Source organism: Enterococcus sp. 3C7_DIV0644 (genome assembly GCF_002141235.1).
In the GTDB taxonomy this organism is placed as follows: Bacteria; Bacillota; Bacilli; order Lactobacillales; family Enterococcaceae; genus Enterococcus_D; species Enterococcus_D entomosocium.
In genome coordinates this window covers 2,488,855-2,541,375 of sequence record NZ_NGLK01000001.1, presented here as the reverse complement: position 1 = coordinate 2,541,375, position 52,521 = coordinate 2,488,855, and the positions used below count along the sequence as shown (strand labels likewise).

Sequence of the window (52,521 nt, the reverse complement as noted above, 5' to 3'; positions counted from 1 at the left end):
GTTGTGCTTGGTTCGGTTGTGCTTGGTTCTGTGGTACTTGGCTCCGTTGTGCTTGGTTCCGTTGTACTTGGTTCGGTAATGCTTGGCTCCGTCGTACTTGGTTCCGTCGTACTTGGTTCGGTTTCTTTTTTTGTATTGGTGATTACAAGGGTATCTCCCTCAGTCGTCACACTGCTTTCGAAGCCGTCGGGGATATTGACTTCTTCAACCTGATACACAAAGTCTTCCCCTTGATTGTTGTATTTTGGTAAGTCTGCCATTTGACCAGCAACGGGTATCTTTGTTAATGATGCTTGAAAATCATTGGCTTTTTCAAGGGTCAAACGGTCTGACTGCTGCCAACTGTCTGCTGCCGTAGTGGTGGTTCTTTTGACTTGATAATCGATTTGGTCTGGAATCTCAGCTGCTGAGACATTGACCCACTTTTTGAGAACAGCAAGGGAAACATTGGGTGCCTTGATGGAAGGTATCGGAAAATCCAACGCTTCATCATCGCTTGCTGGTGTTAAGGTCGTACGGCCATTGCACAACACCCACGCCTCTCCTTTAAAATCTGGGGCTTCCGTATTCAAGCGAACTTGGTAGGTCAAGGTCAATTTTTCATTTTCACCTAAGGCTATCCCACTGACGGTAATAGTCTGATCCTTTTCAGAAACGGTTACTCCAGTTGCAACTTCCGGCGCCTCGACCCACTCTCCTTGCGCATTTTTGCGCCATCCGACTAACTGATACTGATCAGCATCAAAATTACCTGCCCCTTGCAAAAGAATGCCCTCTCCCATCGGATCTGTAATCGTCCCGTCAGGGATGGTTTTATCGATATGATTGGCGATTTCTGTCAATGCTGAACCCAATCCGCTCAGGTTTTCATCCGTTGTTAAGTAATTGCTCGGTGCAGACGCCAGATTGCGCCCAATGTATTCCCCTCGTGCGGAAGGCGCCGTTGCTACCGAATAATAGGTAAAACCAGATTTTTTAAGCGCGACGATCGTGCCAAGGGTCTCGTCTGTCACCACAGTGTTGCTAACAGGAATGGCTTGCGAATCTGATGGATTTTTACTTGTCGTATGGTAAGCAGTGGCTGACGTTTGAAATTCTTCAATATAGCTTTCCGTGTGATAACCGTTATAGTCACTGATTGCGCCGGTATTTTGATAAACCGCTGCCTCATCTACTGGCAAATAACTACGATTGGCACTGTCGTCACCGATATGAATAAACAGCTTTTCCGCTTCTGGACGACTTTCTTCCAGTAACAGTTGTTGTCCAGCCAATAAGCCTTTTTGCATAAAAGTTCCAGAATGGGATTCGGCCGTCTCACGCAGAAATTGTTCCAAGTACGCGATATCGGTAGAAAAACCGTTGGTAGTGTAAACTTCTCGATTGTAGGCAACGATCCCGATCCGAATGGAGTCGTTCGCTAGCGAATCAGCTAATTCATTTCCAAACTGTTGCAGCCCCAACAAGGCGTTGGTTAATTTTTCTCCAGTCATGGAGGAAGAATAATCGATCACCATGACCAGATCAACAGGGGTACTGGTCTGATTGCCTTTGATAGCTAACGTTACATCAAATAGTCCTTGGCCCGCAGCTTCTTTGACACTCTTTTTCAGATAAGCTTCATCTGCATAATTGACATAGTTCTCTTCATCAAAAGCAACCCCCGGCGCCTGTCCATACTTGTAGTTGTACGTATCTCCTTGCCCCGTTCCATTTGTCAAATACTGTCCGGTCGCATCAGTTTGATAGTCAAAATCATACGTGGTGGTTTCACTGTTTACAGTCAGACTGCCCATGAGAACCCCCATCAACAACAGGAAAAAAATCCCTGTATACTTTTGCCAACCTCTTTTGTGTTTCATCACTTTCGCTCCTTTATTTCCGCACTGCTTTCCTCAGCAGACCATGAATGCTGAGAAAAGCGAGTCTTTGTCAGAAAACAGTATAGAAGGTTTTGCTGCGAAAAGGAGACAAAAAATTGCTGATTTCATTTACAAAAAAATCACGTTTTTTGTGCTATCATAAGAGAATCGAGTACATAGAGAAACCTTTAGAACGGAGCTTGAATTATGGAACGGTTTTATCCATTTTTTGGACACACTCTCAAGAGAGATATCGACTTGTTGCGGTTTTTGTATCTTCAAAAACGTTTTGTTCCCATTGAAGAGATCAGTCAAGCGTTGGCTTTGGATCGCCGCTCCATCCAAAAAAGCTTCGACACTTTAAGCAAACGCTCGCTTTCCTTACAAGACGATCCCTCACCGCTTTTGGTTGCCAAACACGGCTTTGGGTTATCCTTCATTGGGACTAAGCGAGACTACAAGCGATTGAGTCGGCAGTTGCTGGAAGCGAATCCCTTTTTTTATTTACTGGAAACCCTTTTGCTGCAAAATGAGATCAATTTGATCCAATTCGCCGCTGACCATTACTTCTCCGAATCAACCGTTCGTAAACGAATCTATGCGTTGCAAAAACTGCTTGCTCCATTGGGATTTCAGCTGCAAAAGCAAAAAGGGACGGTTCGACTCGTAGGCAGCGAAGCCCGTATCCGCTACTTTATGATGGTCTTCTTTTGGCGAACATTTGCCGGTCTGCATTGGCCCTTTACTGGTCTTTCTCAGAAAAAATGTGAAACCATCGCACAAGACTTCTACCAAAACAATCAGATTCCCTTTAACCCGATCGAATTGAAAATGACCACATACATTTTGGCTGTCACTATTTTGCGGTTTCGCAAAGGACAACGGATTTCAGCAGAAGCAGTAGCGATCGAAGCCCCTTTGATTGGGGAAGATCTTTCCCTGTTTCAATCCCTGATTGATGAAGAGACCGCCATCTACAATCATTTATCGTCAGAACTAGCGGAACACTTCTTTCTTGATGAGAATGAACGCCGCTTTTGTTTTCTATGGCTAGCATCGAATCTCGATCGAACGTTTGCCGATGCGCAACTGGACGCTGCGTTTTCCCCAAAAAAACCAACGACGAGCATCCAAAAACTTCTCTGGTCGATGACCGCGTTCGCACCAAAATCCGAGTTGACCCGCCCTTGCAAAAGTAGGATCGTGAATACCCTCTTGAATGGGCTTTTGACTGTCGAATTGTTTGGACCGGTCGACCATACATTAGCCGGCTATAATACTGCACAGTTTTTAACAGAACATTTTCCTGATTTGCAAAAGCAAGCCGAAAAGCTAGTGATAAAAACTTCGTTATACCAAAAAGAGCCGCTGAAACAAAGCGGATTTTCTCTTCATGTCGCTATGGCGTGGACGCTGATTTTACCGCCAGCTACTTTTCAGCAGAAAATCAAGATCAAACTGGAAACAGACTTGCCGCTGGCGATTTCGCTGACCATCAGAGAACTGATCAAAGCGCCCTTTCAAGGGTTCTACAACCTTGATATTCGTGATCAGTTTGTCGACGACGACTACGATCTCTGTCTAAGCACTACTCCATTGTCTGAAACCTATGAAAAAGCACCGGTCCTATTGATCAATGCACAAGTCACCCTTCCTGATTTACTAGCAATTCATCAGGCGATTGAAGTATTCCAATCGCAAAAATAATGATTGCTCTGCTCAAATCACTCCAACAAAACGAGACGACGAAGTAATGAAAGCAGGTACTTCGTCGTCTCGTTTTGTTTCATTCATTCAATACAGTATTACTTTTATACAACCAATAGTTAAATCTGTTGCTAGTTCCTTTAACGAAAAGGAACACTCGAGTGTTGCAACTGGATTCGAACGTTGCCGTCTTCATCCAACATATACCCAAATGTATATTCGACCTTTACCTCTTCTCCGGTCTCACCGGATGTAAAATAATAATTTCCTGAAGAAAGTGCTGTATCACCATTTAGAATCGTATCGTGATTGACAAAGCGTACATTTGTCCACGGCTCTAAAGCAAACCCGCTGTCTTCTTCAATATCACCACCAACGAAATAAGACAAGGCTTCTTCCTTTGTTGAGCGGAAAGGAATTTCAGCAGCTTTCGTCGGTTTAAAAAGGACTGTTCCTTCATCAAATGCATACAACGTATCAAGGGTTTCTTTAGCTTGTTCTTCTGCAGCTTCCTCACTCTGCGTACTTGCTTCCCCAATAGCTACGATGCTCTCAGCCCAAGCTTCTTGTGCTTCTTCGATTGCAGCGAGAGTGATCGTTGGCACTTCAACCGTATCTGCTTGTGCTATGTCGTCTTCATTTTGAGCCCCACACCCTGTTAAAGTAACTAAGATTATTGGTAAAATCAGTGTTTTTTTATTCATTTTATTCCTCCTTCTTTATCAATCAGTCTAATAAAGAATAGGTTTAATTGAAATAATAATCATAAAATCTTAACAAAAATAGAAAAATACTCGTATTTTGATTATTAAATGCATTTATCGCAGCTGATAATGAGAGCTCATTTTTCAATCCGTTGTCTGCTTTTCTGCATATGTCAAAAAATACTGTTTATACGGACGCCCAATTTTTGTATATACATTTTCACTGCGAATGGCTTTGGTCTTTTCTAAGTGGGCGACATACTTTCTTACCGATACATGGGACAATGCGCAAGCTTGCGCCAATTCTTGGACTGTAAATGGCTGTTTGATGGTACGAATCGTTTCTTGGATCAGCTGAAGCGTGTCTTCTGTCAACCCTTTTTCTAGTTCGATCCACGGACTTTTTTGGTTTCCCTGCAGCAGCAGATCGATTTGTTGCTGAGCGATCCGTGGATGTTTGAGGCTTTCCCGTCGTTGCTGAAATACTTGGATACTTTGGGCAAATCGTTCGAAGGAAAACGGCTTGATCAAATAATCCAACATCCCCAAATGTAGGCTTTGGCTGATCAATCGTGTTTCATCGGCAGCCGTGATCATGATCACATCCACAGCCTGTTGTTGTTCCCGTAATGTTTGCAACAGCTCCAAGCCATTGCCATCTTTCAAATGGATATCCAGCAAGAGCAGCTCAATGGTTTCTTTTTGCAGCATTTCTTGTGCTTCTTCCACTGTTTCCACCGAAAAAATTCGCTCAAAAACCGCTAAACGTTCTAAATAGCTGCGATGAATAAATTGAACCATCGGATCGTCTTCAACAATCAAAATATTGGCTTTCATAGCTGCTCCTTCCGATAATCATTCGTGATCGTCACTTCTAGGACGCCTTGCGCTTCCTGAAAAGTGATCGTCCCATTGACTTCATGCAGTAATTGCTGAAAATAGCCTACTTGCTGTAAAGTCACTTGTTCCGCTGGTGTCAACATTTCTTCCGCTAGCTGCCAACTCGTTTGCAACTGATTTTCTTGGTACTCGATTTTCATAAATACCTCTTGAGTCAAATGCTTTTGCAGCAAAAGATGATGTATATATTGATAAAGGTTTAATAAGACTTTGGTTTCATGTGCAACGGCCCCTTGGGGAATCTCTGGAAAAATTTCTAACAACAGCTGGCATTTCTTTTCTAAAAATTTTTGCCGCTCGCCAATCAAAAACCCTGCCAACAAAGGGTTTTTAATAAGAATCGCTAACCGATGAGCAAATTCTTTCTCTGGTTTCAAAATATCATCCAAATAGATCGTCAACTCTTCATAGGCTTCTAAGTCCACCAAACCATAGATGACATGCAGCTTGTTCATAAATTCGTGGGCTTGACTTTGCAGTGCCGTCGCATAGGCTGTCGTATTTGCCAACTGATCCGCAATAAATAAAGACTCTGTCGCATTTCTTAGAAAAATAATATGCCCTATCTGCTGATTTCTCACGATGATCGGCGCCGATGAAAAGACATAGTCCTGCCCTTCTTGCTGTACTAACCGCTCTTGCTTCTTGTCAAAATCGACGTGCTGCAAAGCAGGCAAGATCGTTAGCAGGGATTGGCCAACCAAGCCATCTTCTGATGCAGTAGCAAGCGGCAATGCCGTGGCAGCTCGATTTGCCAGCAAGATGTTCTTCGCTAAGTCTAAGACAAAAACAACATCCTTGGTTTCTTCCAGCATACTATTGCGTTCTTCTAACAAACGTGAGATTTCTTGCGGTTCCAGATTATGCAGTTGTCGTTTCAAATAAAATGCCACGAATAATGCAATCCCCCCGCCTAATAGCAAACTGATGAACAATGCTTTCCGATAGCCTTTTTGCGATAGTAAGATTAGCGATTGCAGTGAAGTCATTTTAATCCCTAATGCCACGACGCCAAGTTGTTCTCCATCTTCTTTCACTGGAACGAACCCACGTAAGGACTGTCCTAAGGTGCCGTTGCCAATGGAGAGAGACTCCTTGCCTTCAATTGCCGGTGTTTCATCGCCACCAGTAAAAGGTTGACCAATCTTTTCAGGGTCTGGGTGCGTGATCCGAATAGCGTCTTGATCCATCAAAACAATAAAATCCAACCCATAATTTTTTGCTAATTCATTGGTATATGATTGCAACTGGGGACTGGCTTTCTTTTCCCGCAGTGCTTGCTTGACCTCCGCTTCTGATGCTAACTGACGACCGATCGATAGCAGCAGCGTTTCTTCATCCCGGTGCATTTGCTCTTTTTGTTCCATCATCATCAGTACATAAAATAATGTTAGAACGATACATAAGGTACTGGTAAAAATTCCTACTAACAGCACCCACAGCCGAACTGGCCGCTCTCGCATAGTCGTTCCTCCTCAATTGCTAATAAGCGTTCATTACACGCTCATTTTAACATAGGAATCTTTTTCCGAAGGTCTTTTTTTAAGTTGTATTTAATTAAATTAGTTAAATAATCTTCTTTGTTTGTGAGCGCTTCCTTATACTGGAAACATCCAAAGGAGGTATTTGAATGAAACAAGTCGTCGCAAAACAACCCGTTGTTGAAAAAAAGCAAACCAAAGCAAAGTGGTGGTCTTTCTATGTTGGTTCCGTTCCTTTGCCCGTCTATCTGGTAATGTCTGCCATTATCTTGATTACTGCTTTTCTACAGCAACTGCCTGTCAATATGTTGGGGGGGTTCGCCGTTATCCTAAGTTTAGGCTGGTTATTAGGAACGATTGGTGCCAACATCCCCATCATCAAGAATTTTGGTGGTCCCGCTATTTTTTCTTTGTTGATTCCGTCAATCCTGGTCTTTTTTAATCTCATCAATCAAAACGTATTGGAATCAACTAATATCTTAATGAAGCAAGCAAACTTCCTTTATTTCTATATCGCCTGCCTGGTTTGCGGCAGCATTTTAGGTATGAATCGCAAAATCTTAGTCCAAGGGTTGATGCGAATGATCATTCCTATGATGTTAGGCATGGTCTTAGCGATGGGCGTAGGTACCCTTGTCGGTGTCCTGTTAGGGCTAGATTGGAAACACACTTTGTTCTTTATTGTGACTCCTGTTTTAGCCGGCGGTATTGGGGAAGGAATCTTACCACTTTCCTTAGGCTATAGTGCCATCACTGGTTTAGGTAGCGAGCAATTGGTCGGTCAGTTGATTCCAGCCACTATCATCGGCAACTTTTTCGCGATCGTTTGTACTGGCTTGTTGACTCGCTTAGGGGAACAAAAACCGAAGCTTTCAGGAAAAGGCCAACTCGTCAAAATGAGTGATGGGGATGATTTGAAAGATGCGTTGGTTGAAGATCAATCACCGATCGACGTCAAATTGATGGGTGCCGGTGTGCTGACCGCTTGTACGCTCTTTATTCTCGGCGGTTTGCTGGAACACGTCACTGGGTTTCCTGGACCTGTTCTCATGATCGTAGCAGCCGCTTTCTTGAAATACTTGAATGTCGTACCAAAAGAAACACAAAAAGGATCAAAACAGCTTTACAAATTCATCTCTGGTAACTTTACATTTCCACTCATGGCAGGATTAGGACTGCTTTATATTCCTTTGAAAGATGTCGTCGGTATGCTGACCTGGCAATACTTTTTAGTCGTTATTAGCGTTGTTTTCACTGTGATTGCCACGGGATTTATCGTTTCTCGCTTTATGAACATGTACCCCATCGAAGCAGCCATCGTTTCTGCTTGTCAAAGCGGAATGGGTGGAACCGGCGATGTCGCGATCTTAAGTACCGCCGACCGCATGAATTTGATGCCATTTGCCCAAGTAGCTACACGTTTGGGTGGCGCGATCACGGTTATCTCAATGACCGCACTTTTACGACTATTATTTTAATTGTTTGAAATCGGAAGGGAGAAATCAAGAATGTCAACGATGAATGTCAAAGAAGCAGCTATGAAACAAGCCAAGGAAAATGGGGGCAAATTAGCCGTCGTTTCTAAAGTCACTATTGATTCAAAAGAAGATTTAAGTATCGCCTACACCCCAGGAGTCGCAGCTGTTTCATCAGCAATTGCTGAAAACGAAGAACTCGCCTACACCTTGACCACTAAGAAAAATACTGTCGCCGTGATCAGCGATGGCTCAGCGGTGTTAGGTTTGGGCAATATCGGTGCCAAAGCAGCTATGCCGGTCATGGAAGGCAAAGCGGCCTTGTTCCAGCGCTTTGCCGGAATCGATTCGATTCCGATCGTCCTAGATACGCAAGACACCGAAGAAATCATTCAAACGATCAAAGCGATCGCACCAACCTTTGGTGGGATCAACCTAGAAGATATCAGCGCCCCTCGCTGCTTTGAGATCGAACGACGCTTGATTGAAGAATTACCGATCCCCGTGTTCCACGATGACCAGCACGGAACTGCCATCGTGGTATTAGCCGCTTTGATCAATAGCCTGAAGCTGATCGACAAATCCTTTGAAGAGGTCAAAATCGTGATCAACGGCGGTGGTTCTGCTGGCCTTGCCATTACCCGAAAATTTTTGGCTGCTGGCATCAGACACATCACTGTTGTCGACAAAGCAGGGATCATTTCAGAAACGAACCATGAACTTGCGCCCCATCACGCAGAAATTGCCAAAGCCACCAATCGTCAACATCTAACAGGAACACTAGAAGATGCCCTCAAAGGAGCAGATGTCTTCGTAGGCGTTTCAGCTCCCGGTGTGCTGCACCCTGAGTGGATCAAAACGATGGCAGAAAAACCAGTGATTTTTGCTATGGCGAATCCAACGCCAGAGATTTTCCCTGATGAGGCACTAGCAGCTGGCGCCTTTATCGTCGGTACTGGTCGCAGTGATTTCCCTAACCAGATCAATAATGTCTTGGCCTTTCCGGGAATCTTCCGAGGCGCATTAGACGCTCGAGCAAGAGACATCACGATCGAGATGCAGATCGCAGCAGCACAAGGGATCGCTAGTTTGATCCCCGAATCAGCATTGACTCCAACCACTATCATTCCAGATGCGTTTCAGCCTGATGTCGCTAAAGTCGTGGCAGAAAGCGTGAAGAATGCGGGGAAAAAAGATTAAATAGATTGGTATCATTAGTGACTGCAGCGCTAGTTGTTTGATACCAATAAAATGAAAAATAGCTACAAAAATGTACCGACTAAGAAAACTAGTCGGTACATTTTTGTGTCGGATTTTACAGATAATCGAAAGTTTCCTCCCAGAAGACAGTCCGAAAAAATACTCCCTAACTTCCCATTCACTATTGCTTCACTTGGTTCACTTCACAGAGGGCACTCTTTAGTTTGAGGATACAATCGACAAATCACACGCTCCCAATCTTTCTTCGTTGGTATGCTACTTAACAAGATATAATCATCCGTCAAACCATAATCCAGGATATAGGGACGATAATTTGTGACGATCAAAACCTTCTGGTCCGCTTTTAATCGTTCTTCTGTTAATTCGTGCAATGAAAGAAAAATGACTTGATACTTGTTTGCAAAGAGCCGAATTGCTTGTAGTCGAATCATTTGAACGACCATTGAGTCCCCTTCTATAAGAAACAAAATATTTTTTTTCGGTTGATAATAGTCGCGTAGTAAATCACTTACCGTTGTAAAACTGATAGCAATATCTTCCATAAATTCTGTCGCAAAAGCTAACTCTTCTTTGTACTTTTCCAAAAATGCTTTATTTTTGTAGTAAGACTCTCGATGGTATGTTTTTATTGAGGCGACTTCTTCAGCTTGTCGCTTGTTCAAAGATGGACAAATCACTTCATTAAGTTTTCTAGACACCAGAAAGGAGATTAGATAATCTTCTAGCAGTGACTGATCCCAGCCCTTAAATTCGGCACCAGCAAAATACGCTTTTACGATCGGCTTCACTTCTGGCCAGAAATTAAATCGAGCTAGAAAAGTTTTTTCTCGATCGTATTGATTGATAGTCCGCGTACATATAATCATGTAGTGAAGCCAAGCAAGTTCTTCTTTGGGTAAAGATACCCCATACTCTTTGAAAATGACTTCTTTCAGAATCTCTAGCAATTTAAAATCATTTTCTTGATAGACAAGCTCTTTTGCCCAGTCAGGAATCGAAACATAGTGCTCCTTTTGCGCCCGTACAATCGTTATATACAGCAGTGAATAAAAAGCCGAGATCGTCAAGCCAGTCCCTACTTCATATTTTCCCAATTTATCAGAAAGTCCCTTTAGAATTACATGATGCAGGCCTTCTGGTGGTCTGATCGTATAGGGGGTGGGCTCCCCTACATAGTAAAAATCAAAAAAGAATTTACGAATATTTGCTTCATCGCCTACCAAAGTAACCGGTGTGAAACTTAGAGAAAGTCCATACTCTTTTAAGGCTGGTTGCACACGTGCAATAAACCTTCGTAATGTTGTTTCCGCATAATTGTATCGATAAGCCAATTCATTCAGATCAACTACTTCTCCATAAAAAATGTTCCCAATGATTTCAAATAAAACTTCCTGATTTAATAGCTGCTCTTTTTTTTCTTTAAAGAGAACACGATTTCGTTCTTCGAAATGAAATCCGCTATTACCTGATACCAATTCAATACATTCGCCAAAATGCTCTTTGATCAAGCGTAGGTCTTTCACCAATGTCCGCTGAGAAATAGCCAATCGCTCAGAAAGAATCCCAACTTTAAAAACTTGTTCTCGTTCAATAATCGTTAATATCTGCATCCAACGCTTTGTACTCGGACTTGTAATAAAAGACATCTGAAGTTCCCTCATGCCATCTCTTCACTCATTTCCTTTTCTGACTTGGCTCTATTCATTCTACCATACAACAGAAACCCCTTTCTTCGCTACGTCAAATGAACTTCTTTCTAAAAACATAAGATGTGGCACGAAACATCCATTGTCAGAAAAGTTCGCTTTTGCTTTTTTGAACTTGCTGCGGGCTTTCTTTCAATCCATAGCAAGGCAAGCACCATTCTTTTCCTGGATCAAATGATAGCACTGCGACACGCGACAAATAAGAAAAGTGCTGACACCCATGTATACACACAACCTTTTGCCTGTGCGCAACAGATTTTCTATTGCAGATTCAAATAAAAAAGCTTAACACCTCGTAGATGTTAAGCAGAATCAGCTATCATTCTATGTTTGTTCAATACTCGGTGCCCGATTTTCATTTGGTATTCTTCTCTGGATCGGATTTAAAACCTCACAACCGCTTTGACCAATGGATCATCTTCTAACGTTTGGCGTTCTAGCACCTCTTGCAGTTTTTCCAATGGGTATTCATCCGTGATATATTTTGTGGGATCGATCATGCCACTAGCAATCAAGTCGATCGTTTGTTCAAACTCTTGGCGGGTGCATGAAACGCTGCCGATGAGCTTGATTTCCTGCAAGACCAACCGATTTAATGAAAAAGGAATTTCGGGAGCAACGGAATTTCCGATCGCCACGATCGTTGCACCAGGACGAGCAGCCTCAATGCACGTCGCTAAGGAACTGCTGGAACCGACTGCTTCAAAAATCAAATCGAATCCACCAGCAGAGGCGTCTTTCAATACTTCCCCACGTTTTGGATCCTTGGCATCAAAGTAGTCATCAAAGATTCCCAATTCCTTGGCTTTCTCAATTTTTGTATCGTTGATTTTGGACATGGCCACATAAGAAGCCCCAGCTTTTTTGGCCAATTCGCCAATCAATTGCCCAATGATCCCACTTCCAGAAACCAAGACTTTGTCATTTAACTTAATATTGGATTTACGGACGGCATGATAGGCAACCATCAAGGGATCAATCAAGCTAGCTGCTGTATCTGAAACTGTATCTGGCAATTTATAAGCATTGGACGCTTTTCCGACAAACCGTTCGGCATAGGCGCCATTGCAGACAAAGCCGATATAATTGGTGCCATTTACTTCCCGACACAAATGCTCTTGCCCTTTTTGGCACATATCACATTTCCCACAATAAAGATTGGCCCAAAAAGCAACGCGATCGCCGATTTTAAAGGAACTATCGCCTGCATCCGTCACGACACCGCAAAACTCGTGACCCATGATAAAATCGGACTCCCCTGTTTTGCCCCAACCTTTCCCTGCTTGCCACATATGCACGTCACTGCCGCAGACGCCGCAAGCTGAAACTTGGATCTCGATCAGTCCTTCTTCCACTTTCGGCACAGGTACTTGTTTGACCTCGATCGTTTCTGGTCCTTTTAATACAGCAGCTTTCATGTTTTTTTCTGTCATCTCTGTTTCCTCCTCATTGCTTTTTCCTTTGCTTACTGTCATACTAACATTAAAGTTAACTTTAAAGTCAACGTTAAGGAGTGAAAAAAATGACCTATACGATATCCCAAGTTGCGAAAGCCTTAAATATCCCCACGTCAACCATCCGCTATTACGACAAAGAAGGCCTTTTGCCGACGTTAGCGCGCAAAGAATCTGGCTACCGTTTATTTTCAGATACCGAAATTGAGATGCTGGAATTGATCGAATGTCTGAAGGAAACAGGCATGACCATTAAAGAGATCAAAGATTATGCACAATTGACACGCCTTGGTGATGACTCGCTGCAAGAACGCCATAAAATGTTTCTTGAACAAAAAAAAGCGCTGCAAGCGCAGATAGACGCTTTGCAGCAATCGATGGCGTTGATCGACCATAAGTGCTGGTATTATGAATCAGCGATCGCAGCCGGTACAGAACAAATCCATTTCCCAATCAAAATGTCGTTGAGAAACAAAGAAAAGTTTCAAGCGATCACCGCCCAAAGCGAAGAGCGCTAACGTTATGTAACGTTCACAGGACTATCTGCCTGCTTCTAGTGATCCGAAGCAAACCTATTCTTGGTACTTTTCAAATACTTGCTTGTCTGCTAGTGAATAGACTTGTTCATACAAATAATCAAAGAGAGTATTCATGTTCTCTTTCGTATCGCTCACTTCATCAAGGATCTCTTTTGCCGTACGATGGGCGATATTCAAGCGCATTTCAGCGTTGTAGATCATCCGTTCTGCTTCAACCTGCGCTTCTTCAAGTGTCCGGTCTGCTTTCTTTCTAGCAAACAGCAAGATCTCTCGCATCTCCGCTTGAAACTGCTGATTTTCTTTTTGTAACTCTTGGTTTTCTTTTTGCAGCTCATTGACCGCTTTGCGAAGCGCAGCGGCTTCTTCTTCCTGAGGGCCTCGAGCCTGCTCCTCCAGCTGTGCTTCTTTTTCAGCGAGTTGGTTAGCCAAATTTGTGATGACCTCTTCTTTTTGGAGCAGCAGCTGTTTTTGTTCTTGGGCTTTGCTTTCATACCATTGTTTTTCTCTTGCCCAATCCAAGCGTTCAAAAATCGCTTTTTCTTTCACTTGCTGGATATCCGACTGTGAGCGATGCAAGGTTTCTGCATGGAGCCGCTTTTCAAGTTCTGTGATTCTCGTTCGTGCCAACACTAACTCTTGATGGGTTTGTTCAAAGCTCATATCTGCTGGTGAGACAGGCGCCAGCTCCATCTGCTCCCCGTTCGCTTCCTCGGTAAACGCTTCAAAAGAGCGTTTTTCTTGATAGCTAGGCAAGGGCGCATTGACAGTTTCATTACGCTTTTTGGTGCTTTTACGCTTTCTCTTCCCTTTACTGCTTACAGGATGTGGCATGCCAGTTTCTGAGGACCAGAGTTGCGTCGAGTGCTTAGGCGATCCTTCTGGCTCCAATCGTTCCTCTAGTTCCGCTTGTACTGAAGGAGACGGTGCCGGCGCCTGTCCACTTCGTTGCCCTTGTTTTTTGCCTTTTTGGGGTTTACTACTGGTACCCGTCATTTCTTGATCATTGCTAGTAGCTTTCTTTTTTGCGGTATCGGCGAAGGCTTCTTTCGACGGTCCATTGGCAACAGCTGTCTCAGCGGTTCTGTTTTCTTTCTCATACGTTTCTTCAAATCCTTTTAATTCTTTCAATGACACTTGGTTCATTTCGTCGAATAGCGTCTGAGCAGAAAACCACCCACGTCCCTTCTTCTTACTCATCCCTTGAATCCCTCCCTTTCGTCAATAACTCTTTTGATTGTTTCATTCTAAGTTCCCGTGTCTGAAGCTTGGACAAGCTCTTTTCGGTTGAGTACTTGCCACTGTCCCTGAGCATTGCGGACGATCGTTTGTTCAAATGACGTATCGGGCGTATCTGCTACTTGCAACACGAAATGGCACCGTTTCACGCCTTGCGCCTGCGATAGATCATCGATGATTCGCTGCAAATTAGCTTCCCAAGCAGGAAAGTCCGCAGAAGAGTTCAAATGACTTGAACTCGTTAGGGTGATTTCTTGCAGCGGTTGGTCAATATGGATCAGCACGACTGTCGGTCCTAAAAAAGGCGTCACTTGCGTCCCAAATTCTTCTTCTAGCTGAAAACGCGCTTCTCGATCATCCGCCATCAGCAGCGTCTGCCAAGCAAGATTTTCAAAAGGGAGACCTGCAGACGGGTACACCGATAACGGTCGTTGCGTCCCTTCCATCTGTTCTTTTTGTAAATGTAAGATTTCCTGTTTCATCTGCTCCCTTTCCTCTGCTATCCTGCGGCTTTGCGCATGTATGGAAACATGAGTAAAAGTCAAAAGCAGCAAACTCATAAGAAACAGACCACTCACCATCAGTAACGCTAACGGATGTTCATTACGAATCTTATGCTTAAAAAAAGCCAGTTTTCTTTTTTCCAACTCCGTCATCTTTGTTCGTCGCTCAAGTCTTCGAACAAAGATTTCGAGGTATCCCCGTTGAGCAAGCACCCCGATTGCCACAAAACAAAGCAGCAGTATGCTGACATAAACAATCTTCACGGACATCCCCCTTTCCATCTTTTGTCCATAATTGAGCCTCGATTTTCAAACAGACACGCTGACTGACCTCGTTGAATCCTTAAAAGAAATTCAAGACGACCCCACGAAGGGCCTCGCTCGTCACCATACCAAATTCACGACTATCGATCGAGTGCATGATCGCATCCCCAACGACGAAATACTCTCCTGGCTGCAAGATGCCTCCGACCGGCAATTCCCTCGCCGTTTCTTGCGTCAGTGTAAAGGTATAGGAAAAATCATAATAGGACCCTGATGCACCCAATAGCAAACGATTGCCACTGCGCGCATAGGAATCCCCAGGAACCCCGATCACTCGTTTTACGATCAGCAGCCCTTCATGCTCAAAAGCGATGAGATCATAACGATGCGGCAACTGATTCTTTTGAATAACGACTAACTCGTTGTTTTGAATAATGGGGGCCATCGAATCACCGCTGACACGAGCCATTTTGTAGTTTGAAAAGAAATAGAACAGCAGCAGTAGCAGACAACTTATCCCCAACACACGAAGTACCAATTGTTTTTGGAATCGACCCATGATACCTGTTGCTCCTCTACCATAATTTTACGTCGTACGTAACGTTTGACTGATTCTACCGTTGGCTCTACCGTTTTTAGCGAGAGGCAGACGCTGCTTGAAGCTCTTCACTAGGAACAGAGCCTTCACATTGACCAAGAAAATCGGCTAAAATCGCCTTGCCGAGACGTTCAATGGAATTTGGCTCAATCGGTCGTTCCAACCGATAGATGGGCTGTTCCAATTCCAGCAAAAAGAGCGGTTGATCAGTGACTACCACCTGGCGGGCGGTGAAAATCGACAGCTCACTCGTAGTCTCGACGACGACATCCACTCCTTGGGCAGCCAGCCAATCACTCAGACGTTGTTTGATCCAGCCTTTGATTTTCTCATTTCCACACAAATGATAGGTGATCATCAGCTGGTTGTTTTTTAACTGCTGCTTCTTTAGATAGGACTCGCCTATTGTCCGCAAATAGTGAGAAGCAGCGCTAGAAAGTGCCTTAGACTTTCCAATCTCCGACACTGCTGGCTTTCGACGATCCCGCAGCAAAGGAAGTGGCACATGGAAGAGCCGATCCAGTAACATGACTGCTAACGTCACTTGCACGAATACGCGATCTTCTCTCAATGTCTCTGCTTGCTTAGGAAACGTCTCTCGCAAGCTATCGATTGGATCAAAGGGCACCGTTTCTTCGACCCACGGATGTTTCAATAAAAACGAAAGTACCCCTTCATCTGCCATCATCAAAAACAATAGGACACACCGTTCTTGCTGCGACAAGGACCTGCAGACCTCCAAGCCTTCGATGACAAAACCCGTTTTTTCTAGAAACAACCGACAAAAGTCAGCCATTTCCCAATTTTCTTCCAAGCGTCCACCTTGTTGCGCCCGTAAAAGAAAGACCTTCGTCCACTGCAACGAAACCACTGGATCGATCGGCAAGGACGGACGATACCGCAGTATCAACGTTTCAGCCAGCTGCTCAAAGATTTGGTAGGGCTGTTCCTCTTCTTCAAAATAAAAGGCTTTATAGAAATACCGTATGTTTCCTTCTGCCCCTTCTAGGCACCACTGCTTTTTATTCAAGGTCAGTTCATAAGCAGCGAACAAGGTCTGAAGCTGACGACATTGTTTCAAAAAGGTTTGATTGCCTAATCCGGTGATCGCAACAAGTTTTTCCGGTATCGCCGTTTCTTGCTGACACAAGAAATGCAGAAACAACAGATTCGGGTCATCCGCCAACAATGCTCGCTTTTTTTCCTGATACTCTGCCAATTCTTGGATCATCAATTCATAACCATTGCTGGCAGATGCGAGGATCGTCGAAGCCCCAAAGAGTTGGCGCAGTTCCTCAATGTCTGAAATAATCGTCCGCCGAGAAGCGCCGCAAGCATGTGCCAGCTGTTTCCCACTTAAAGGACCGCAACATTCCAACTGCCGCAAAATCGTCAATTGCCGCTTGCACGTCATTGAAAATAAACTGTTCATCAATAAAGACGGCTTGTTTCTCATCGTTTCACCTCCCCACACATTCGAAAGAAGAGAAGCTGCAGGCGACTTCCAGCAGCTTCTGCTTCCTTCTTATTCAAACTTTTATGACTCAGGTCTCGGAACAAAGCTTAATTCCCAATAAATCGTGCCGCGATAAGCAGTTGCTTGGGGGTTGGCACCAATCGGGACTTCCAGTTCCACACTGTTTTCCATTGTTTCACTTGAGCCATAATGTTGGATCCACGTCCCTCCACCATGATTCTCTTGAGCCGAAGCCAAGGTTTTACTTTGACCTGCAATAAGTTCAATGGCTTCTTGATAGTCTGGCGTCTCCGACTCATTCGAACCAGTGGTTACCATATGGATATTTGACAAATAAACGCTTGCCCCTCTTAGTCGTTGCCTTTCATCATGCGTACCCACAAAACCCTCTTCAGATAAGCGAGCACTCAGTGTCCAACCAGTAGTAGCGACCCTCCGATCCGATACTTGGATATAATTGGGACGGTCCCCTTCATGCACATCCTCATAAACTTCCCGCAACGCCTGCGGCTTTGCGGGATATCGAGTGGTACTTGAAAGAATTGGTACTTCTCCAAAATCGAATTGAGAAATAAAGTCGATGCTGACAAATCCCTGGTTTTCTGGCAAAACAGGAGGATTCACAGGATCGACCGTTTCATCCGGGCGAAAAGGATCCCGCGGGTCCACAATGTCGATTTTCTCTACAATCACCGAATCCTTTCCCCATCTCCCATTCAAAAACGCCTCGGCTGTCACTAGCTCTTCGTGACGAAAATGTTGGAAGTTTGGAAATTCGGATAAATCAAACTGAAAGTTTCCCTCTTCATCAGCTTGGACGTGAAAGAATTCTCTGCGTCCATCTGGATCCGTTACAGTACCAAGGGAAGGATTTGGTTCGGGCATAAATGCTTCCCGCTCAAAACGAATATAGCTATTGGGATTTGCTCTTCCAGAGATGATCCGAGAATTTGATAAGGTCGGATCTTCCGTTAATGGATTCAACTCTATTTCAACTTCAGAAACTTGCTCGAAAAGCAATCGTTGGCTATGAGTCGAAAAATGACTACGTACCCCTTGTTCCACTGTTGGATCCAAAGTTACGACACTGTTGATTGTTGGATTGATCCAAGTAAGGTTGGTACTCATATGAATCAAAGGCATCCACTCATGGGTAGACTGCACCTCATCAAACTCACCGTATTGCCATTGTTTGATTCCTTGAAATTCGATTTCCAGTTCATTGGTTCCATTTAAGTTGATCAAACTTCCGTTATTAAAAGAAAGCGGCGCCGTTCGTTCTAAATTGACCTTTCGGGCCTCATTGAACGTCAACTTCGAAAGATTTCCAAAAAAGATCAAATTTTGAGAATCATTGCGACTGTCCGAACGAATATCTAAAATAGCATCTTTACCAACAGTGATACTGTTTTGAGGTTCCCAGAAGCCAACAACATGTGCCGATAAGTTGGGTTGATTTTCCGCATCAATTTTTAACATACTACGTTCCTTTAGATTGATATGGGTGTTGCCTCCTTGAAATGAAAGAATATTCCAATTCCATCCATTCGTGTGGCTTCGATTCTCTAAGGATTGGATATGCACTTTGCTGTCTTCCAAGAGATCGATGGTATGGTTTCCATGAAGTGTGGAAATCGCAGAGGCGTTGATCTGAGTGTCAAGTTTTAATTCTGCTCCCTTGCCAACAGTCAGATTCCCACCACCATTTCCAAAATAGACATTCACACCATCGGCTTCCCCTCTAGTCCCTTCAAAATTTGCTTTCATGGAAACTTTGGCATTCTCTCCAATAACCAGTTCTGGATGATTCAAACCATGATAAAATATATTTCCTGAACTGATGGTCGACAATTCTACTTCTGCATTGGGACTGATCAAAAGTCGATGGACTTCAAAATTTGCTTGATTCCAAGCATTGATCTGCCAATTTTCATTAAAAGTCGAACGGTAGCTTCGTGCTTGATGTGAGGTAACCTTTCCTGAAAGCACTGCGGTTGTACCAACGGAATGCAAAAGCTGATTCCCAATGTTTTCAACATTATGGTACCGCATGGTCGATATGGCTTGATTGTTAACACCCAAAGTAGTAACGTTCATAGGTCCGTAATAATTCCCATGATAAAGGGTAATATTTTGATACGAAATATCCCAAGGAGATTCTGGTACCATCGTACTATCCAAGAAGCCAACAGCAACCGCACGAAAATCAATTTGGTATTTTCCTTGTCCATCAATAATAAGAGTTCTTGAGATTCCCGGTTGGCTGATATAGACATACGAGTCTCCACTCGAAATATTAATTGTACTTCCTGATACGCCTGAAGCTATACCTTCAATCGGATTATCACTAGATTCAAAGCTGTCGATCAACTTTATATGATTCACCTCTGGGTCCATGACAGCTTCTAAAAATTCTAGCCAGGAGCCTACTTCTTGTTCTCTTCGCCTATCTTCCAAAAGATCAAGATTGCCTTCATCCACCTCGATGTCATCAAAAAATGAACCATCTGATGTGACAGGATCCGCTGCTAAGTTAGTGCCAATCGGGTGGTCGTCCGTTTCCATAGGGGGCCTCTCCCCCTCATCTCCGGATTTTCTTTCTTCCACGTTCAAGGTAAACACTGTCTCTGCTACCGTTATTTCATAAGTACCTACGGATTCTATTGTCAGTGGTAGACTAAACGACGTCAACGGCACTTCGGAGTTCAGAAGCCATTGCTCGGGATCCTCGGTTTGGGTGATCACTATTTCTTCCATTAAAAATGTTTCTTCTATGATCGTGGCTGCAGGCAGCTGGATGTCGATGCTTGTTAGTGGGCGGTTTGTTAAAAACATGATCGGAAACACTTCTCCAACATAGGCTTGCTGGATTTCTTCCAGAAAAGAAACCACCAACTCCTCTTGATCCTCTAAAGATTCTTCAAAAGAAGATCCAGTGAACACCTCGCCTAACGTACCTTCTCTTCCTTGCCATGCATGTAGTGGTTCAAAAAAGAACACACGAATAGACGGAAAAAACAAGTAAACACTAAATAGTCCTACCATAAGTGATAGTACTATCTTTAGTGTTTTCTTTTTCATTTTACTGATCCCCACCTTCCTTTGTCTTTTTTTTCTTGTTAATGATTAAAACAACAACGATGATCAATAACAAAACAAGTGCGGCGATTCCGCCAATCAGCCACCAATTGGTTTCTGGTTCCAATGTCACGTCTTCCTCATTTAAACGTCTCGCATCAGCAGCCGCAATCGTGAAGGGCTCTTCCCAATGCCATTCCTCCCCTTGTGAACGGGCCGTCATAGTTAGAACATAGTCTCCCGGACGGAAACGCTCGCCATTTAGAGGAATCGGAAAATCCATCTGCGAATTTGGGGCCATCTGCATGCTTGTGCGCTGCGTTTCATATAAGACGGTGTCACTGCCGCTGGCACGAATCTCAGCATCAATTTCTATGTGGTTGACGAAAGTCGGTGTGTAATTTTGAATCTTGGCACTGATCACGTTCCGATAATTGACTTGACTGGCAAAAACATCCAGCAATTCAAGTCCCGGATCCGTTGACGAGCGGTTATTGCTTACGACGACTCCTAAAATAAAGGCAAACTCATTACGAATCCCGATGCCTTCTGTTTCTGACTCCGCTGCCGCCGCATCGCGGACCTCTTCTACTCGGATCGCCCCTGCCAGTATCCCATCAAATTCTTCCTCAGGCATCGTCAGAGGCAGTGTAAGGATCCGTTCTTCTTGGGCTTCTATGGTGATGACCCCTGGTGCTTCAATCAATTCGGCAATCGAGGCAGGCAATGTCCGGTCAGGAGCTTCGGCATCACGACCGTATTCTACTACCCCATTGACATTCGTGAAAGCAGTATGAGCCGATACTTCGACGTCGATGGTTTCTTCCGATGTATTTTGGACGCGCAACTGCAATTCTTCTTGTTCCCCTGCGCCTAAATTCAGATCAAAATAACCGCTAGCACCGCCTTCGATCTGACTGTCAGGGAATATCGGGGTTACAAAAAAATTCAACTCTGATTCAATGTCATCATTTGCTCGTACTGGTGTCGGCCAAGCAATCAATGAGCATAGCACGATCATTGCAGTCAAAAGCCGCAGCCAGCGTTGGTTTGTTGGTTGTTCAATCACTGTTGTTTCTCCTTCCAAAAAAGGCAGGAATAACGGTCTACTCCTGCCAGTTGTTTCACATTATTGTTGCGTTGCTTTGAAGATTATCCTTATGGATTTAAAACGTTCTCGTCTCCATCGCCGCCATTACCACCATTTTCACCATCTACACTAACTGTGGTAGCTAGTATCCAAGTCAAGGCTGCTGTATAGGTGTCTTGTTGCGGCGTCGCAGCTGATGGAAGATGCAGCTGAATACGATCATTCAGTATCGTTCCGGTAAAATCATCATCCTCATACTGATCCATCATTTTGTCTTGGTCTCCCCAGAAAACAGAGGAGCGACCTTGACCTTGATTGAGTCCTGCGGTCATGACTGGAATGCTCGATGCTAAATCCGTATTAGCATTTAAAATCACACGATCGCCATCAGTTATTGATGCTTCAGGCGCTTCTTCAGCAGGCCCGGTACCATCATTGTGTTTGATCTGCGGATCAATAAAGTGAAGTTGGGCGCCATAAAGGATATCCCCTGTATTTTGACCGACAAACTCTGTCAAAGCAAGACTTAATGTCCAATCTGCCGCACTGTTTCCTCGTGTATCACTGACCTGTGCCAAGGAAACGTAAGGAACTTCGCCTGTAAGGTTATTATCAATTGCAAGAGGATGCTCTTCATCTACGTTTTGCATTTCAGCAATCAAAGAATATTCAGCTGCAGATGAAGTAATAGCTTGTTGACCAAAATCGAATTTTTCTGGCACGTAAACGATTGTTAATGGGCCTTTTACTGGAAGCGGATCAATGATAACGGGTGGGTATTCAAGTGGGTTTTCAACGTCATCCACGTCTTCTTCCCCTTCGGTAAAGGTAACCTCATTTGGTGTCTCTACTTCAAAAAGTGGTGTCCTTGGTTCATCATTTGCTACTGCTTGTACACCGCCTGCGAAGATCGTAGAGGTCAGTGTTGCGACTGTTGCTAATCGAATCCATTTCATTTTTATTCCTTCTTTCTTTTCTTTTAGTTTGTTTCATCGGCTTGCGCCGTTGGAACTGTTTCTCCTGATTGCGAGGTAGTGGTCGTCAATTGCCACGTCAAAGTCGCCACATACAAGGCTGCATCTTTAGCAGTCGCTCCCGGGACGAACAATTGGATCGCCTCATTGCGAACCACCGGCGCCTGGGCTTGGACCTGCGCATTCAACTCATCTTGGTAGCCCCAAACGACGGATGAAGTGCCTGCCCCTTTGCCGGCATCAGCAGTCAGAACAGCTTGTGCTGAACCATTGGCATCCAAACGCAAGCCTGCTTCATGTGCGGCCGGTGCGTTTTCTTGATTGTGGCTATTGTAGTCAACTTCTCGTGAGGCAAAGATGATTTGTGCCCCTCGCAGTTCGTTGTGTTGCGTCCCTGATTCAAACGCACTTAGTGCTACAGTCAAACGCCAGCCAGCATTTGACCCACGGGTATCTTGTACTTGGGCGAAGGAAACATACGGTACTTGGTTTTCTTCCCCTTGGGTATCCGCTAATTGTTGCTTTTCTGCCACCATCGAATAGACGGCATCTCGGTTGGAGATTTCTTGGGTACCAAAATCCAAAGTCGGCGCATAAGCGATCGTCAATGGTCCTGTTTGTCCATCTGGTCCGATCGGCGGTATCTCCACATCGGGGCCATCGGGGCCTGGATCAGGCGGTAACACTTCCGTCGGGTCTCGATCATTGGGCACAAAACTGACTTGCCCATCGGTTTCAGCGACTCTTACTTCAGCGGCGGTCCCTTGGATCCCACCAGTCAAAAGGGTTGCGGCAAGTACGGTGCTCGTTGCAAATCGCAAAAATCTCATAAGATCATTCCCTTATTCTCTATTACTCAACTTTTCTTGTGTTCTTGAGGTTGTTCGTTCTTTTTGGTACCTGCGTGTCTTCTTCACTGTTGAATAGCCAGCGATCAATAGCAGCAATGATCCGAGTGCCGTGGCACTGGAACTTTTTCGGGTATTCGTCTGCGGCAAACGTCCCCCATCCCCGCCAGGTTGTGTCGGTCCGGTCGGTGGTGAAGGTTCTGGTTTGTCTGGTTCATAGACACCCGTGAACTGGACTGAGCCTTCTGTATCGACGGAACGCTCCTCTTGTGCCGAAACTAAAATCGTCGAAGCACTGATCACTTGAAAAAAAGCAGCGAAGATCATCAGTTTGACCCAAAAATTCCCCCTCGCTCTTTTCATTCTCCCTCCCCCTTTTTGACATCATCAAGCCTAAAAACCACCCTTTTTTAGACACCTTTACTTAGACGGTAACCTTGAACAAAGTCGATTGGTCTTTGTTTCAGTTGGCTTCCAAAATCGCTGGGTTTTATCCTCGATATACTTCATTATAGCTATCTTTGTGATGCGGGAAAAATCAATAAATTCACTGGCTGATGAAATCTATGCCTAAATAAAAAAACAAACCCCCGTTTTAAATAAATTATTCAACATAGGATATGGCTAAAGTGAGAAATCCTTAACATCTACCAAAACGCTTGTTACCATAGAAAAATCATATATCAATCTCCAAAGCACTTGCAGTTCTCCATTCTATAAAAGCCACAATAAAATAACGGTAAAAAAAGAGGGGGGGACTATCCTTATTAAGAACGTTCCTCTCTTTTCATCTGATCCCCCAAGCTACGTTTGTCGGGTATTCTTTCTTTTATGTTGTTTTTCTTAGAATCACTAAACTGATAAGAACATGAAGCATGCCTGTCAGTGGTCATCTCCTGCTCGTTTGGTATTTCACTACGGAATACAGTTGGGTGGTTCCTCGACGATTGGCGGATCATCAGCTATGGTTCTTCTTTCGGAGCGCCACCTTTCCCATTCATTTTCACTTATCCAGCCCTTTCCCGGTACTCTGTTGTTGCCAATACAGATGTAGCCAAACCAACGCATACTCCAATAGCTATTGCAGCGCTAAAAACTTTGGCGTCTCTGTCCATTGCTTTATCTTCTCTATCTAATATCCTTCGGTACTCCCTTGAAATGCCGCTTGGCTAAATCAGCCATTCCTCCATGAAGCATTTTATTGACTCTCTCGTATGTAGTTCTTCGGCCATCCATTTTTTGATTACTATTTACAGAACGAATCGATTCTTCCAGCCTCCCCCTTAAGAATTTTTCATTTCCTTGAAAAAAGCTCTCCACGGGACATTTGAAAACAGGCCTATTTGTTAGCACAAAAAAACAGCAAACGATCCCTTCTTGGTTTCACCAAAAGAAGCAAACGTTTGCTGCAGATTTGTTTATGTTAAGTAAGAGCCCGCGAAAGGCTCGTCTCGGTCGTACTATTTATGTATACTTTTGCTTACAAACAAGCGATTTCTTCCTATGAAAAAACGCTTCTTTGCTGATCATTGCTGTTTAATTCTTGATCATTCTCCTAAAGATTGCTTCTCTTTCCTTGTTCTGCCACGCTGGACCCAAAAATACATAACCAGCAGAAAGAAATAGCCAAGCAAAAGAATGGTTTGCCCCAATTGAAGCCAGCTGCGAAGGATCGCAGATATGCTGGGAAGAAATCATACATGCCGTATTGTGCCACCGATATGCCTACCGACAAGGAGGCAAAAATAATAAAAAGTTTCATTCCGTTCATGTCCTACCTTCAAGCGCTTTTTGCTTTTTTTCACGTCTTACACAGTAATTATTTTAATGAAGAGAAAAAAACATTCGCCTTTGTCGTTGACTTTAGCGGTCAATCTGTTGTTTCTTAAAAACAACTCTTACTCAAGCAAGGAAGACCAACCAATTGCCTTCCCCACTGCGTTGTTTGAGTAGTCCATCTGCTCTCTGTCATTCTCAAGGGTACGTTCCACCTGAAAATCATCCTTTTAGCCCCACTACTACTCTCCATTTATTTCTCCAAAAAACTATCTATAAAACTTCCCCAATAGTCTATTGAACATCATCGTTTCCCATTTATCTCAATTTTTTTCCTAACTCTCAGGTCTACTCGACGTATTAGACATAAAACTTCAGGACTCCGCTAAGTGTTCACTCAAATAAATCAAGCCCATTTTGGGTTTTTGCGTTAACTTTGCCCCCGTGATCTCACGGTAAAAATACTTATGGTCATTTTCTATCATTTCAATGACTTCTTCCTCACTCATCCCAAGGTCATCTAGCAATCCCTCTTTGCGATTGTTGCTGATTTCCATCAATATTTGCAATTGTGCATCAATCGCCAATAAGTGGCCCCACTGAACAAACAGGTTTTCTTCCTTGCTATGAAAAATCGTTAAAAACTCTTTTGCTAACCGATGATAAAAGGCATTTATTTTAGGAAAAAAGCGTAACACCCCTTGTTTTTCTAGCTCTGTTTGAAAATGCGCCAAATATTCTTCTGCTCCCGCTATCTTTTCTGCCAGCATATTAGCCTCCTCGTAATCTATCTGCATGTTCGTTTCCAGTTTACACTTTCTGGTAACCGTAGATGTTCTTCAACCAATCAATGTCTTCTATTTTCTTTCTCTCTCATTCGTGGATACCCCTCAAGTACACTGCATTTCTAGGTATTGATGGCACATTCACTCATTTGCTAGTTACATTTACTGTTTATTTTCTCCCTTTTGATCCAACCAACAGTTCACAGGTTTCCTCTTGAGAAAAAACAAATACTCCTAAGCATCGGACTATGGTCTCACTATAGCGTCAAATATCCTTAAAAAAAAATAGCAATTTTCACCTGTCGGTGAAAAAACCTACATTGTATCAATTAGTTTCAAACGTTTACATCCACCAGAATAATAAAAATGGGATATTTAGTCAAATATAATAAAATTAAACATAAAAATTGAAGTTTTTTAACCAATTGTTTATAATGTGTTTAATTCTTTTTTAAATTCAACGGGGGCAACTATGAAAAATTTTCAGCTAAAATTTATCAAAAATCGTTCTTTAATCCGACGATTGCAATTATTAAATGAATTTGAGAAGAATCCATCTGCAACATTGGGCGATTTATCAGAAGTAACAAAAAGCAGTACCCGTACGATCATTGCGGATATTGCCATGATTCGCGACTATTTTAATGACGCGATCGAAATCTATTCCTCTAAGTTTGGGTATTTATTTGAAGAACTTGATCCCGAGGGGTATATCAAACAAAAACAAAATTTAGTTAAAGACGAGCCATTTTTTATGATTTTGGAGAGTATTTTTTTTGATGAATTACAATCTGCTCTGGATTGGAGCTTGACCCTTAATCTTTCGGAACAAGCATTGCTCAGTTACTTAAAAAAAATGAACGAATTATTAAAGCCCTTCAAACTTCGTCTATCAACAAACCCTGTCACATTGATAGGTTCCGAAATCGATATTCGCCGCTTTTTTTGTCTGTTTTATTATGAGTCAGATATCAATGTCAATACTATCTTCCCATCGCTGGATGTCCAAGATGCTGTCATTGAGATCACCAATCTTTTGCATTCAAAAAAGCAACCGGCTTCTACCTTTTCTTACTTTTCCTATATTCTCTACATTACACTGGAACGCAGCAAGAAAGGGTTACAGGTCGAACTTTCACCTGAACTAAAGGACATCTTTTATGCTTATCATTCATTGATTGCTCCAGATACGTTAAGAGAGATCCTTTATTCCTATTTTCATTACCATCTGCCAGAGGACGAAATCATTTATTTGTTGCTTTGTCTCATCTGTCGCCGAAAAATCAATCATCCCTCGATCGAAGAATTTTGCCGAATGTATAATCGCTGGCCTGAGATCAAACAAGTGACAAAAGATTTCTATGCCCTAAATCAAGGCAATTCCTATGATGAACAAAAAGATTTACACTGGTTAGAATCATTTTTTACGATTGTGAAAATACGCGATATGCTCTCGCCCATCATGAATGTCAATATTGACGATCTTACGCAATTCGTCAAAGAGAAGTTTTCCTACGAATATAAGAGAAACTATGCATTTTTGGCAAAACACAAGCTAGTCAAAAAGCTGTATTCATCCTCCTATCTTGACGATTTCTGTGCCAGCTTAACGATTCATATGGAAGCGATCAAAGAAGAAAATTGGGGATCACAACGGACGATCGCCGTGATTTTTGAAGGAAACGAATATGTTTGTGAATATGCCGAAAGTATCGTGCGAAAATATTTGGGTCGCTTCCATACATTGTATTATCCTAATGCCAGTGAACTCTCTCCAACCTATTTAAAAGAAAAGCAAATTGATCTATTAGTCACCAATTATTCGGAGTATACGACAGAATACTTACTGGAAGTAGAATGCGTTCTTCTAAAATCTTTTCCAGATGCGACAGATTGGAATCGATTACTTAATCAAATCAATCCACGGATCTTGCGTCTGGTTGTGTTGGACAATGCGTAAGTCAACTTGCTAGACACTATCTTGTGGAATCATTACGGTCACAAAGCATTTCGAAGTGTTATTTTATAAAAACCATTCTTACCCAACGAGTGGTTGACACTCTGATTTATCTCAGCGATCACAGTGTTCATTTCTCGCTGAGATAAATCAAGCCATGGGGCGCTTTCTGGTTTGTGCCGATCCCTGCCATTTGTCTGTAATAGACATTTTTGTCTTTTTTGATCATTTCGACGATCTCTTCTTCTGCTAATTCGATTTCTTTAAAAAAGTCGTGTCGGAAAAAATCTAAAAACATTTGCAGTTGGGCATCGATTTCTAGCAAATCCGCCATTTGTTGTAGCACATTATCGTACTCGGTATAGCAAATTTCTTTGAATCGTGTTTGCAACTCTGTACATACTTGTTTGATTAAGGGAAATTCCTGCAAGTAACAAAGTTCGCTGTAATTTTTTAAATAGGCTTCTGGTGTCATATGTCCTTTTTTCATCATGATTGCATCATTCCTATCTTTCATCTGAGAATTATTTTGCACCTGGACCATTGTTAAAGTTTAAAGTCGATCAATGACATGAGTCTGCGCCAATCGGTTGAGTTCGGGATTTTATTGAACAATAAATACACGCCAGAACAAGAAAAATTCGACATATGCTCATTATAATTTGTGACGACGATATCAAATTGGTTCGCCTCAAAATAGCCGGGATTGATATCTAATACATTCGGAAAAAAGAGTTTCTGATAACTGCCTAGATACTTACGAGCAGTGACCTGAATTCGTTGCGAGATAAATTGATTCCCTTCTAACAGGAACGCAATTTTTTTAGGCTTCCCCCAGTACAATTCTTTCACACAGTCCATATGAATGGTAAACACTGCGCTGATATCTACGATCATGTCTAAAGACAGACACTTCACTTGTTTGAATTGTTTTTGTAAGAACGCTGTGTTTTGTGCCATTTCCTCTGGAAAATGTTTTTTTACAAATGAGATCAAATCGGGAATCACTTTGTTCAAGACCGGTGAAAGTTTATTTTTTAGTAAGATCGTCGCAAAAAAAGACTGGATCAAAACCGTACTATATTCCAGCGCATACGGCGGTACGCCTGCCTCCTTTAGATAACGTTGGGTTAGTTGCAGGATCTGCGAGTCTTTGCCTAACTTGTTGCAAAAGTCCCTTTCCATATCAATATCAAACACCGTCCGTTTTCCCATCGATAACGCATAAAAGTAGATGATTTCTTTTTCGGCGATCGTCGTTTGCAAATGGTTCGATAGCATCGTCTTTAATTTTTTCAGCTCAAGATAATACTCTTTACGAAACTGCTTGACGATGGCTGGATCGATCGTGACGTAATGGCCATGAGAGGTTCGCTCTAAAATGATATAAAGCATGTAACTGATTTCCTCAAAGGCAAGATTAGAGAAATTGCTATCGAATTCTTCTTTTTTCAAGTTTAAACCGATCTCATGAATGATCAACGGCGGAAATACGGTATGCGGCGTACTATCGGATTCATAATAAAAGTTCAGAAAAAAATGGCGAATATTGACTTCCTCACCAGTAAGATCAACGGTGGTTTTGTTTAATGTCAGTTGGTACTGTGCTAAAATTGGGTCGATCTTTCGAAAATACCGCATCAACGTGGCAGGGGAAATAAACAAAATGTCTGACCACTCATTGATGGTCAATATTTCCCCTAAAAAAATGCTCTCAAAGATGCGAAACAACGGCTCGTTACTGATCAAATTCCGTTTTTTTTCTAAGTAGCTTTCTGTATCGATGACTTGTAGCTGATAGCCACTATTTGACGTTTCCATTTCGATAGCATCTTCGAAATACTCTTTAATGTTTTGTAAATCTTCAATGATGGTTCGGCTAGAGCTTTTGATCACTTTTGACAACCCACGGATCGGTGTATGAGAAGCGTGCTCCATATGTTCTAGCAAATGTAGCCACCTTAGCGTCGTTTTACTAATGACAAAAGATGATTGGAATTGTCTCATAGGTTCGCCTTCCTCTACTCGAAATAACTTTTTAATTCAGCCACGATCCGCTCACTGGCTTGTCCATCTCCATAGGGATTTTTGGCTTGCGCCATCTGTTTGTATGCTGCCTCATCAGACAATAAATGAACGATTTCTGAATACACATGCTCCTCATGGGTACCAATCAGTTTCAAAGTCCCTGCTGCCACCCCTTCTGGGCGTTCCGTCGTTTCACGTACGATCAAGACAGGAATCCCCAAGGAGGGTGCTTCTTCTTGAATCCCTCCTGAATCGGTCAAAACAAGGTAGCTGTCTGCCAGTAACTGATAGAATGCAGGGGCATCCAATGGTTCGATCAGCTCGATATTTTGCTGCCCTTCTAAATAGCGCTTGGCTAGTGCACGGACACGAGGGTTTTTATGCATCGGAAAGACGATCGTCAGTGCGGGATAAGCAACAGCGATGCGTTTTAGTGCACGAAACACTTGTTCCATGGGTTGCCCAATGTTTTCTCGCCGGTGCATCGTAACTAAAAGGATTTTTTTCTCACTAATTGGTTTTCGGTCTTTTTTTTGTGCCAACGTATGGTACAAAGCATCAATAGACGTATTGCCAGTAACTACGATGCGGTCGTGTGGGTGGTTTTCCTTTAACAGATTAACCTGACTTTGATCCGTCGGTGCAAAGAGAAAATCTGCTAGTTGATCAATCAACCGGCGATTCATTTCTTCTGGAAACGGATCATTCTTGTTACCTGTTCGTAGCCCAGCCTCCACATGACCAATCAAGATCTGCTGATAAAAAGCGGCCAGCGCAGCTGCCACTGCCGTCGTCGTATCGCCATGGACCAACACTACGTCTGGTTCTTCTGATTGAAAAATACCTTCGAGTCCTTCTAAAATACGACTGGTGATACTAGACAAGGTTTGATTTTCTCGCATGATAGCCAAGTCGTAATCAGGGGTCAGCTCAAACGCCGCTAATGTTTGCTCAAGCATTTCTCGATGCTGCCCTGTCACGACGATCTTTGATAGGAAGCGTGGATCATTTGCTAGTTTTTTTATGACCGGTGCCATCTTGATGGCTTCTGGTCGTGTACCAAAAATAGATAATACCTTTATTTTTTGCATCGTACTTCTCCTTTTTTTCAGCAATTTGAGCATTAATCAAGTTGCTTTTTGTAAATCTTCTGCCAGCGCTTCATATACGACGTTAAGGCATACTGTTGCTCAATCGTTGCTCTGGCTTGTTGGCTGCTTTTGATTCGTTCTTCCTCGTTAGCTAACAGACCGCTCAACGTCTCGATCATTGCTTGAATATCACCGGCAGCTACTAGGTAGCCGTTTTCACCCGATTGGATCAACTCTGGGATTCCCCCAACCTTCGTCGTTACATTGGGGATACCTGCCGCCATGGTTTCTAAGATCGCCATCGGCAAGCCTTCGTGATAAGAAGGGAGAAAATGGATGGCTGCCTTACGAAAAACAGCTGGTAACGCATCGGTTGCTACCCACTCATTTAAGAACACATTGGTGAGAGCCTCTTCTTGGAGCTGTTGGGCAACCTGTTGATTTTCTTGATCGCCAAATAACATAAAGCGAATCTCGGGAAAGGAAACAGCCATTGCTTTTGCAACTGCCAACAGATCAAAACTGCCTTTTCTTTGCCCGATCCTGCCAAGAGTGATGATCCATTTTGCGGTGGGGTCATAAAAGGATTCCTCCGGCACCGCTACGGCATTTGGCAAGACCTCGATTGAGGTATCGGTAATCGTTTGGTAAAATGCTGACCAGCTACTACTTAGCACTACGAGCTGATCCACCCGAGCTAAGGTAAAACGGACCCACCACTTTGCCCACGAAGGACTGTTTTGATAAAACTGGTCAAATTGCGAAGCATGCATATGAAAAATCGTCTTGCAATGTTTTGGTGCTAGCAACAACAGCAAACTCTTGCGATAGAAACTGCCCTTTTGCGCAACGTGGAAATGAAGGATCTGGCACCTTTCTTTTTTGATGTGCCGACGAAACGTAAGAAACGCTTTGAGCTGCGTCCAATATTTTCCTTTTTCCGACCAAGTCTTATGGACGACGAAACGCACGTCCTCTGGCGCTTTTGTTTTTTGGAAATTATAAATGACCGTTGCGATCCCCCCTTTTGCTGCTGGATCTGGACCGATAAGTAAGATATTCATGCTTTGTTGATTTTCCTTTCTTGTACAAATCTAGTTACCTGCTTTAGTTCCTTGCGATAAAGAACAACGACGAAGAGCATCAGCAGCAAAACGAGGCTCTTTTCCAGCCAAAGAGTCCGATTGAATGCCGTAAACAGCGCAAAGCAATACAGCATGATCGAAAGGCTGATTTGGCGTTTGACTGAGAACCCCTGCCAATAGGTCATCGAAAAATATGTACGGGCAAAAAAGAAGACCAAGTACCCTAATGCCGTAGCACAAGCCGCTCCTGTGGCGCCAATTGTCGGTACGAGTAGGAGATGACCAAGGGATGCGGATAAGACCGCCAGCAAAGAGGCAGCAATATTCAAATGACTTTTCTTATAAAAAACGATCCCGAGATTGGTCGTTTCACTGATCGTCATCATCAAGGGATAAAAACATAACAAGGGAAACAAGTACTGGGCCTCTAAGTAGTCTTGCGACAATAAGATGACGATCGTTTCTTTGAAAAAGACCATCAGTAAAAAGAAAATCGACAAGACGAACATGATAAAGTGACTGACTCGTTCGTAATAAATCAATGGTTTGCCTTTTTTGAACCATTCATAGGAGGTGGGAATCCAAAAATTGGCAAAACTAACTTGTAGAATCATCAAGGCACTTGCCACTTTGAATGCAGCCGTGTAGATGCCCAAAGCGGCAAAATCAGCAAAATAGCGCAGCATCATTTTGTCGATAATCATTAACAGGCTATAGAGGAACGTTCCCACCACCGTCGGCAAGCCAAAACGACTCAGCTTTTTGATCAGGTTGCGATCGATTTGGCGAATGAGCGGCATAAAAAGCGCCAGGTTTGCCAGAATCAACAGACAATCACCGATAATCTGACCGAAGAGCATGCCATAGACCACCGTAATAAACGTCGGCGGACCAAAAAAGAGAAACAGCAACGTGATGAACAAGACCATGAATTTCACCAAAATACTGTAAACGGAGAACTGGATCGCTTTGTTTTGCATTCGAACCGTTAACAAAAGAAACCGTTCAAAAATCAGCAGTCCCGACGAAAGAGCAAATAAATAAATCGCACGGGTGTACTGTGGAGATTCAAATAAAAGCTGCGAAAAATCTACCGCAAAAACCACTAGGATCAGCTGAAAGAAAAATGAACCGAGCAACGGGACGAGCATCGCTTGTCGCAATAACTCGCGTTTGTTTTCGTGGTCATGGTATTCCCTCGTAAAGGCTTGGTCGAAGCCGAGATAGATCACGTATATCAAAAAGGTCTGTGCAAGGAAAAACATACTGGTCTTCCCATATTCTTCGGGTGTCAAAAAGCTGGTCGTTACGGGCAAAAGCACCAAGTTTAAGACCGCCGAACCTAACGAACCGAGGGAGAAAAAGCCCAGCCTCAAAAGTAATTTTTTCAATCAGTTGTTCACTCTTTCTCTGTTAAAATAATGCCTCCACAAATCAATCCTAAAAAGGTGGAAGACAATGCCGAATACAAAACATGCCCGGCAAAAAAACTATAAAAAAGCACCACGATCAAGGCAAAACTATAAACCGATCGTTTTCGTGGCTGAAAGGCCAAATAGACAAAATAGGCGAGCATTAGCAGCAATAACGCTATTCCCAGTAGGCCTTGCCCGAAAAGGGTGTCGAAGAAGTCCATTTCAATTAAGCCAAGACGACCAAAGTGTGCCAAACGGTATTCAAAGCCTTGGCCAAAGATCATGATAAAGTGTCGGGCCTCATCATTTAAGAAGGCGTTCATCCCACCAATCAAAAAATCACTTCTTGAACTAGAAAATAGCCGGATCAAGTCCCCGTCGAAAAGATGATAAAAATACACCATGCGAAGATAGGTTCCTTCGACGGCTTGGATCAGCAATGGTAGTCCTTGAATAAGCAGCCAAGCAATCGTAATAAAACTCATAAACCAGATAAACAATTGTTGCAGAAATGCTTTACGTTCAATGCCTAGCACCAATCGGATTAAAAGATAGAACAACACACCGACACCATAAAACACGCCGGTTTTCGTACCGACCAAGACCAAACAGACGAAATTTCCAGCGAATAAACTAGCCAAAAACAGTGAAAACTTATGGGTCTGTTCTTTGATCGAAACAATTAGTGCCTGGACTGTAAAGGTGATTGAAACAATAAAGGCAAAGCTCGTATCATTATTGGCAAAGAAATAGCCTTTATACCCAGCATCAGAATTGTCATAAGTTTGGTAGCCTAGCCCTAAAAAATAAGGAATCAGTAGCCCCAAGGTGAAGCAGACACTGATAACAATAAATAAGCTATCGTAGTGCAGTTTGGAGAAGTCGTTTTTTCGTTGATAGACATAATAAGGAATCAGTACCCATAAGAGGTATTTGATATACACCGATAGATCCTCGATCACCCACTGCCAGCTGTACCCTAGAAAAAGTGCTTGTAACAGAAAAATCGTAAGCGTCACAGCGATAAACCCATACGTTAAATATGTATAGTAGCTATGGGGAATCTTTTCTGTCACGATCATAATCACTAAGAACAAAAAGAACAGCAAACGGTAGAACACGCCAATGGGAAAAGGAATGCCCAGACTTAGAAATAAGCCGTTTAAGACGTCGATTATCGGAAAAATGGCCACAATCCCCAGGAAGAAGCGGTGATGGCTTTGCTGTTTTGATTTCATGCGTTTCTTCTTTTTTCTCCCCACACATACTGTAAAAAGCGTAAATTTCCTATGATATAGCGATCAAACATCCTGACTGGCTCTTGCGCAAAGCGATAAAACCATTCCAAACCTGCCCGCTGCATCCACAAAGGCGCTCGTTTGGTTTTGCCTGCGACGATATCAAAGCTGCCGCCAACGCCCATCGCAAATGGCACTTGCAACACTTCGCTGAATGTATCGAGCCAAATCTCTTTTTGCGGGCTAGAAAAAGCGACAAACAGCAAGTCTGGTTGCGTCCGTGCAATCTCTTTTGCCACGTCCAATGATTCGACTTCGGAAAAATAGCCATGGTGAAAACCCGCTATGTTCAGGTCGGGATAGAGCTGTTGGTCATGTTTGACGACGGCTTCTACGACTTCGGCAGTTGCTCCTAAATAATAAGGACGCCAGCCTTTTTCTGCTGCCAATTTGACCAGCTCGCGAAAAAGATCGATGCCTGTTACCCTTTCTGGTACCGGGCACCCTAAATATTTCGCTGCCCAGACAATCGACTGCCCATCAGCCGTGATCAAAGCTGCCCGATTGACGATCGATCGCAACGAGGGATCTTTTCGCATCAAGTTTATTTTTCCCGCGTTAATTGAAACATGCTGTGCGGGCATCCCCTGTTCGATCATTGCCTCGATCTTAGTAATGGTTTCCTGAAAGTTTAAGGAATCGAGATTGCTGCCTAAAAGTGATACACGTACTTGTTGCTCCATTAGAATGCTCCTTTGGGTAAGAAAACAACGCCAATCGTTTTCATAATTATTTTCAAGTCCAATAACCAGCTCAGGTTATTGATGTAATAGAGATCCAATGCGACCATCTCTTGAAAGCTCAATTCGTTTCGTCCACTGACTTGCCACAACCCTGTGCACCCGGGTGTGACACACAATCGTTGCTTGTCTTTTTCTGAATAACTGACGACTTCTCTTTCTAAAGGAGGACGGGGGCCGACCAGTGCCATCTCCCCTTTCAAGACATTGATCAATTGGGGCAGTTCATCAAGACTCGTTTTTCTTAAAAAACGGCCTAAGCGCGTCACTCGCGGATCTTTCTTCAGCTTGAACATGGCCCCTTCAATTTCGTTTTTATCGAGGTATCGCCCTAATAATTGATCGGCATCAGGCACCATCGTTCGAAATTTGTACATCACAAACGTGGCCTCATTTTTGCCAACACGAACTTGCTTAAAAATAATCGGTGCCTGCCAGTTAGAAAATTTGATCCCTATACAAATCAGCAGTAACAGCGGGCTAAGGACGACTAATAAGCCCAAGCTAAAGATAGTTTCTATCGTGCGTTTCCAACGTAAATAGCTAGTCGCTTGAACCCTTGACTGCTTGTCTAAAGCGGGTCTTTCCACAAAGTTCCCCTCCTTAATAATAGTAATTTTCACCCGTGTCCGTGCCATTCGCCACGACACCTAAGATGTTTGCGTTAACTAGGCGTAGCTTTTTGACGGCATTTTTTGCGGATTGTTTGTTCGTTTTATCCGCATGAACGACTAAAAGTACACCGTCGACTTTCTTGGCTAGGATCAAGGCATCCGAAACGACATTGACTGGTGGCGTATCAATAATGACCACATCGTATAGTTGTTTGACCTCTTGCAAGGCTGCGGTCATTTTCGAAGAAGCGAGCAGATCATTAGGGTTTGACATAATGGCTCCACTAGTGATGATTGAAAATTCGCAATCTTCTAAAATCACTTGTTGGACACAGCTTTCGATCGAGATGTCCCGTCGGATATAGTTGGACAAGCCCACGTGCATTTCTTGTGAAAACAAATAATGTTGGGTGGGTTTACGCAGATCCGCATCGATCAATAAGGTTCGGTTCCCTTTTTGGGCATAGGCGACCGCCAAATTTGCCGAGACCGTGGATTTTCCCGTACCGCTTTCTCCTGAAGTAATCAAAATCGTTTGAGCATCTTGTTGTTGGCATAAATAGTCGACATTTTCGCGAATCAACTTGACTTGTTCGCTGATGATGGAATAATTTTCCTTCATGCTACGCATCACACACGCTTCCTTCCTCTAAAGCTTCTCGACTGGATGGTTTTAAACGAAGCAACTCGTTTTTCTTTGCTTATCTCTCCGATGACCTTTACCCCTAAGACCTCTTCGATTTCCGTATTCGAAGCAAAACTGCGCTCAAAAACCAACAGGAGGAACACATACGTAAAAGCGAAAAGAAGACTTAAAAAAGTGGTCAAACTGTACAACAAAAACTTGTTTGGACGAGCAGGCGTTTCTTGTGGCAAAACGGTTCCTTCTGCTAAGATCGTGACATTATCAATGTTCATGATTTTAGGGATCTCTTCACTAAAAACGCTGGCGGTCGTATTGGCGATTTCGGCTGCGATCTTCGGACTTTGATGGTAAGCGTTGATTTCGATGATCTGCGAGTTGGTGGCATTGGTAACACTCAAAATCTCCGACAATTCAGACACATCGTAGCTTTCCTCTAGCGCCTCACTGACTTCATTTAAGATGCGAGGACTCATGATGATGGTGCTATAGGTACTGACGAGTTGAAGGTCTGCCTGAATCGTCTGGTTTTCCAGACGATTGCCAGCTATCGTTTCTGACTGACTAATCAGCAACTGTGCACTTTTTTGATAAATGGGTTCAGCAAACAGGGTTAGATAAAGCAACATCGCTAGTAAGGGAATACTAATGATCATGAGGATCCAGCCTATTCGTTGCTGAAGGACTTGCTTCAATTTTTTCATATTTATTTCTTTATTCATTGGTTTTCCCTTTCAATAACAGAAATAGCAATCAAACCATTTACTGGGCGCTTGGTAATGACCCAAGAGAATAGGCAGCCTCGAACCTCGTTTTACCTATCACAATATTTTTCGTGTCAAAAACGATTTTTTGTTTCATCGCTTGAATGGCTGCCGGCGCTATGTCTTTAAAGGCATCATGGTCACAGAGGATCAATGCCAGATCACTGTCTGTTAGTGCTGCTTCAATTTGTGCAACATCAGAAGTGGCGACATAAGGATCATAGGTAGTGACTTGCAGAGCTTTCTTTTGTTTCAATCTTTTGGCGATCTCAACAGCCGGACTTTCTCTGGCATCGTCAATGTTGCCCTTATACGCCAACCCTAGGACCGCGATTTTGTTTCCACCATGAATCGCTAAGATCTCTTCGACTTTTTTTATAATGAATTCAGGCATCTCTGTATTGATCATCCGCCCCAATTGAATTAACTTCGCGTCATCAGGTGCTGCCGCGACAACAAAATACGGATCGACTGCTAAGCAATGACCGCCGACACCAGGTCCCGGTTGATGGATATTGACCCGTGGATGCTGATTGGCTAACTCAATCACTTGGAGTGCATCAATGTTTAGGCGATCCCCAATTTGGACCAATTCATTGGCTAGTGCAATGTTCAAGTCGCGATAGGTGTTTTCCATCAATTTCGATAGCTCAGCGATACTTGCAGAAGTCTCCAGCACGTTTCCTTTGACGAAGGACTGATAAATGCGTTTGCCTTGTTGGGTGCAAGCGCTCGTCATGCCACCAATGATTCGATTGTTCATCACCAGCTCTTCAAAGATTTTCCCTGGCAAAACTCGCTCTGGGCAATGCAACAAATAGAGATCTTCTCCAATGGTATAACCTGCTTTTTCAAAAAAGGGTCCAACGATGTCTTCCATCGTGCGGGGTTGAATGGTCGATTCAACAATGACTGTGTTGCCTTTTTCAAGATAGGGTAAGATAGCAGCCATCGCCGCTTTCACGTAGGACAAGTCGCAACTACCAAATTGATCGGCGATATTTGGCGTTGGTACGGCAATAATAAAGACATCCGCTTTTTCTGGTACCAACTGTGCCTTGAATGTCTTTTTCGCTAAAGCTTGTGCTAGATAGCGATCAATGTCGGGTTCTTCGATTGGTGCCTGACCTGCTTGAAGTGATTGAACGACTGTTTCTGACACATCAACCCCAACGACTTCAATCCCATGGTTTGCAAAAGTAAGTGCTGTGGGTAGCCCGATATACCCCAATCCAATAACGTTTACCTTCATTCGCTCTTAACATCCCATTCTGCTAATTGTTCTTCACCGGGTTTATAAATCAGTTTTTTCGCCACTTGTCCTTCTTCTAAAGCAAAGGAAACTTGTCCAGTGATGGTTTCACCTACAGCGATCTCATTGCCAAACATCGCCATGGTATGATCAAGTTCAAGAAATTCTCCCTCTTCAGTTTCTAAAAGAAAATCAATCGAACCTAATCCAGCGGCAACTGATCCCATATTTTCTGCTGTGATGGTAAATGTATGTAATACTTGTTCCCCATCTTCTGTTTTCTTTTGATTGATTTCTTGTTTGTCGATGATGATCTTTAATCCACCAATGATCGATTGCGGCTCGGCATTGCTTTGATCCGTGATTTGTTCGATTGGTTCGCTGCCTTGGGTAGTATCCGTCTTTGCTTGGTCATCCGTCGAGCAAGCCGCTAAAAAACTCCCCATGAGGGCAAGGCTAAAGAGGCTAACGATTTTTTTCTTCATGTTCATTTGCTTTCTCTCTTTCTATCAATGAAGAGCCCCTTGCAACAGGCAAGGTACAAGGGGCTCTCGTAGTTTCTGTTTCTTATTCTGTGATTGAAACGGTTGCTTGTGCAATCTCTCGTGTACTTAAGTCAGCAAAGCGATGCAATGCATAGATCGTCATCTGGCTGTCTTTTGTCACACTGTTGGCTTGTTCTTGGTTCAAGTAGGCGGTAAAGGTACCATCCGCAAAACCGCTCACCCACAGGATCATGCCATCAATTTCAAGTCGACCAAAGTTGATGTCATCTCCTGTATAGGTTCCCGTAACGATTCGATCACCTAATGTGTAAGGGTTTGGCGTAATTGTGCCAACAAATTCTTTGTCGATAGTGACTACACTACGATCCAATTCGGTGTCTACCGGACGGCCACTAACAACCTCCCGATGGTAAGCAACCAATTCAACTGTTTCCGCATCGCGAATCAAGTCGCGGGTCGTTTGATTGACAAAGTAAGTAAACGTCTGGTTTGCGGTGTTAAAGGTGCCTCCCCATGAAATTGAACGTCCATCAACGATCAAGTTGGCGAAATTCACATCGCCTGTAAAGGTTCCAGTAATTTCACTCTCTGTCACTTTGAAGGCTGCTGGTTGAATCGTGCCTGCTGCTTTGACGATTTCTATCGGCTGCAACACCAGCTTATGATCAATCGTTTGTCCATCGACTGTTTCACGATGGTAGGTTTGCAATTCTACTTTCGTTGCCGTTCTGATCTGTTCTCTAAATTGTGCGTGAACAAAGAATTCAAAGCGGCCAGTTTCTTTATTGAATGTGCCACCCCAGTTCCCTACTGACTGTCCATCAATCACTAAGTTGGCAAAATTGATATCTCCCGTAAAGGTTCCCGTAATCATGGTATCGGTGTAACTGTATTGATCCGGTGTGATCGTCCCTTGAAGTTGATCAATCACTGTTACTTCTTTGGTTTCTAGCACTTCGATGGCTTCCGTGTTACCGTTAATTTGGCGGTTCAACGCTTGGATCTCAACTTTATCGCCCGCTTTGATTCCAAGATTCGCTACATAAAACGAGAAGGTGCCATCGGCATTGAAGGTACCACCCCATGCATTAGAAGGCGTGCCATTGATCACTAAACGTGCAAAATTGACATCACCCGTAAAGGTCCCTGTAATCATTGTTTCGCCAACACGGTATTGATCCGGTGTGATCGAACCAGCCAAATCTCTAGTTAATTCAACGGTTGTCCGATCAAGTACTTTGCCATATTGATCCAAGGCTTCGATTTCTACGACATCATCTACGGATTGGATGCGATTGCCGATAAAGAATTCAAACGAACCATCAGCAAAATTCCCACCACGAACGGATGATCCATTTACATACACACGGGCAGATACAACATCACCGGTATACGACCCTCTCAGGAACTGATCGGCCGAAGAAACATTGTAGCTTGCTGGTGTAATCGTGCCTTCAGTGTTTGCTGGATCAGTGACAACGATCGTTGAAGCAATATTTGATTGCAATCCATCGATGCTTGCTTGAGCAGTAATAATTGTTCCCGCTGCTTGTTGATCAATCTCTACTTCAAAATTGCCATCACTGTCAACAGTGGCATTTTTCGTTTCATCACCAATCGTGATTTCCACATGTGCATCGGGTTCAGCTGTTCCGCTAACGGTAGTGGATGTGGTTGTCACCTCATTCAATGTTGTTTCGGCGATCGTTGCTCGCTCAACCATGGTTTCTGCAATATTTGATGAAATGCCATTTAAGGTTGCTTGGGCGGTAACTACCGTACCAGCTTGTTGTTTCTCAATCGTCAATGCATAGATGCCATCACTACCCACTCGTCCATTCGCAATGATCGTGTCACCGGCTTTGATCGTAATCTCAGCATTCGGCTCAGCCGTTCCCGTCACACTTGTGGAGTCAGTATTTAGCTCGGAAATCGTTGTTTCGGCAATCGTTTCTTTTTCACTATCCTCTACAACTGTTTCTGCAACCGATTGAATACCATTGGACGTTGCGGTAACAGTCACTTTTGTTCCAACTGCTAATGGTGCGTTCGGAATCGCAAATTGATAAGTTCCATCACTTGCAACGCGTCCCGTTAAACTTCCTTGTCCTTCAATAGTGACTGCTAAATCGGCATTTGGCTCAGCTCGCCCCGTAATGTGCGTTGAGCTTGTGGTTAAGTCGTCAATGGTCGTTTGTTGAATCGTTGCGGTATCCACAAAGTCACCAAAAGCGATTTTTCCGATTTGAGAACTATTGAATGTTGCGTTGAAGATTGAGTCATTGGATTCAATTCGCGAAGTAACTTGTTTGTTCGTATAAGTATTTAGTGAGAAAGAACCTTGTCTAAACTCTGGATAATTAAAGCTGGGCTCTCCTGAAAAATCAGCTGATCTTCTCCAATTTTGCATTCCTGTCGATGAGTGGATCGTGTAGTTCGTTGTTCCTGGATAGGACCCAATTGCGGTTCCATTCGTATGATTGTTTTGGATTCGAACATTTGATCCTTCGTGGAAAGTGCTTGATTGTCCAACGTTTACCGTTGAATACGTGCTTCTTCCCACGACATCCAGTGTTCCCCCAGATAATACGGTCAAAGCACCTCGCAACCCCAATGCTTCTTGTGTTTTTTGCGTATTTGGCGCACTTGTGATCTTAAACGTTGCATTCGAATTAACTACTACGCTTGAGGCACTTCCTTCGATCAAGACTGCTTTTGCTGTATTTGAAGGATTGTTTTGAGTAACGTCTAATAAACTGCCTTCACCTAAATCAATTCGACCACCACTTGCAAGATAAATCGCACGAGCTGTTCCATTGTTATTTGCAACTACAGAAGCACCACTGCCGATATTCATTCGGACATTCGAAGTAGCCCAAATCAAGGAACCTGCATTTAATCGGTTTTCGCCAAAGAAATTAGCTGAAGAATTGCTAGCGGCTAAATAGAGTAAGCGCCCCGTTGCATGACTATTTTCATGAGTAACGTTTGTGAAGGAAACACTGGACGTTCTATTTTGATAGATCGTATTTGTTGCATGAGCCACGATTCTCACATTTCTGATACTTAATCCTTGATTTACCGTATTTCCATACAACCGAACATTATTCCCGAAGGTTAACGTATGACCATTACCTTCAATCGTTTTGGTCGTCCCTGTCCATGTCACACTACTAGTCATCGTGATGTTATTGGCTAAGCTGATTTGTGTAACCGTCGCATTGGCTAACGCTGTCCGTAATTCAGCATCAGATGTTACTTGGACACTTGCCCTTGTTGAACGGGTTTCAGCAGCGTCTTCTGATGATTCGTTAGAATTACTTTCTGAGGTTTCTTCATTTGGTGCATCCGCTTGTTCATCATTTTCTGCGACTTCATTATTTTCTGAAGAGTTCTCAGTAGAAACTTCTGTTTGAGCTTCTTCACTTTCAGTAGGAGAACCCTCTGTTTCCTGAACTGCTTGCTCATTGGTTGCTGTATGGTCATTTTCTGTGCTTTGAGTTGCTTCACTATCTGATAATAAATTTGGAGCTTCTATTCTCTCTTGTGTCACTCCTGAAGAATTATCAGTTTTTTCTGTCGCCATCGCATTTATTGGCAACGCCGATAAAGTTAAATGACTAATCAACAATAAACCTGTGACTTTTTTACTAAATTTGTTATTCATAAGTAACTCCTTTTTCTCTATTCTTTCTCTTGTACTTTAAAGATTCATTTCACGTTTTTATCAGTCACCCTTTCTTACTCCCTCGAAAAAAATCAGTTATAGCTCTTATCGGAACAACCTATTCGATACAAACTCTCTAAAAACCTAAATTAGAGCTATAAAATAATGCTTTTTTGACGAAATTTTATCGTTTTTAACGAGATTAAATTTACCATGGTTGATCATCAATCGATAAATCAAGATTTGCAAACCTGTATGAATAAATTGATTTTCATTTTCTTTTTAAATAAGGCATTTTAAAAGTTTGTGCAAAAAAAAGTGTTATAAAAAAAGACGATTCCTTATCATTTAAAAAGGATCGTCCATTTTTGTTATTACCTGTAACCACTTAACTCAATACGATGGATACAAGGTTTCTGCCTACTAATTCTTAGTATTATCACAAACATTTTTAACAACAGTTCCTTTCAACAGAACGCTTCTTTTCTTCAAAAAAGGTCCCAAAAAAAGCAAAATAAAAGAAATTGTATGTAATTTTACACATCTTCTAAAAAAATTCATTTTTCTTTGGTATACTAAACATAGATCTGCATATCATTAGATTTACGTTGCCCGTTAGTGAAGTTTCAGGCAACGTTTCTTTATGGGGGATAGATAAAAATGGAAGAGAAAAAGATTTTTGAGAAGCGGTGGTTATTAGCTACCAGTGAACAACGAGAGAAATACCATGCCTTGATTGCCTCTTACCCTTCGATCGAATGGACATTCAAAGAAAAAAGCTACCTTTTATGGCTTTGTCAGTTAGATAGTGATACGTTCAAAACCTTTGAAGCAATTTTTGATAAACTAGTAAATGCCAACTAACTGTTTCAACGTAGGCTGTTCTTTCACCAAAATAACCCAATCTTTTGGTATTCAGGAACAGTGGGCCTATTTTCAGATAACTCCCTTTTTTATTAGATGAACGAATAAAAGCCGCAACCGTTGATCGCAACGGTTGCGGCTTTTCCTTTTAATTTATCCACACATGTCCTCGTCATGCTCTTTTTCAACACGTATATTAGGCTGTGGGAGCGTTTAACGCTTGCCCTAACTGAGGATCGATTTTTTCAATCACTCTTTGCCAATCTTGATGATCGGGGATTGCTTTGAGCAAAAGATAATCAGTCGATAAGATGAACTCTGATAAATATTCACTATAATTTGTAACCACAAGATCAATGGCATTTCCCTTCAAATAATCGGTCGTCAATTCATTGATTTTTGGAAAAAATACCAGATGATCATTGCCGACATAACGCAAAAAGCGCGCACGAATCGTGTGACAGGCATAGAGATCACCTTCTATTATCAATGCGATCCGTCTGACTTTTTGAGCATAGAGCTCCCTGATTGCTTCACTGTAAAGGGTCAGTGCCGCACAAATATCTACCAGATACTCCTGCTTGATCCCAAGAATCGCTTGGTGCTGCTTCATAAATGCCAGATTCCTTTGATAAGCGGCAGAACGATGCTTCTGCGCTTCATTTTTTACTTCTGTTAGCAAGTGATTTAAAACGGGCGCCAGTTGCTCATTGATTTTCTTTGACAGGAAAAAGGCGTGGATCATCGTCTTGACCCGTTGGGGCTCTTGAAAGGAAATGCCCCATTCTTGAACGAAGCGCTGACTCAGTTCTTCGAGTTCAGGATACAGTCCAAACGATGCAACGAATTGCTGCTCTTTTTCAGGCTCGGTCAAAGTCCGTTTCATCACGGTCACTAAATAAAGCCACATAATTTCTTGTTGCGGCAGTCTTACTCGGTATAGCGCTTCGATTTTAGGTGCTAAGTCATTCATTACGGCAAATGCCTCATGGGTTTCGATGATTTTTGCCAACGATTGAGGAATCTGAACCGTCTTTCCCAATTGGTAACGCTTGATCGCAATATACAAGCTATAATAAAAATCACTCGGAGAAACGCCTGTATTCACCAGCTCTGCGGGCATTTCTGAGAAGACATCACTGACTAGTGCAATCAGTTCTTTGGGGGGCAATAGCGTATGAGGGGTGACATCTGATTCATAATAAAAATCTTTAAAGAACTTGCGAATATTGGCTTCGGAGCCACTCAAATTAACCGGTTGCAAGATCCACTCCACATGATACTTTCGCAACGTCACAGAAGCAGTATTCAAATAACGACGCATCGTACTTTCTGATACATACAAGCGCTGCGCCCACTCTTCAACCGAACAGAATTCACCGTGGAAAATGGCTTCCACGATTTGATACATTCCTTCTTCTGCAACAAGCTCCTTTTTTTGGGACAAGTATTTTTTCGGATTCGTTTCCCTAAAATGATAGCCATTGGCTACAAGCGAAAATTCGGCTGCCTCTTGTAGATAGGTTTTCAATTCTTTGATATCCGAGCTGATCGTCCGTTGGGTCACATCAAGTTTGTTTGCTAAACTTGCGATGGAACAAGTCCGTTCTCGCTCAAAAGTATTTAACATTTGAAGCCAGCGAACGGTCGTCTTATTTAGCATAAAATTTAACTGCAATTCTCTCATTTTCCCCTCCGTGTTTCTTCCTCACCGACTAGTGTCTTTACTATAGTACAATATTTAGGTGCATAAAAAAACCTTCCTATTTCCCAAATTCACATTAAGAAGCTTCTTGAATGTGTACTTAAGTGAACAAACAAGGTATTCTCTATGTAGACTTATTTTTGTGCAACTGGAGGAATTCGTATGACAAATATGGTTTATGGGTACGCACGTGTCTCCACAAGACAACAGGATCTCTCGCGTCAGTTAGATTTACTTGACCGGTATGAGTGCAATAAAATTTATACGGAAAAGATCAGTGGTGTTCGTGCGAATCGTCCTGAATTAAATAAATTAAAAAAACGAGTGAAAGAAAACGATAAAATCATCATTGAAAGTTTCTCGCGACTAGGAAGAAGTACCAAAGATCTCATTGATCTTGTCTACTTTTTTGAAAAAAAAGGAGTAAAGCTTATCAGTATCAAAGAAAATTTTGATACGCAAACCCCACAAGGGAAATTGATGATGACTGTTTTCCAAGCCTTTAGCCAATTCGAACGAGACATCATCGTCGAACGGACCAAAGAAGGCTTAGAATCCGCTCGTGCTAGAGGAAATATCGGTGGTCGCCCACGAATCGATCCTGGACTGATTCAACACGCAATGAACCTTTATCAAAAAGAAGGAAAAGCTGTTGTGGATATCTGTGCCCAAACAGGGTTAAAACGATCAACTTTTTATCGTTATCTTAGTCTGGAAAAAGAGGAAATCGTTTCATAAATACAAGTGCTGGCTAAACTTAGTACTCTCGGCTGCTCACTATATAAATAAACAGGACGAACATTGCTGATGTTTGTGATTGCTTTTTTGTTCTCTCTTAAAGCAATTCATCCAGCTTGTTCGTCCTGTATGTTTTATTCTTCTAGCTCTTTTGTCGATCCTATTGTTATTTTCTCCATGATTTCTTACGGTACAAGAGCACCAACCCGCCGATTAAGAATAGGATACCTGTAACACTTAGCAAAACACTGCTTGTTTCTCCTGTTTTTGGCAGTTGCTTAACAGTGGATTGTTTGCTTGCTTTGATCGGTGTTGTCTGTCCTGTTGCTGAGGGGTTGTCTGATTGTTCTGATGGACGTTTTTCGTTTTTCTCATCATCGTTTGTTTCTGACGTCTCTGTCTCAGGACGTGCCTTAATTGGTTCTTCTGTTATTGGATCAGACGCTTCAGTTTCAGGAAATTCAGTCCCAGGCGACTCACTTTCCGGGCGATTTTCTTCTGGTACTTCTGTTGGCGTTTCGTCAGGTGTTTCGCTGACTTTTGCTTGTATAGTAATCACGGCATGGGCAATCACTGCTCCGTAATGGTAGGAAACCGTGTATTGACCGACTATGTTGTTGTTCACTGTGCCATTGACTTCTACTTCTGAAAAGGCTACTTTTTTGCCATCACGATCGGTGGCAGAATCAAAGTTTGTTTCTGGCAACCATTCATCGCCTTGCTTGATCGTTGAATCGTGGACTTTTAGGGATGTTTCATCCGCTTTGACGGTGATAGTGGCTTTGCTTTCTACACCGCGATAAATGTAAGTGACCTCGTACTCGCCTGCTTTCGTTGTGTCTGCTTTTCCTGTAACGGTGATATCTTCAAAATCAACAGGTTTACCATCCCGATCTGTTGCGCTATCGAAGTTGTCTTTGGCTGTCCAGTTTTCCCCTGTGTACAACTCGCTATCGTGGACTTTGACTGTAGTTTGATCGGCTTTGACGGTGATAAGGGCTTTGCTTTCTAAGTCATGATAGCTGTATATAACTTCATACTCGCCTACTTTCGTCGTATCGACAATCCCTGTGACAGTGATATCCCCAAAATCAACAGATGAACCGTCTCTATCTGTTGCATTATCGAAATTATCCTTAGCTGTCCAGTTATCCCCTGTGTACAACTCACTATCGTGGACTTTGACTGCCGTTTGGTTGGCTTTGACGGTGATAGTGGCTTTGCTTTCTACGCCGTGATAGCTGTAAGTGACCTCGTACTTTCCTGCTTGCGTTGTATCGACAGTCCCCGTGACAGTGATATCCCCAAAATCAACAGATGAACCATCTCTATCTGTTGCACTATCGAAATTATCCTTAGCTTTCCAGTTGTCCCCTGTGTACAACTCGCTGTCATGGGCAGTCACCTTGGTTTGGTCAGCTTTGACGGTGATCACAGCTTTTGATGCTACTCCATCATAACGATAAACTACCTCATAGGACCCCGTTTTTTTAGTATCTACGCTTCCTTCAACGTTCACATCCGCAAACGAAACTGGGTTGTTATCCCGATCTACGGCTTGATCAAAGTTATCTTCTGCGGCCCAGTCATCGCCGACGTATATCGAAGAATCATGAACCTTAATCGCAGTGAATCGTGGTTTTACGAGTATCGTTGCTTCTTTACTCACATGATTCAATTGATAACTGATTTTATACGTAGCGGCTTTGTTAGTATCTACTTGTCCGGAAACACGACCACCCTCAGCAATAAATTCCTCATAAGTCAAAGTTTTGCCTTCTTTTGAAATAGCTTGCTCAAAATTATCCGCCGCTGTCCATGTATCCTGTTCATAAATCGTGGTATCTTTCACGGTCAGATTGGTATAGTCAGTCGGTGCTTTTTGATAGACGTACGTCACCGTTACTTCGCCACGAGGAAGAACACCTTTTGCATTCGTTGGCAGTTGACTGGTATCAAGGATGTACCCCGGAATTTGTGGAATAAACGCACTTGTAGAGACATCATAAGGCTCATTGGTACTATCATTGATCGTTTGGGAAGGATAGATTTCCATACCAGTCTCATCCACATATTTAATGGTCAGATGGCTATTTGTAAAGCGAATATTATATGTTGCTGTAAACAAAAGGTTACCGTTAGCGTCGGTATATTCTAAAACCGCTGTTAAACCGTAATAGTTGATCGTAAAACCTGTGAAGCTTGTCCAAGATATATTTAATTGATTGGTACCAGTCACTTCACTTGTATACCATAGTCCCACTAGCATGTATACCTTATCCGTTTTGTAGACATAAAAATCTTCTGTCAGCTGCGGGTCTTGGTATAGTGTTTGGTGTGCGTATTTTTCCGGGATTGGCAAATCCAAAACCAGTGCTTTATACTTGATCGGATCATATTCTACAGTCAGATCGTAGTTGAAACTCTCGATACTCTTCGTTGATTCTGCAGCGAGAGGTTGACTATCCGTAGATTCTACATTGGTTTCAGCAGATGGGGCAGTAACTGAAATTTGAGTTTTTTCTGCAACATCAGCTGCGTTAGATTGATTTGTTTCTGAGTTTGAAGTGGTGGTCACCACTTCACTTTCGGTTGCTTCAGAAGATATGACGTCAGCATTTCCTTCTTGGGTATCTGTCTTTTCTCCTGTGTTCATGCTTCCTGTTGAATCTGCCAGCAAGGGAACCGATGAGTCTATGAATGGTATTTGCTGCTCTGTTTGTTGTGTTTCTGTTGCCTGAGCGATCGGCCATGTGCTTGGAAAGGTTGTCCCTAAAATCAGCATCCCTATTAAACCGCTCTTAATTATAACTACGCGTTTTTTCATTTTTACTTTTTCTCCTTTTTCTTTTTCCAAACTTTATTCACACTTACTTCCGTTCCAATCTGTCCAAATTTTGGTTGACTGCAACTGGCAGGGGTGTTTTCTATAAAATAACTCCCTTAAATGACTGTCCTTCGCAAAAATATGTGGGCGCCGCATCTTTAACATGAATTCCTTCAATTTTCAAGGGATAAGACTTCTTGAATGGCCCAGAGTATTATATAATTTACTTAAAACGAATGGTTTTTATATTCGATCGCTGATCGCTCCCACAGGGTCTTGAAAGAGGTGGTGACATCAATGTTAGAAAATTTATCCATCAACTTACATCGAGATAAGGCATTTTCTCGTCAAGTAAAAATTCTGCAAGTGCTAAATGCAGCACCCGCAGGGTATCACCCGCAAGAGTTGGCGACATTATTGGGACTTTCCTTGCCTACAGTCTCTAAAGAATTAAGTATTTTAAGCGACAGTTTGCCGAAAGATCTGGTCAAGATCAAACTTTCTGGATCCAACATCGTTTCGATTGAGTATGCACCAAATGCTTCAATCAATTCTGCCATTCAGCTTTTGGGCATGGAAACGTTGGAGTTTAAAATCATGTCTAGTATCATTGATAATAAAAAATACTCTATTCACCGAGCAACGATCGAATTTGGCTATTCCCGCAGTCATCTGTTGCGAACGATCAGTTATATGAACAAATCTTTACAAACCTATTCTGTGACCATCGCAACGAATCATCTTGATTTTATCGGTACCGAAGCCGATATTCGCTTTTGTCTGTTTGTCTTTTTCTCCGCTTATGGCGATAGCACGATCTTAGATAAAGACAGCCCTGCAGATGCGCGTCTTCTGGTCCAAAAAGCAAAAGAAGCCAACAAAAAAGATTTGCATTACAGTCATTATCGACTTGCCCTATGGCTAAGTATTGCCAAGCGTAGGTGGCGCTATTCTTACTTTTTGACATTGCCACCGTCTTTAGAACGCAATCTATTAGAGAAAGAACGCTTCGCTGTTTTCTCAAAAATATTAAACGAACATTATTTGAAAAAATATCGGATCATCCACTTGCCGCAACAAGAACTCCTTTGGATCTTCCTCAATGCTCTCCACTGCATTTCGTATAGTACGATGGATATTAATGGGGAAAGCGAGGCGGATTACATTTTTCACCATACAGAGAAACCAGAAATTCTCGCAGAAGTTGCTGCCTTTTTAAAGAAACCTGGAATAGCTATCCTTCCTGCAGCATCACACAAAATCATCGCATATCTCGTAAATCTCCGCTTGTTAACGATGATTTCTGCGAATTACGAATTTGCCGATCCCCAGATCAAAACCTTTGTTGAAGCGACATTCAAGACGGACTACCTTGCTTGGAATAAATGGTTGAAACAGTTTAATGAACAAAGTCGTTTCTTTTCGTTTACTCACTTAGAGCATGTCGCAGTTACGTTGACCTTGTTAAGCGAACTTTCTTCTAGCAATCAGCTAAAAAAACATCTCAAAGTGGCCTTTGCTTTTCAAGGTGGTGCTGGATTAGATGCCTTTTTAGCCGCATCAACAGAGCTATTCAAAAATGACCATACAGAAATCAGTTATTTTTTTGAAGTGGCCCCTGATGAACAAGAATTGATCCATCGAGAAATTGATTTGATCGTTAGCAATTTTGACTTGCATCTGAAAAGTAACACCAAATTTCAGCAACTACGAATTTCCAATGTTCCTACCCTTTCGGACTGGACGATCATCCACAAAACGATTGAACAGCTGATTCAGCCAAGAATCACACCGATTCATTGACCTAAGGCAACTGTCGGCCTTCTTGAAGGAAGCGCCGTCAGTTTTTTCATTGCATGGTTTGCTATTTTAGTCCTTTCCTAAGTATCCATTTTTCTTTTCTCTTAGCGTGTCTATTTTTTTCACATCAGAAAAAAATCAGACCTTTTTTCAAGATTCCTCTCCTAACAAATGCTTTTCTTTTCAAGCGCAGCGTAAAAATTCATTGTCTTGTTTTCGTGTGCTGCTCGTAATCCCTGAAAAGTTGGGATGTTTGGTGTATTTTTTTATGATAGAAATTTTAGCAGCTACTCTTAGCACCAAATGTGAAAAGCGTTATTTTAAAAGCAAAGAAACATACGATCAAAACAGACTGCATGTTTTAAATAACTTTTGTATCTATTTTTTTTATTTACTAGAAAAAAAAGAAATCTTCTCCCCGCTCCTTTTTTGTATAATAGGTAAAAAGAGAGGGGGACCAATGTGGATTTTATCAAAGAGCTGCACTCCTTTAAAACGATCGTTGAAGAAGGTACGTTTACGAAAGCTGCTGCTAAATTAAACTATGCCCAATCGACGGTTACGAACCATATCAAAAAGTTAGAAGAAGAGTTAGAAGTAGCGTTATTTTTGGAAGGAAAAAGCAATGTACTCACGTTGGAAGGTGAATTGTTGAAACAGGCGGTTCCTGGTCTGATCGCTCAGTGGGAGGAGGTCAAAGAACAGTTGCTCAATGCTTCGAACACAGTCGAATATTCTTTACGGATGGGCATCGTCCCCCCTTATGACATGTTGATTTTACCGGAGCTTCTCCATGTATTTTCCCACCAATACCCAAAAATAAAATTCGAGATCATGGTGGGATCCACGCTGGCATTAGCCGATGCATTAAAAGAAAATCGTATTGATTTTGCGTTATGCTCACTTCCTCACGAAGATTCCTTTGTCTATGAAGAACTTTTACAAGAAGAAATCTGCTGCATCACTTCGATCACGAACCCATTGATCATTAAGGAATTAGCCGACCTTACAGGAATCCATCTATACAGTTCCGGCGGTGACTGTCCTGCACTTAGAAATATCGAGGGCTACCTTGACCAGTGTGTACCTTCGCTCCAATGGGAATATGTCAGCAGCAGCACGACGATTCCTTATTTGATTGAACAAACAGGCTTCTGCGGTCTAGTCCCGCGTTCGATCATTGATCAAACATGCGCTCAAGTAAAAATTTTATCACTGCCTTTACCGAATCTCCGCATGACGATTGGCTTACTGTCAAAGCAACCATTGACACTTTTCCCGAATATTACAAAAAAGTTTGTCTTTGAGTTAAAAATGCGCTTACTGTAATTGTTATAAAACCAGTTTGATCACGATCGATTTTTATGCAGTTATTCTTCAAAAAAAAAATGATAGTATTTATTCTAGCAGCAAAGAAGCAGCGTGAAAACAAATAGCCGCACAACCTCTTTCTGTTCTACAGACGTTGTGCAGCATAGCTTTTCATTTCGCTTATAATTATTCAATCAGATGATTACCTCTTGTTTCGCCACTCACTTTTTGTTATCATTTTACTTTTTTTATGCAAACTGGTACGATTATTCATGCTATCCGCAGGAGATAAAAAAGCCACTGTTGTTCTTTACATTTCAGAATTTTTTACCGATTATAAAAAATAGAAACGTTCTTTCATCCTTTCCAATGTATACTCTACTTTGGAAAAGAACAATCACCAAAAAAGGCTGGACTTGAAAACCGTTCGATCATGTTTTTAGTAGCAGGCAGTTATTGCTCAAGGAGCCTATTTTTGCAATTGTCAGAAAAAATAGACGATGAGAAAAGGAGGAAAAACTATGTTTATCATTGAAGC

42 protein-coding genes (1 of these 42 only partly in view) are annotated in these 52,521 nt (G+C 42.6%); 10 read left to right on the top strand and 32 right to left on the bottom strand.

The features are described from left to right. The coding region (locus A5877_RS12010) for a VWA domain-containing protein (protein WP_254907483.1) at nucleotides 1-1,862 on the bottom strand (1,862 nt) is incomplete at its 3' end. Between the two features lie 207 nt (nucleotides 1,863-2,069). Between A5877_RS12010 and A5877_RS12005 the strand changes: the two genes are divergently transcribed. After that, on the top strand, nucleotides 2,070-3,569 hold the full coding sequence (locus A5877_RS12005; protein ID WP_086316915.1) for a helix-turn-helix domain-containing protein: 1,500 nt from the start codon (nucleotides 2,070-2,072) through the stop codon (nucleotides 3,567-3,569). Nucleotides 3,570-3,709: 140 nt separating this feature from the next. Here A5877_RS12005 and A5877_RS12000 read toward each other — a convergent pair whose 3' ends face one another. The 3 genes from A5877_RS12000 to A5877_RS11990 form a co-directional block, all read right to left on the bottom strand. Further along, the gene (locus A5877_RS12000; protein ID WP_086316914.1) at nucleotides 3,710-4,273 is read right to left on the bottom strand and encodes a hypothetical protein; all 564 of its coding nucleotides are present in this window, start codon (nucleotides 4,271-4,273) and stop codon (nucleotides 3,710-3,712) included. A gap of 144 nt (nucleotides 4,274-4,417) precedes the next feature. Beyond that, on the bottom strand, nucleotides 4,418-5,110 hold the full coding sequence (locus tag A5877_RS11995; RefSeq protein WP_008378031.1) for a response regulator: 693 nt from the start codon (nucleotides 5,108-5,110) through the stop codon (nucleotides 4,418-4,420). Next, a complete protein-coding gene (locus tag A5877_RS11990) occupies nucleotides 5,107-6,636 on the bottom strand; it encodes a sensor histidine kinase (RefSeq protein WP_008378028.1) in 1,530 nt (509 codons plus the stop codon). Before A5877_RS11990 ends, A5877_RS11995 begins: the two co-directional genes overlap by 4 nt. Before the next feature lie 167 nt (nucleotides 6,637-6,803). On the opposite strand from A5877_RS11990, the gene A5877_RS11985 reads away from it, so the two are divergent. Then, complete coding sequence (locus A5877_RS11985) at nucleotides 6,804-8,132, top strand: 2-hydroxycarboxylate transporter family protein (protein ID WP_086316913.1); 1,329 nt, start codon at nucleotides 6,804-6,806, stop codon at nucleotides 8,130-8,132. Between the two features lie 30 nt (nucleotides 8,133-8,162). Continuing rightward, complete coding sequence (locus A5877_RS11980; protein ID WP_086316912.1) at nucleotides 8,163-9,329, top strand: NADP-dependent malic enzyme; 1,167 nt, start codon at nucleotides 8,163-8,165, stop codon at nucleotides 9,327-9,329. A 203-nt stretch (nucleotides 9,330-9,532) separates the two neighbouring features. On the opposite strand, the gene A5877_RS11975 is transcribed toward A5877_RS11980, so the two are convergent. Together A5877_RS11975 and A5877_RS11965 are read right to left on the bottom strand one after the other, a co-directional pair. Further along, a complete protein-coding gene (locus A5877_RS11975; protein WP_086316911.1) occupies nucleotides 9,533-11,011 on the bottom strand; it encodes a helix-turn-helix domain-containing protein in 1,479 nt (492 codons plus the stop codon). A 428-nt stretch (nucleotides 11,012-11,439) separates the two neighbouring features. Beyond that, the gene (locus tag A5877_RS11965; protein ID WP_254907482.1) at nucleotides 11,440-12,489 is read right to left on the bottom strand and encodes a zinc-binding dehydrogenase; all 1,050 of its coding nucleotides are present in this window, start codon (nucleotides 12,487-12,489) and stop codon (nucleotides 11,440-11,442) included. An 89-nt stretch (nucleotides 12,490-12,578) separates the two neighbouring features. Between A5877_RS11965 and A5877_RS11960 the strand changes: the two genes are divergently transcribed. Further along, nucleotides 12,579-13,028 carry a MerR family transcriptional regulator gene (locus A5877_RS11960; RefSeq protein ID WP_086316908.1) on the top strand — a complete coding sequence of 150 codons (450 nt, stop codon included), beginning with the start codon at nucleotides 12,579-12,581 and terminating at the stop codon, nucleotides 13,026-13,028. A 54-nt stretch (nucleotides 13,029-13,082) separates the two neighbouring features. Here A5877_RS11960 and A5877_RS11955 read toward each other — a convergent pair whose 3' ends face one another. The 11 genes from A5877_RS11955 to A5877_RS11895 all read right to left on the bottom strand — a co-directional run bounded on the left by A5877_RS11955 (nucleotide 13,083) and on the right by A5877_RS11895 (nucleotide 25,663). Next, nucleotides 13,083-14,246, bottom strand: coding sequence for a hypothetical protein (locus A5877_RS11955; protein WP_086316907.1), 1,164 nt, complete (start codon nucleotides 14,244-14,246; stop codon nucleotides 13,083-13,085). Between the two features lie 47 nt (nucleotides 14,247-14,293). After that, on the bottom strand, nucleotides 14,294-15,058 hold the full coding sequence (locus A5877_RS17470) for a hypothetical protein (RefSeq protein WP_086316906.1): 765 nt from the start codon (nucleotides 15,056-15,058) through the stop codon (nucleotides 14,294-14,296). 73 nt (nucleotides 15,059-15,131) lie between these two features. After that, nucleotides 15,132-15,611, bottom strand: coding sequence for a signal peptidase I (lepB, locus tag A5877_RS11945; protein WP_086316905.1), 480 nt, complete (start codon nucleotides 15,609-15,611; stop codon nucleotides 15,132-15,134). 76 nt (nucleotides 15,612-15,687) lie between these two features. Beyond that, complete coding sequence (locus A5877_RS11940) at nucleotides 15,688-17,106, bottom strand: HTH domain-containing protein (RefSeq protein WP_086316904.1); 1,419 nt, start codon at nucleotides 17,104-17,106, stop codon at nucleotides 15,688-15,690. Between the two features lie 81 nt (nucleotides 17,107-17,187). Further along, complete coding sequence (locus A5877_RS11935; RefSeq protein WP_086316903.1) at nucleotides 17,188-20,208, bottom strand: WxL domain-containing protein; 3,021 nt, start codon at nucleotides 20,206-20,208, stop codon at nucleotides 17,188-17,190. Nucleotide 20,209: 1 nt separating this feature from the next. Beyond that, the gene (locus tag A5877_RS11930; protein WP_086316902.1) at nucleotides 20,210-21,274 is read right to left on the bottom strand and encodes a DUF916 and DUF3324 domain-containing protein; all 1,065 of its coding nucleotides are present in this window, start codon (nucleotides 21,272-21,274) and stop codon (nucleotides 20,210-20,212) included. Between the two features lie 89 nt (nucleotides 21,275-21,363). Next, nucleotides 21,364-22,251: a WxL domain-containing protein gene (locus tag A5877_RS11925; protein WP_086316901.1), complete on the bottom strand. Its 888-nt coding sequence runs from the start codon at nucleotides 22,249-22,251 to the stop codon at nucleotides 21,364-21,366. 23 nt (nucleotides 22,252-22,274) lie between these two features. After that, entirely contained in the window at nucleotides 22,275-23,099 is an 825-nt protein-coding gene (locus A5877_RS11920; protein ID WP_016619480.1) for a WxL domain-containing protein, read from the bottom strand. A gap of 12 nt (nucleotides 23,100-23,111) precedes the next feature. Continuing rightward, the gene (locus A5877_RS11915) at nucleotides 23,112-23,480 is read right to left on the bottom strand and encodes an LPXTG cell wall anchor domain-containing protein (RefSeq protein WP_008378002.1); all 369 of its coding nucleotides are present in this window, start codon (nucleotides 23,478-23,480) and stop codon (nucleotides 23,112-23,114) included. Between the two features lie 1,192 nt (nucleotides 23,481-24,672). Then, nucleotides 24,673-24,888, bottom strand: a complete 216-nt coding sequence (locus A5877_RS11905; protein WP_228085392.1) for a hypothetical protein — start codon at nucleotides 24,886-24,888, stop codon at nucleotides 24,673-24,675. Nucleotides 24,889-25,267: 379 nt separating this feature from the next. Continuing rightward, the gene (locus A5877_RS11895) at nucleotides 25,268-25,663 is read right to left on the bottom strand and encodes a hypothetical protein (protein WP_008377999.1); all 396 of its coding nucleotides are present in this window, start codon (nucleotides 25,661-25,663) and stop codon (nucleotides 25,268-25,270) included. A gap of 487 nt (nucleotides 25,664-26,150) precedes the next feature. On the opposite strand from A5877_RS11895, the gene A5877_RS11890 reads away from it, so the two are divergent. Then, complete coding sequence (locus tag A5877_RS11890; RefSeq protein WP_086316900.1) at nucleotides 26,151-27,638, top strand: helix-turn-helix domain-containing protein; 1,488 nt, start codon at nucleotides 26,151-26,153, stop codon at nucleotides 27,636-27,638. Between the two features lie 127 nt (nucleotides 27,639-27,765). Here the strand turns inward: A5877_RS11890 and A5877_RS11885 are convergent, their stop codons facing one another. From A5877_RS11885 to A5877_RS11825, 13 genes are all read right to left on the bottom strand, one after another. Then, on the bottom strand, nucleotides 27,766-28,128 hold the full coding sequence (locus tag A5877_RS11885; protein WP_008377996.1) for a hypothetical protein: 363 nt from the start codon (nucleotides 28,126-28,128) through the stop codon (nucleotides 27,766-27,768). Nucleotides 28,129-28,181: 53 nt separating this feature from the next. Then, entirely contained in the window at nucleotides 28,182-29,642 is a 1,461-nt protein-coding gene (locus A5877_RS11880; RefSeq protein WP_086316899.1) for a helix-turn-helix domain-containing protein, read from the bottom strand. 14 nt (nucleotides 29,643-29,656) lie between these two features. Continuing rightward, nucleotides 29,657-30,754: a non-hydrolyzing UDP-N-acetylglucosamine 2-epimerase gene (wecB, locus tag A5877_RS11875; protein WP_217809920.1), complete on the bottom strand. Its 1,098-nt coding sequence runs from the start codon at nucleotides 30,752-30,754 to the stop codon at nucleotides 29,657-29,659. 32 nt (nucleotides 30,755-30,786) lie between these two features. Then, nucleotides 30,787-31,818 (bottom strand): glycosyltransferase family 4 protein, encoded by a 1,032-nt coding sequence (locus A5877_RS11870; RefSeq protein ID WP_086316897.1) that lies wholly within the window; start codon nucleotides 31,816-31,818, stop codon nucleotides 30,787-30,789. Further along, nucleotides 31,815-33,230, bottom strand: coding sequence for a lipopolysaccharide biosynthesis protein (locus A5877_RS11865; protein WP_086316896.1), 1,416 nt, complete (start codon nucleotides 33,228-33,230; stop codon nucleotides 31,815-31,817). The genes A5877_RS11870 and A5877_RS11865 overlap by 4 nt, the downstream gene beginning before the upstream one ends. Before the next feature lie 8 nt (nucleotides 33,231-33,238). Next, nucleotides 33,239-34,492 (bottom strand): O-antigen ligase family protein, encoded by a 1,254-nt coding sequence (locus tag A5877_RS11860; protein ID WP_086316895.1) that lies wholly within the window; start codon nucleotides 34,490-34,492, stop codon nucleotides 33,239-33,241. Beyond that, entirely contained in the window at nucleotides 34,489-35,235 is a 747-nt protein-coding gene (locus tag A5877_RS11855) for a WecB/TagA/CpsF family glycosyltransferase (protein WP_008377984.1), read from the bottom strand. Before A5877_RS11855 ends, A5877_RS11860 begins: the two co-directional genes overlap by 4 nt. Continuing rightward, a complete protein-coding gene (locus tag A5877_RS11850; RefSeq protein WP_008377982.1) occupies nucleotides 35,235-35,882 on the bottom strand; it encodes a sugar transferase in 648 nt (215 codons plus the stop codon). The genes A5877_RS11855 and A5877_RS11850 overlap by 1 nt, the downstream gene beginning before the upstream one ends. 13 nt (nucleotides 35,883-35,895) lie before the next feature. Continuing rightward, nucleotides 35,896-36,537: a CpsD/CapB family tyrosine-protein kinase gene (locus tag A5877_RS11845; protein ID WP_008377979.1), complete on the bottom strand. Its 642-nt coding sequence runs from the start codon at nucleotides 36,535-36,537 to the stop codon at nucleotides 35,896-35,898. Beyond that, complete coding sequence (locus A5877_RS11840; protein ID WP_086316894.1) at nucleotides 36,537-37,271, bottom strand: YveK family protein; 735 nt, start codon at nucleotides 37,269-37,271, stop codon at nucleotides 36,537-36,539. The genes A5877_RS11845 and A5877_RS11840 overlap by 1 nt, the downstream gene beginning before the upstream one ends. Before the next feature lie 40 nt (nucleotides 37,272-37,311). Next, complete coding sequence (locus tag A5877_RS11835; protein WP_086316893.1) at nucleotides 37,312-38,565, bottom strand: nucleotide sugar dehydrogenase; 1,254 nt, start codon at nucleotides 38,563-38,565, stop codon at nucleotides 37,312-37,314. Further along, nucleotides 38,562-39,056, bottom strand: coding sequence for a hypothetical protein (locus A5877_RS11830; protein WP_008377972.1), 495 nt, complete (start codon nucleotides 39,054-39,056; stop codon nucleotides 38,562-38,564). The genes A5877_RS11835 and A5877_RS11830 overlap by 4 nt, the downstream gene beginning before the upstream one ends. 76 nt (nucleotides 39,057-39,132) lie before the next feature. Further along, nucleotides 39,133-42,738, bottom strand: a complete 3,606-nt coding sequence (locus tag A5877_RS11825) for an immunoglobulin-like domain-containing protein (protein ID WP_086316892.1) — start codon at nucleotides 42,736-42,738, stop codon at nucleotides 39,133-39,135. Between the two features lie 660 nt (nucleotides 42,739-43,398). Between A5877_RS11825 and A5877_RS11820 the strand changes: the two genes are divergently transcribed. Beyond that, nucleotides 43,399-43,602 carry a hypothetical protein gene (locus tag A5877_RS11820; protein WP_005232004.1) on the top strand — a complete coding sequence of 68 codons (204 nt, stop codon included), beginning with the start codon at nucleotides 43,399-43,401 and terminating at the stop codon, nucleotides 43,600-43,602. Nucleotides 43,603-43,798: 196 nt separating this feature from the next. Here A5877_RS11820 and A5877_RS11815 read toward each other — a convergent pair whose 3' ends face one another. Next, a complete protein-coding gene (locus A5877_RS11815; protein WP_016611298.1) occupies nucleotides 43,799-45,289 on the bottom strand; it encodes a helix-turn-helix domain-containing protein in 1,491 nt (496 codons plus the stop codon). A gap of 180 nt (nucleotides 45,290-45,469) precedes the next feature. Between A5877_RS11815 and A5877_RS11810 the strand changes: the two genes are divergently transcribed. After that, nucleotides 45,470-46,045: a recombinase family protein gene (locus A5877_RS11810; protein WP_086316891.1), complete on the top strand. Its 576-nt coding sequence runs from the start codon at nucleotides 45,470-45,472 to the stop codon at nucleotides 46,043-46,045. Between the two features lie 166 nt (nucleotides 46,046-46,211). Here A5877_RS11810 and A5877_RS11805 read toward each other — a convergent pair whose 3' ends face one another. Continuing rightward, nucleotides 46,212-48,872 (bottom strand): bacterial Ig-like domain-containing protein, encoded by a 2,661-nt coding sequence (locus A5877_RS11805; RefSeq protein WP_086316890.1) that lies wholly within the window; start codon nucleotides 48,870-48,872, stop codon nucleotides 46,212-46,214. 297 nt (nucleotides 48,873-49,169) lie between these two features. Here A5877_RS11805 and A5877_RS11800 point away from each other — a divergent pair, with 297 nt between their 5' ends. From A5877_RS11800 to A5877_RS17205, 3 genes are all read left to right on the top strand, one after another. Beyond that, entirely contained in the window at nucleotides 49,170-50,675 is a 1,506-nt protein-coding gene (locus A5877_RS11800) for a helix-turn-helix domain-containing protein (RefSeq protein WP_086316889.1), read from the top strand. Between the two features lie 459 nt (nucleotides 50,676-51,134). Beyond that, on the top strand, nucleotides 51,135-52,001 hold the full coding sequence (locus tag A5877_RS11795; RefSeq protein WP_008377960.1) for a LysR family transcriptional regulator: 867 nt from the start codon (nucleotides 51,135-51,137) through the stop codon (nucleotides 51,999-52,001). A 503-nt stretch (nucleotides 52,002-52,504) separates the two neighbouring features. After that, nucleotides 52,505-52,521 carry the 5' end (the start) of a hypothetical protein gene (locus tag A5877_RS17205; RefSeq protein ID WP_008377957.1) on the top strand. Its footprint extends 136 nt past the window's final position, so the window shows 17 of its 153 coding nt (coding positions 1-17); it begins with the start codon at nucleotides 52,505-52,507; its stop codon lies off the right edge, out of view.

Excerpts from the sequence above, each read along its gene's own strand:
- A5877_RS12005 (WP_086316915.1), top strand. The coding sequence starts at position 2,070 with ATGGAACGGTTTTATCCATTTTTTGGACACACTCTCAAGAGAGATATC.
- A5877_RS12000 (WP_086316914.1), bottom strand. The coding sequence starts at position 4,273 with ATGAATAAAAAAACACTGATTTTACCAATAATCTTAGTTACTTTAACA.
- A5877_RS11995 (WP_008378031.1), bottom strand. The coding sequence starts at position 5,110 with ATGAAAGCCAATATTTTGATTGTTGAAGACGATCCGATGGTTCAATTT.
- A5877_RS11990 (WP_008378028.1), bottom strand. The coding sequence starts at position 6,636 with ATGCGAGAGCGGCCAGTTCGGCTGTGGGTGCTGTTAGTAGGAATTTTT.
- A5877_RS11985 (WP_086316913.1), top strand. The coding sequence starts at position 6,804 with ATGAAACAAGTCGTCGCAAAACAACCCGTTGTTGAAAAAAAGCAAACC.
- A5877_RS11980 (WP_086316912.1), top strand. The coding sequence starts at position 8,163 with ATGTCAACGATGAATGTCAAAGAAGCAGCTATGAAACAAGCCAAGGAA.
- A5877_RS11975 (WP_086316911.1), bottom strand. The coding sequence starts at position 11,011 with ATGAGGGAACTTCAGATGTCTTTTATTACAAGTCCGAGTACAAAGCGT.
- A5877_RS11965 (WP_254907482.1), bottom strand. The coding sequence starts at position 12,489 with ATGACAGAAAAAAACATGAAAGCTGCTGTATTAAAAGGACCAGAAACG.
- A5877_RS11960 (WP_086316908.1), top strand. The coding sequence starts at position 12,579 with ATGACCTATACGATATCCCAAGTTGCGAAAGCCTTAAATATCCCCACG.
- A5877_RS11955 (WP_086316907.1), bottom strand. The coding sequence starts at position 14,246 with ATGAGTAAGAAGAAGGGACGTGGGTGGTTTTCTGCTCAGACGCTATTC.
- A5877_RS17470 (WP_086316906.1), bottom strand. The coding sequence starts at position 15,058 with ATGTCCGTGAAGATTGTTTATGTCAGCATACTGCTGCTTTGTTTTGTG.
- lepB (WP_086316905.1), bottom strand. The coding sequence starts at position 15,611 with ATGGGTCGATTCCAAAAACAATTGGTACTTCGTGTGTTGGGGATAAGT.
- A5877_RS11940 (WP_086316904.1), bottom strand. The coding sequence starts at position 17,106 with ATGAGAAACAAGCCGTCTTTATTGATGAACAGTTTATTTTCAATGACG.
- A5877_RS11935 (WP_086316903.1), bottom strand. The coding sequence starts at position 20,208 with ATGAAAAAGAAAACACTAAAGATAGTACTATCACTTATGGTAGGACTA.
- A5877_RS11925 (WP_086316901.1), bottom strand. The coding sequence starts at position 22,251 with ATGAAATGGATTCGATTAGCAACAGTCGCAACACTGACCTCTACGATC.
- A5877_RS11920 (WP_016619480.1), bottom strand. The coding sequence starts at position 23,099 with ATGAGATTTTTGCGATTTGCAACGAGCACCGTACTTGCCGCAACCCTT.
- A5877_RS11915 (WP_008378002.1), bottom strand. The coding sequence starts at position 23,480 with ATGAAAAGAGCGAGGGGGAATTTTTGGGTCAAACTGATGATCTTCGCT.
- A5877_RS11905 (WP_228085392.1), bottom strand. The coding sequence starts at position 24,888 with ATGAACGGAATGAAACTTTTTATTATTTTTGCCTCCTTGTCGGTAGGC.
- A5877_RS11895 (WP_008377999.1), bottom strand. The coding sequence starts at position 25,663 with ATGCTGGCAGAAAAGATAGCGGGAGCAGAAGAATATTTGGCGCATTTT.
- A5877_RS11890 (WP_086316900.1), top strand. The coding sequence starts at position 26,151 with ATGAAAAATTTTCAGCTAAAATTTATCAAAAATCGTTCTTTAATCCGA.
- A5877_RS11885 (WP_008377996.1), bottom strand. The coding sequence starts at position 28,128 with ATGATGAAAAAAGGACATATGACACCAGAAGCCTATTTAAAAAATTAC.
- A5877_RS11880 (WP_086316899.1), bottom strand. The coding sequence starts at position 29,642 with ATGAGACAATTCCAATCATCTTTTGTCATTAGTAAAACGACGCTAAGG.
- wecB (WP_217809920.1), bottom strand. The coding sequence starts at position 30,754 with ATGCAAAAAATAAAGGTATTATCTATTTTTGGTACACGACCAGAAGCC.
- A5877_RS11870 (WP_086316897.1), bottom strand. The coding sequence starts at position 31,818 with ATGAATATCTTACTTATCGGTCCAGATCCAGCAGCAAAAGGGGGGATC.
- A5877_RS11860 (WP_086316895.1), bottom strand. The coding sequence starts at position 34,492 with ATGAAATCAAAACAGCAAAGCCATCACCGCTTCTTCCTGGGGATTGTG.
- A5877_RS11855 (WP_008377984.1), bottom strand. The coding sequence starts at position 35,235 with ATGGAGCAACAAGTACGTGTATCACTTTTAGGCAGCAATCTCGATTCC.
- A5877_RS11845 (WP_008377979.1), bottom strand. The coding sequence starts at position 36,537 with ATGCGTAGCATGAAGGAAAATTATTCCATCATCAGCGAACAAGTCAAG.
- A5877_RS11840 (WP_086316894.1), bottom strand. The coding sequence starts at position 37,271 with ATGAATAAAGAAATAAATATGAAAAAATTGAAGCAAGTCCTTCAGCAA.
- A5877_RS11835 (WP_086316893.1), bottom strand. The coding sequence starts at position 38,565 with ATGAAGGTAAACGTTATTGGATTGGGGTATATCGGGCTACCCACAGCA.
- A5877_RS11830 (WP_008377972.1), bottom strand. The coding sequence starts at position 39,056 with ATGAACATGAAGAAAAAAATCGTTAGCCTCTTTAGCCTTGCCCTCATG.
- A5877_RS11825 (WP_086316892.1), bottom strand. The coding sequence starts at position 42,738 with ATGAATAACAAATTTAGTAAAAAAGTCACAGGTTTATTGTTGATTAGT.
- A5877_RS11820 (WP_005232004.1), top strand. The coding sequence starts at position 43,399 with ATGGAAGAGAAAAAGATTTTTGAGAAGCGGTGGTTATTAGCTACCAGT.
- A5877_RS11815 (WP_016611298.1), bottom strand. The coding sequence starts at position 45,289 with ATGAGAGAATTGCAGTTAAATTTTATGCTAAATAAGACGACCGTTCGC.
- A5877_RS11810 (WP_086316891.1), top strand. The coding sequence starts at position 45,470 with ATGACAAATATGGTTTATGGGTACGCACGTGTCTCCACAAGACAACAG.
- A5877_RS11805 (WP_086316890.1), bottom strand. The coding sequence starts at position 48,872 with ATGAAAAAACGCGTAGTTATAATTAAGAGCGGTTTAATAGGGATGCTG.
- A5877_RS11800 (WP_086316889.1), top strand. The coding sequence starts at position 49,170 with ATGTTAGAAAATTTATCCATCAACTTACATCGAGATAAGGCATTTTCT.